Consider the following 57,671-nt stretch of genomic DNA (forward strand, 5'->3'; position numbering starts at 1 on the left):
GAGCACCTGCGTCGCCCTGAGCACCCTGGAAACCCTGTGCGCCCTGCGCACCAGCCGCGCCCTGAGGCCCCTGAGCACCGGTGTCACCCTGAGCACCCTGCGCCCCCGCATCACCCTGCGGCCCCTGAGCACCGGTCGCACCCTGAGCACCGGTCGCACCCTGAAAACCCTGAGCACCCTGCGCACCAGCCGCACCCTGAGGCCCCTGAGCACCAGTGTCACCCTGAGCACCCTGCGCGCCGGTGTCACCCTGCGCCCCCGCGTCACCCTGGGGGCCCTGGGCACCGGTCGCACCCCGGGGACCCGTATCGCCCTGAGGACCTTGGGCACCCTGGGGGCCCTGGGGGCCCTGGGGGCCCTTCTTCGGGCCAGGCGGGTAGTGGCCCTTGCCCCCGTCGTGCCCACCCCACGGTCCCTGCCAGCCCTGCGGGCCGCAGTCCGCCGGATCGTCGGGGTAGCTCTCCCAGGAATCATCAGGTCCGACACCGTCCTGGCGGACCGTCGACCGGGACGCCGGCCACCCGCCGTACTGGCCCAGCGGACCGGGCGTGCCGGTACGCACGCCCTGCGCGGACGGCGTGGTCTCCAGGGGTGGCGCCGCGACCGCAGGCCCACCCGTCATCCCGACCACGATCAGGGCGGAACTCAGCCCTGAAGCGGCGCGACCACGCTTCAGTCCTCGCCGCAGCCGTCGGCTGTTACTCATGAACCCCTCCAGAGAGCCACCCAGATACCCAGAGTTGCCCTTCTGCGACCTAAGGACGCTTACGGGCGAGTTGCAGCTTATTCGACCGATTCGTCCAATAAGAGGGGTTTCTGCTAAAGCGGGAGGCATTCAGGAAAGGCGGACATTCTTCGTGAAGCTACGGCACGATCCCCGCACCCGAACGTGCCCCGATCGTGGTGCGGCCGGCGGTGGCAACCGGCGGCGATGCGCACACGCCGACGGAACCGTCCGCCTCCGGCGATCGAGGGCGGGTCGGTCTCGACCGGAGTTGGCCGCTCAGTACCGGCCGGGCGGCCACGGGGCGGCCGGGCGGGGGCCGTACCAGCCGGGCGGGCCGTAGCCCGCCGGGTAGGCCGGGGGCGGCGGTGGGGTCAGCACCACCGGGATCGGCACCACCGGCGAGTCCGGGGCGTCGACCGTCCGCTGGCTACCGTCCGGGAACCGCAGGTGGTAGCGCTGACCGTCCCAGACCCCCACCGGCGTCTGCGGGTCCCGGCCGACGAAGAACGACCGGTACGCAGCGATCGTCTCCAGCAACTGCCGTTCCTCCCGCAGGGTGCGCTCCCGCTCCGCCGGCTTACGGTCCAGCCCGCGCCGCATCCCGTCGCGCAACAACGCCAGCCGGGTCGCGGCGAACTGGTAACCGCGCATCGCCCGCAACCCGGCGTCCCCACCCACCCGCCGGGCCCAGGTCCGGGCGGCGTGCCGGCGGGCCAGGCTGCCCAGGGCGGCCACCTCGGGCGGGCTCAACCAACCCGCCCGCACATAGTCCGGCAGGGTCCGCTCGGTGAGCCGCCCCTCCCAGGCCCGCAACCAGACCGCGAAACCGACCATGCCGAAGAAGATCGGCACCATCACTGCGACCATGCCGTAGAAGAAGATCACCGCCTGGCCGGTGGCCTGCACGAGCGTCGGGATGAGGTTCCAGGTGCCGTGCAGCATCATCGCCAGCAGCAGGCCGGCGATCGGGGCGAGCACCCGGATCCGCCGGTCGGCGGTACGGGCGGCGATGCCCAGCCCCACCCCGGTCATCGAGGTGAACAGCGGGTGGGCGAAGCCGAAGAAGAGGATCCGGGAGATGAAGATGACGATGACGTTGCGGACGCCGGTGGCCGGCCCCCACTGGTCGACGCCCGAGGCGTAGCCGAGGCCGCCCAGGTAGAGGATGTTCTCCACCATGGCGAACCCGACGGCGGAGAGCCCGCAGTAGACCAGACCGTCGGTGATCCCGGACCACTCCCGGCGGCGGAAGATCAATAGCAGGATCGGGCCGAGCGCCTTGGTCAGCTCCTCGATGAACGGGGCCACCAGCACCCCGGTCAACGACGACGACACCCCCCACTCCTTGAACAGGGCGGCGAAGCTGTTGTTGACGGTCAGCGAGGCGGCGGTGGAGACGAACGCGCCCCAGGCGAAGCAGAAGATCAGGTACTTCAGCGGCTCAGGTTCGTACCGGTCGAGCCAGAGGAAGCAGGCCACCAGGACCGGCACCGGCAGGATCGCCGCCGTCACCCCGACCAGCAGCGCGTCCAGGCCCAGGTTGGAGCCGAGCGTGTAGAGCATGTAGACCGCGCAGGCCGCGATCAACAGCACCACCCCGGCCAGCGCCAGGACCCGCCGCCAGCCGAGGCGGCGCAGCGGCATCCGGGGCGCGGCGGCGTCCGGCGACGGTACGGCGGGCGCGGGCAGCGGGGGCCCGCCGGGCGGGGTGTCGGCCATGCGGATCAGCGTAGTCATCCCCGGCCCGTTCGGCCGGGCTCTCCCGGTGCGCGGTGGGCGGTCCGGCCGGCGCTGCGGGCGGGTCGGCCCGGTCCGGGGCCGGGTCAGCCCAGCGGCGGCGCGGTCGGGGGTTTCGGGGCGGCGTGCTGCTCGGCCGGACTACCGCCCGGTTTCTCCTTGTCGCCGAACGCCTGCCGGATCAGCCGGTTGGCGTCCTCCTGCTCGATCCCCGAGGCGACCAGCAGGTCACTGGCGGTGGTCCGTACCTGGGCGATCACCACGCTGCCGGAGAACCCGACCCCCTGGTCGTACGCCCGGCCGGCCTCGCTGACCGCGCGCAGCGACCGCTCCCGGGCCCGCTCCGGCTCGTCCCCGACGGCGAACTCGTGCCGCAGCAGGCGGACCGCCTCGGCCAGGTGGGCGACCGCGTCCGGCATCGGCTCCGGCACCGGCTCGTCGTCCTCGATCATGGTGACCGACCGGCGGATCAGGGTGCCGCTGTTGCGCATCGCCCGGTCGATCGGGTCGGCCGCCTCGGCGTAGTGGGTCAGTTCGCTGCGCCGGTGCCACCGGGCCGGGGAGAGCGTGCTGGTCTCCTTGGCTCCCTCGATCGCTTCGGTGAAGGTGGCCAGTTCCTCCTTGTTCTCCCGGAGCCGGTCCAGCGCCCGCTGGGCGGCGCCCCGGTCCCGGTCGCGGAGCGCCTGGGCGCAGACGTCGAGCTGGCCGGCGAGCAGGTCCAGCGCCGGCCGGGCCGCCCGGTTGATCACCCGGAGCGGGTTGAGCGGCAGCAGGATAGCGGTGACCAGGAGGGCGATGCCGCCGCCGACGAACGCGTCGACGAACCGGGGCAGTTCCAGATCCTCGGTGGACGGGCTCAGCGTGACGATCAGCACGGCCGTCGCGGCGGCCTGGATCACCACCGCGACACTGGCCCCGAAGAAGGTGGTGAGCACGATGGCCGCGGTCACCACCAACCCGAGCTGCCAGCCCCCGGTGCCGAGGAAGTAGATCAGCACGTCGCCGAGGAACACCCCGACCGCCACCCCGACGATCAGCTCCACGGTCCGGCGCAGCCGCTGGCCCACCGAGGCGGCCAGGGTGCCGACCGCCGAGATCGGCGCGAACACCGGTTGCGGGTTGCCCAGCAGGTGGTGCGACACGATCCAGGCCAGCGCGGCGGCCAGGCCCGCCTGCACGGCCAGGCCCAGGGCCAGGTGCACCTGGTGCAGCCGGTCGTGCAGGGTGGCCCGGCCCCGGGTGCGCAGGTAGGCCATGGCACCGGCGATCCGCGCGGTGTCGACGTCGTTCCCGGCGTCACGCAGCCCGGCCCGACGCAGCAGCGACGGTTGTCGGTCCCGGGCCAGCGCCATGGCGGGGACTACCCACGTCGCACCGGTTCATCCCTGCGGCACAATCGTCCGGGTGACCGGACTGATCGACAGGTGGGTGGCGGCGGCGCTCGCCTGCGGGGCCGTCGACGGGCCGGCGCTGACCGCCGCCGGGGTCGACCTGCTGGCCCGCTGGCGGGAACCGCACCGGCGCTACCACACGGAGCGCCACCTGCGGGCGGTGCTGGACGTGGCCGACCGGCACGCCGACCTCGCCGACCGGCCGGAGCGGGTCGCGCTCGCCGCCTGGACGCACGACGCCGTCTACGACCCACGCGCGGCCGGGGACACCAACGAGCAGGCCAGTGCCGCGCTGGCCGGCACCCTGCTCACCGGGCTGGGGGTGCCGGCCGCCACGGTGGCCGAGGTCCGCCGGCTGGTGCTGCTCACCGCCGGGCACCGGGTCACCCCGGGCGACCGCGACGGCGCGCTGCTCTGCGACGCCGACCTGGCGATCCTGGCCACACCCCCCGAGGTGTACGACGGGTACGCCGCCGCGATCCGCGCCGAGTACGCGCATGTGCCCGAGGCGGACTTCCGTACCGGCCGGGCGCGGGTCCTCGACGGGCTGCTCGCCCTGCCCGCCCTGTTCCGGCTGCCCCCGCTGGCCGCCCACTGGGAGGAACCGGCCCGCGCCAACCTCCACCGCGAGCTGGCGTCTCTGCGCTGATTAACCGTCCGGCGTCACCGGCGCCCCGGGGGGTTGAGGTGTTTGGGGCGGCGCAGGCCGGCGGCGTACAGCAGGCGGACGATCTCCCGGCTGGGCACCACCCGGGCGCCGAGCCACACCGCCACGGCGAACCGGTCGGCGGGGATGTCGTAGTGGTCCCGGTCGAACCCGCGCCGGGGCACCCCCAGCGTCTCGGCGAACACGTGCAGCTCGGCCGGGGAGACGTCGCTGATCAGGTGCGACCAGAGCCGGCCGCGCCACGGCCAGGCGGGCCGGTCCAGGTAGAGCATGGCGGCCAATCTAGCCGCCGGTTAGCCTCGGCCGCATGGCTGGCTCCCCCCTCCTCGACGACCTGCGGGCGGCCCTCGGCGACGAGGCCGTCCTCACCGACCCGGACCTGCTACGGCTGCACCGGCGCGACGAGGCGGACCTCTGCGCCGCCGGTACGCCGCTGGTGGTCGTCCGCCCCCGGGACACCGCACAGGTGGTGGCCGTGGTCCGGGCGGCGGCCCGGCACGGCGTACCCGTGGTGCCGCAGGGGGCGCGGACCGGCCTGGCCGGCGCGGCGAACGCGGTGGACGGCGCGGTGGTGGTGAGCACCGTCGCGATGACCGCGATCCGGGAGATCGACCCGGTGGCCCGCATCGCCGTGGTGCAGCCGGGCGTGGTGAACGCCACACTGGCCCGCGCCGTCCGGCAACAGGGCCTGTACTACCCGCCCGACCCGGGTTCCTGGGAGTCCTCCACGATCGGTGGCAACGTCTCCACCAACGCCGGCGGGATGTGCTGCGTCAAGTACGGGGTGACCACCGAGTACGTCCTCGGGCTGGAGGTGGTGCTCGCCTCCGGCGAGGTGCTGCGCACCGGCCGGCGTACCGCCAAGGGGGTTGCCGGGTACGACCTGACCCGGCTCTTCGTCGGCGCGGAGGGCACCCTCGGGGTGATCACCGAGGTCACCGTGTCGCTGCGGCCGGTGCCCGAGGAGTCACTGACCATGGTGGCGGTCTTCGGCTCGACCGCCGGGGCGGGTACGGCGGTGGCCGGGATCGCCGCGCGGGGGCTCACCCCGAGCCTGTTGGAGCTGCTCGACCGGACGCACCTGCGGGCGATCGAGGCGTACCGGCCGATGGGGTTGCGGACCGACGCCGAGGCGCTGCTGCTCGCGGCCGCCGACACCGGCCCCCGGGCGGCGGCGGACCTGGCCCGGATCGCCGAGGTCTGCACGGCGGCCGGCGCCGCGGAGGTGTATGCGGCCACCGACGCGGTGGAGGCGGCGGCGCTGCTCCAGGCCCGGCGGCTGGCCCACCCGGCGATGGAGAAGTTCGCCGCCGACACCTACCCGGACGGCAACGGCGGCCTGATCATCGACGACGTGGCGGTGCCCCGGGGGGCGCTCGCCACCCTGCTGGACGGGGTGGCCCGGATCGCCGTCGAGTGCGGGGTGCCGATCGGGGTGGTCGGCCACGCCGGGGACGGCAACCTGCATCCGAACATCGTGGTGGACCGGGCCGACCCGGCGAGCCTGGAGCGGGGCCGACTGGCCTTCGACGAGATCATCCGGCTCGGCCTGGAGTTGGGCGGCACCTGCACCGGTGAGCACGGCGTCGGGCTGCTCAAGCGGGACTGGCTGGCCCGGGAGATCGGCCCGGTCGGCGTCCGGGTGCACCAGGCGATCAAGGCGGCGCTCGACCCGGCCGGGCTGTTCAACCCGGGCAAGGTGCTCTGAGCCGACCCGCCGGACCGGGCGTGGCGGGCCCGGATCGCTCAGCGGGTGGGTTCGGCGGGGGTGGCCTGGGTGAGCAGGAGCAGGATCTCCCCGGCCACCGCCGGTCGTTCCTCGCCCGGGCAGTCCTGCGAGGTGACCAGACCGGTCGTGGTGAGCAGGCTGGAGGTCAGCGCGTCGATGCAGCTCGCCCGGTATCTGCGGGCCTGGTCGGTCTCCTGGGCCAGCCGCGGGTCGGCGAGCAGCTTGTGCAACCGCTGCACCTGCTCGGCGTCGAGGGAGCCGGTCGAGGTGACCCCGTCGCCCGCACAGTCGTCACACTCCCACCGGCCGTCCGGCTCGACGGTCAAGGACCGCAGTGGACCGTCGTCGCCGAGTTTCTGCACCAGGCTGACCCGGTTGGCGGTCACCCCCGGGGATGTCGTCCCGCCCCGGCCCTCCGCTGTGGAACCGCCGTCCCGGTCGGCCATCGCGCAGCCGGCCAGGGTGACCGTCAGGGCGGCGACGGCGGGGACGGTGAGCGCACGCGACCACTGAGGGGGAACCACGCGCGGAACCTATCCCACCCCGGGTGCCGTCCGGAACCGGCCGACCGGACCGCCGCCAGCGGGTGGGACCGCCCACCGCCGGCCCGGCATCGACGGGTGCCGCCGCCCGGGACCGGTCAGCGGGTGGACGTCGGGAGTCCGACGTGGCCACCCTCGACGCCGTCGACGCCCCGGTCGGCGGCGAAACCCCGGACGTCGGGCGCACCCAACCGGGCCGCGTCGGCGGTCGCGTCGTCCGGCATGAGCTGGGACTCCCGCTCCGCCTCGACCCGGGCCCGGTAGTGCGCGATCTCCCGGTCCCGGGTGGCCGCGTCCCAGCCGAGCACCGCCCCCATCAACTCCGCCGTGTGCCCGGCCGAGTCGAGCCCGCGGTGGGTCGTCTCGAAGGAGATCCGGGTACGCCGGGTCAGCACGTCCTCCAGGTGCAACGCCCCCTCGGAGCGGGTGGCGTAGGTCACCTCGGCGGCCAGGTACTCGGGGGCACCGGCCAGTGGTGAGGCGAGCAGCGGGTCGGCGGCGATCAGCGCCAGCAGTTCCAGGGTGAGCGTGCCGTACCGCTCCAGCAGGTGCTCGACCACACCGACGGGGACCCCGTGCCGGCGGGCCAGGTCGGCCCGGTCCCGCCACATCGAGGCGTACCCGTCGGCGCCGAGCAGTGGCAGGTCGGCGGTGCGCGAGGGGCGTACGCCGCCGAGCCGGTGGGCGGCCCGGTCGACCACGTCGGTGGCCATCACCCGGTACGTCGTGTACTTGCCGCCGGCGACCAGCAGCAGCCCGAGCATCGGCTCGAAGACCGCGTGTTCCCGGGAGAGCTTGGAGGTGGAGTCGGCCTCACCGGCCAGCAGTGGGCGCAGCCCGGCGTAGACGCCCTCGATGTCCGCACTCGACAGCGGCCGGTCCAGCACCAGGTTGACCTGGTCGAGCAGGTACTGGATGTCGCGGGCGGAGGCGGCCGGGTGGGAGCGGTCCAGCCGCCAGTCGGTGTCGGTGGTGCCGATGATCCAGTGCCCGCCCCAGGGGATGACGAAGAGCACACTGGTCGCGGTCCGCACGATCAGCCCGGTCTCGCCGGTGATCGCCGAGCGGGGCACCACCAGGTGCACCCCCTTGGACGCCCGGACCCGGATGCCGGGGCGCAGCCCGACGTCGTTGAGCATCCGGGACATGTCGTCGCTCCACACGCCGGTGGCGGCGATGACGGTGCGGGCGCGTACCTCGAACTCCGCGTCCGGGGAGCCGGGGGGTGCCTCCAGGTCGCGGACCCGGACCCCGGTGACCTCCCGGGCCTGCCGCACCAGCCCGACGGCGCGGGCGCTGGTCACCACGGTCGCGCCGAGGCTGGCGGCGGTGCGGGCCAGGGTCACCACCAGCCGGGCGTCGTCGACCTGGCCGTCGTAGTAGCGGATCGCCCCGGCCAGCGCGTCGGCCCGCAGGCTGGGGAAGACCCGGCGGGCACCCTCGCGGGTCAGGTGCCGGTGCAGCGGCATTCCCCGGCCGGTGCCGAAGAGGCCGGCGAAGGCGTCGTAGGCGGCCACCCCGGCCCCGTAGTAGGAGCGGCGGAACAGCCGGGCCGGCAGGTCGCGCAGCCCCCGGCCGGCGGGGAGCGGGATGAGGAACGGGACCGGTCGGACCAGGTGCGGGGCGAGTCGGGTGGCGAGCAGCCCTCGCTCGGTCAGCGCCTCGTGGACCAGGTGGAACTCCAACTGTTCCAGGTAGCGCAGGCCGCCGTGGATCAGCTTGCTGGACCGGCTGGAGGTGCCGGCGGCGAAGTCGCGGGCCTCGACCAGGGCGACCTTGAGCCCCCGGGAGGCGGCGTCCAACGCGGCACCGGCACCGGTCGCCCCACCGCCGATGACCAGCACGTCGAACCGCTCGGACCGCAGCCGGCGCAGGTCGGCGGCACGGCGCTCGGGCGAGAGTTGACCAGCGGCGGATCGGGTCACATTGGGGTCACGCACCCGTCCACCGTAACCCGCCGGGTCCCACCCGCAGCAGGCCTGGAGCCCGCCGAGATCCGCACCGCCGATCCGGTGACACTGAGCAAGACTCCTCCGGATCGCCTCGATGACTCTCCGTAATCAGCTTCTCGCCGACCCCTCCGCCCCTCACACCGCCTCCCCATCGCCGTGACCAGCCCGATCGCCGCATCCCCCGCCCATCCCCCACATCCCTCCCTCGGATCCTTTGCTCTGCTGCTCTCCACGCGACGCGCACGTTCCGTGACCGGTGCGTCCAGGGCAGCAGAGCAAAGGATCCGAAGGTGGAGGTCCACACCCCCACCTTCCGTCACTTTCCGTGACCACGGAACGGTGCCGGCGACCTGGGAGAAGCGACGGAACGCGGGAGGTGGACGCAGCGGCGGACCGGGCGGAGCCGAGCCCACGCGAGGGCGGGGACCGCGCAGGTCCGCGTTTCCCCGGGTCCACCGGCGACGGGCGGGGACGGTCGTCGGACCGGCAAAGCCGTCGGACGGCGACGTGCGTCGTACTGTTTCCGGATGTTGGCCGACACACCACCTCCGCCGGGCTACGGCCCACCATCGGCCGCCGGCCGTCCGTCGAGCCCGTGGCCGGTGGTGGCGGCCGCACTGGCCGGCGGCTGGACGGTCGTGCTCGCCGTCCTGCTCCAGGCGGTCGGCTGGTCGGTCGAGCAGTTGCAGGTGGCCGCGGGATGGGACCGGCAGGCGTGGCTCTGGCCGGCCCTCAGCCTGGCCACCGCCCTGCTGGTCGGCCTACCCGCCCTGCTGCTGGCCCTGCTCCCCCGCTCACCCCGGGTACGGGCCACCGGGTGGGGTTGGCTCGGCGCGGCGCTCGCCCTGCTCGCCCTCGGTTCCCTGCGGGCGCTTCCCCAGGTACACCACGAGCTGTACCTGGCCGCGCTGGCCGTCACCGCGACCCTGCTCGCGCTGCTGACCGCCCGACTGTCCGGCCCGGCCGCCACCACCCCACCCCAGCCCACGGGCACCGCCACAGCCACGGGCACCCCCACCCCCACCCCCACGGCCACGGCCACGGCCACGGATCGTGCCGGCCGACCCAGGGCGGTCACCCTGTTGGCCATCGCGGCCGGACTGGCCCTGCTGCTGCCGTGGGTGCGGTTCGGCGCGCTGGGCGGTCTGCTGGAGACCGCGCTCGCCGCGCTCGCCGCGACGGCGGTCGGCCTGCTGGCCGCAGCGCTGCTGGGCGACCGGTTCTGGTCCCCCTTCACCGGCGACGGGCCACCCCGGGCCGCCCGTACCGTGCTGGTCGGCGGCCTGGTCGCCGGGGTGGTCCTGCTGCTGGTCGTCGCGGGCACCGGCCACTCCGGCGCCCAACTGCCCGGGTTGCTGTTCGTCCCGCCGCTCGGTTTCGTGCTGGGCGCGTGCCAGGTGGCGGCCCGCCGGGCCGGCGCACCGGCCGGTGCCGCGCCGGTCCGGTGGCTGGTCGGTCTGGCGGCGTTCGGCCCGTTGGCGCTCGCCGACCCGGAGGAGATCTCGGTCCTGCTGGCCACCACCCGCGACGTCCCCTACTGGGTCGCGGTCGCATCCGGCGTCGGGTTCGCCGTCGCGGTCGTGCTGGCCATCGGGTACGGGGTGCTGCTCGCCCGGCCACGCGGGCGCGCACCACGCCGGCTGGTCGCCGCGTCGAGCGCAGCCGTCCTGCTGCTCACCGTCGGCGTGGTCGACGTGGTCGCCGGCCAGCCCGGCCTGCACGGCGAACGGCTGCTGGTGGTGCTCCGCGAGCAGGCCGACCTCACCGGCATCCCCGCCGGTACGCCAGGTCGCGCCGGCCGGGAGGCGCGGACCGCCGAGGTCTACCGCCGACTGGTGTCCACCGCCGAACGCACCCAGGGGGCGTTGCGCCGGGACCTGACCCGGCTACACCTCGACCCGACGCCGTACTACCTGGTCAACGCGATCGAGACCGACGGCGGGCCAGCGGTGCGGGCGTGGCTGTCCGGGCGGCCGGAGGTGGCCCGGGTGCTGGTCAGCCAGCGGCTCCGACCATTGCCCGCGCCGGCACCGGCCAGCCGGGGTGACCGGCCCGCGCCGACCGGGCCGGAGTGGAACATCCGGATGCTGGGCGCCGACCGGGTCTGGTCGGAGTTGGACGTCACCGGGGCCGGGGTGGTGGTCGGCAGTTCGGACTCCGGGGTCGACGGCACCCATCCGACCCTGGCCGCCAACTTCCGGGGCGGCGACGACTCCTGGTACGACCCGTGGGACCACACCCGCGCCCCCACCGACTCCGGCGGTCACGGCACCCACACCACGGCCAGCGCGGTGGGACGCGACGGCATCGGGGTCGCCCCCGGAGCCCAGTGGGTGGGCTGCGTCAACCTCGACCGCAACCTGGGCAGCCCCGCGCACTACCTGGACTGCCTCCAGTTCATGTTGGCCCCGTTCCCGGCCGGCGGTGACCCGTTCACCGACGGTCGGCCGGAGCGGGCCCCCGACGTGCTCACCAACTCGTGGGGGTGCCCACCGGTCGAGGGCTGTGATGCGGGTGCGCTGCGCCCGGCCACCGCCGCGTTGACGGCCGCAGGCATTCTGGTGGTGGCCGCCGCAGGGAACACCGGACCCGACTGCGGGTCGATCGTCGACCCGCCGGCGCCGTACCCCGATGTGCTGACGGTGGGTGCCGTGGGCCGCGACCGGCGCGTCACGGAGTTCTCCAGCCGGGGGCCCGTCGCGGGTGGGGCGGCCAAGCCGGACCTGGTCGCCCCCGGCGCGGAGGTCCTCTCCGCGATGCCCGGCGGCGGTTACGCCGCCCTGGACGGCACTTCGATGGCCACCCCGCAGGTGGCGGGAGTGGTGGCACTGATGTGGTCGGCGAACCCGGCGCTGGTCGGTGACCTGGACCGGACCCGGAACATCCTGCGGGACACCGCGCAACCCGCCGGGCCCGCCGACCTCAGCTGCGGCCCGGTGGCGGCGTCGACCGGGGCCGGTCTGGTCGACGCGTACGCGGCGGTGCGGGCGGCCCGCCGCTGACCGCCCCGGTCGCCGGGGTGAGCCGGCCCGGCTGGGTACGGTCCTCGGACACGGAACGGGGCGGACCGCTCGCGCGGCCCGCCCCGTTCGGCGTTGGAGCTGGACTCAGAAGTCCATGTCCCCGCCACCCGGGCCAGCCGGGGCGGCCGGGGTCTTCTCCGGCTTGTCCGCCACGACGGCTTCGGTGGTGAGGAAGAGCGCCGCGATCGACGCGGCGTTCTGCAGCGCGGACCGGGTCACCTTGGCCGGGTCGATGATGCCCGCGGCCAGCAGGTCGACGTACTCACCGCTGGCGGCGTTGAGGCCGTGACCGGCGTCCAGGTTGCGGACGCGCTCGACGACCACGCCACCCTCCAGGCCGGCGTTGACGGCGATCTGCCGCAGCGGGGCGTCCAGCGCGATCTTGACGATCTGCGCGCCGGTCGCCTCGTCGCCGGCCAGGTCCAGCTTGTCGAAGGCGGTCTTGCCGGCCTGCACCAGCGCGACGCCACCACCCGGGACGATGCCCTCCTCGACGGCGGCCTTCGCGTTGCGGACGGCGTCCTCGATGCGGTGCTTGCGCTCCTTCAGCTCGACCTCGGTGGCCGCGCCGACCTTGATCACCGCGACGCCGCCGGCCAGCTTGGCCAGCCGCTCCTGCAGCTTCTCGCGGTCGTAGTCGGAGTCGCTCTTGTCGATCTCGGCCCGGATCTGGTTGACCCGGCCCTGGATCTGGTCGGCGTCGCCGGCACCGTCGACGATGGTGGTCTCGTCCTTGGTCACCACGACCTTGCGGGCCCGGCCCAGCATGTCGAGGCCGACGGCGTCCAGCTTGAGGCCGACCTCCTCGCTGATGACCTGGCCACCGGTGAGGATGGCGATGTCGGCGAGCATGGCCTTGCGGCGGTCACCGAAGCCCGGCGCCTTGACGGCGACCGACTTGAAGGTGCCCCGGACCTTGTTGACGACCAGGGTCGCCAGGGCCTCACCCTCGATGTCCTCGGAGATGATCAGCAGCGGCTTGCCCGACTGCATGACCTTCTCCAGGATCGGGAGCAGGTCCTTCACCGAGGAGATCTTGCTGTTGACGATGAGCAGGTAGGGGTCGTCGAAGACGGCCTCCATACGCTCCGGGTCGGTCATGAAGTACGCGGAGATGTAGCCCTTGTCGAAGCGCATGCCCTCGGTGAGCTCCAGCTCCAGCCCGAAGGTGTTGCTCTCCTCGACGGTGATGACGCCTTCCTTGCCGACCTTGTCCATCGCCTCGGCGATGATCTCGCCGACGGTGCTGTCACCGGCGGAGATGGAGGCGGTGGAGGCGATCTGCTCCTTGGTCTCGACGTCCTTGGCGAGCTTGGACAGCTCCTCCGAGACGCTGGCCACGGCAGCCTCGATGCCCCGCTTCAGGGCCATCGGGTTGGCACCGGCGGCCACGTTGCGCAGACCCTCGCGCACCAGGGCCTGGGCCAGGACGGTCGCCGTCGTCGTGCCGTCACCGGCGACGTCGTCGGTCTTCTTGGCGACCTCCTTGACCAGCTCGGCGCCGATCTTCTCGTACGGGTCCTCGAGCTCGATCTCCTTGGCGATGCTCACACCATCGTTGGTGATGGTGGGGGCACCCCACTTCTTCTCGAGCACCACGTTGCGGCCCTTGGGGCCGAGGGTCACCTTTACGGCGTCGGCGAGCTGGTTCATGCCCCGCTCGAGGCCGCGGCGAGCCTCTTCGTCGAACGCGATCATCTTGGCCATACGGCGTTGTCCTCCTGGACACTCACGGGCCACCCGGGGGTTTGTGTCCCCGGACGGGCCGCCTGGTGTACGCACCTTGGGGACGTCGCCACCTGGCGACGACGACGTCCTCCTCGGTCGGGCCGGACAGCCCGCGACGACCGGCCATGTGCCACCCGACGCCATCGAGACGCCGATGTGACCGTGGCCCTACCGCCCCGACCATTGGCACTCACCGTATGCGAGTGCCAATGACCTGTTTAGCACTCTCCCCTGCCGAGTGCAAGCACGATGGGGCCGGTCAGCCGAGTTCCGCCACCAGTCGCGCGACGTTCACCGGCCCCTCCTGCGCGCGCTGCTCGGCGTACGTCACGACCAGGCCGACCAGCTGCACCAGGTAGACCGGCACGACCAGCACGGCGCTCACCAGGATCACCGCCACCGCACCCACGGCGGTGCCGGGCGCGGTGAACGGGTCGGTGCCGAACGGCACGGTGCCGACCGACTCCACCACCCCACCGAGCACGCTGCCGAGCAGCACCGCGAGTGCGACCAGCGCCACCCGGCCGAGCACCATGCCCAACCGGTCGTGGAACATGCGGAACGAGCGCCCGATCGGGTTCTGCCCCTCGAACAGGTAGACCGGGCCAGCGAGGGCGAGGGCGAACGCCAGGTAGATGCCCGGCAGCAGGCACAGGCAGAAGCCGACGCCGATGAGCAGGCCCAGCACCAGCATCCAGCCCCACAGGCCGAGGCAGCGGCGCGCGCCGTAGCGCAGCGCGCCGGGCAGGTCGGCCGGCTGGCCGGCGGCCTGCCGGGCCACCACCCAGGTGCCACCCGCCCAGCCGATGCCCTGCACCACCCCGAAGGCCAGCGCGACCAGGAACACCGAGACCCCGTAGATCACCAGGTCACTGAGGTAGCCGTCGGGAATCGAGCCGTCGGCGGGCAGCGGGGCGGCGTCGGGCCCCGTGCCGAGGGAGAGCAGGGACACCGCCACCGCCGGCACGACCTGGGTGAGCAGCATCAACGGCAGCAGGGTCCGCCAACTTCGACGCAACGCTCCGGTGCACCGGGCGAACCAGCCTTCCAGCCCGGCGTACGGCGGATTGACCAGCGGGTCCGCCGGCCCCCAGGAGCCGCCCCCGGCGACCGGCGGATGACCCCCGAGCGGCGGATAGCTCCCGAGCGGCGGGAAACCGCCGTCGGCACCCGGGGGATAGCCCGGGTACGGGCCACCGGGAGCCGGATAGCTCCAGCCCGGCGGCCCCGCTGCGGACGGATCCCACGACGGCGGACCCCACGAGGGTTGGCCCGACGGCGGCCCCCCGGGCGGCGGACCCCACGAGGGTTGGCCCGACGGCGGGCCCCCCGGCGGCGGGCCCCATGGTCCGCCCGGCGACCCGGCAGCGGGGCCGGGTGGACCCGGAGGTGACTGGTCGGACATGAACCCTCCTCAGCGAGGACGCCTGGACGGTTCACGATCTTTCCCCGCACCGACCCCCGCCGCCAACCGTCCCACGGGTGGCCCGGCGGGTGGGACCCGCAGGACAGGTCAGGCGATGACGCGGACCCGTTCGGCCTGCGGCCCCTTCTGACCCTGGGCGATCTCGAACTCCACCCGCTGACCGTCGTCGAGCGCCTTGTAGCCGTCCATCTCGATGGCGGAGAAGTGGACGAAGACGTCCTGCCCGCCGTCGACGGCGATGAAGCCGTAGCCTTTTTCGGAGTTGAACCACTTGACGGTGCCCTGTGCCACGGTGCACTTCCTCACTCTGCGCGGCGTTCCACAACCCCGGGATGCCGGCGGGCCGACAGCGGAGAACCACCGTTTCGGCGATCGGTGAAGGCCGCTGAATCGGTGACCGAAATCGCACGCTACACGAGGAGTGACGACCGCGCACGACCTCAAATCGGCCTAAATCGGACGGGTATCGACCCGGTTACCCATCGGCGTTCATCGCTGCGGTATGCATGCGCACATGACATCTGCCCCGGCCCCACCGGTGACCCGGACGGCACCCGTGCACCGGGTGCGCCCGCAGGACGCCGCCCGGATGCGGGCGCTGCGGTTGGAGATGCTCGCGGATGCGCCGCTGGCCTTCCTGGAGACCGTCGCCGAGGCCGCCGCCCGCCCGCACGCCGACTACGCGGCCCGGATCGCGTACGTGTCCCAGGGGTGCCACACCGCCCAGTTCGTGGCCGATCCCGGCGGCCGGCTGGTCGGCCACGCGGGCGGCACCGTCGCCCCCGACGAGCCGGACCTGACGGTCGTCTACGCGGTCTACGTGAACCCCTCGTGGCGGGGCACCGGCCTGCTCGGCGCGCTGATCGACGAGGTCGCCGCCTGGTCGCGCGCCTGCGGCCGACCACAGCTCATGCTCGAGGTGGTGGTCGGCAACGACCGTGCCTACCGGGCCTACCACCGTCTGGGCTTCACCGACACCGGCGTCCGCGTCCCGCACCCCAAGATCCCCGCCCTCACCGAACTCCAGATGCGCCGCCCCGCCTGACCCCCACCCCAAACCCCAGGCCGCGCCGGGCCGGGCCGGGCCGCGCCGGGCCGGTGATCAAGAGGTTTACGTCAAATCAGCCACTCAGGCTGACGTAAACCTCTTGATCACCGACCACGGACCACCGACGGCCGACCACCGACCACCGACCACGGACCACGGACCACCGACCACGGACCACCGACCACGGACCACCCCCGCCCGCAGCCGGAGCGCGGACGGGGGTGGGGGTGGTGGGAAGGCGGGGGTGGGGGAAGGGGACGGTGGGGTCAGGCGGGGCGGCGGGACTGGACGATGCGGAAGCGGTTGGCGACGTAGGCGCCGTCGGTGAGGGCGGCGTTGGCGGCCGGGTTCGCGCCGCTGCCGTGGAAGTCCGAGAAAGCGGCGGACTGGTTCACGAAGACCCCACCGGTGAGGTTGGCCGACAGGTGCACCCCGACGTCGATCGCGGCGGCCTCGACGGCGTCCAGCACCGCCTCGTCGGTGGAGTAGACGGCGGCGGTCAGCGCGCCGGACTCTCCGACGGTGGACCGCAGGATCTCGATGCTGTGCGCGGTCGAGTCGGTGGCGATGACGAAGGAGATCGGCCCGAACCACTCCCGGCCGTAGACCTCGGTGTCGGTGGCGGCGAGCTTGACGATGGTCGGCGTCCGGACCACCGCGTCGGTCAGCGCGGGGTGCGTGACGGTACGCGACTCCAGCACCGCCTCGCCGACCTTGGTGACCTCGTCGAGGCGTTCCAGCACTCCGTCGTTGACGATCGCCCCGGTCAGCTCGACGCCCCGGGCCGGGTCGGCGGTGAGCTTGCCGACGGTGGCGGCGATGCCGGCGGCCACCTCGTCGAAGCTCTTGTGCCCCTGGTCGGTGGTGATGCCGGCGGCGGGGATGAGGATGTTCTGCGAGGTGGTGCACATCTGCCCGCTGTAGAGGGTCAGCGTGAAACCGAGGTTGCGGCACATGCCGGCGAAGTCGTCGGTGGAGTCGATGACGACGGTGTTCAGGCCGGCCTTCTCGGTGTAGACCGTCGCCTGCCGGGCGTTGGCCTCCAGCCAGTCGCCGTACCCGGTGGAGCCGGTGAAGTCGACGATCTTCACGGCGGGGTGCAGGGCGAGGGTCGAGGCCAGCTTCTCGCCGGGGGCCTCGGGGGCGAGCAGCACCAGGTCGGGGTCGAAGCCGGCCTCGGCGAGCACCTCCCGGGCGTACCGCACGGTGATCGCCAGGGGCAGCACCGCGCGGGGGTGCGGCTTGACCACGACCGGGTTGCCGGTGACCAGTGAGGCGAACAGCCCGGGGTACGAGTTCCAGGTCGGGAAGGTGTTGCAGCCGATCACCAGGGCCACCCCACGCGGCACCACGTGGAACGTCTTGGTCATCCGCAGCGGGTCGCCCTTGCCGGCGGCCTTCTCCCAGCTGGCCGTCCCGGGGTGCCGGGTCATCTCGGCGTACGCGTAGGCGATCGCCTCCAGGGCCCGGTCCAGCGCGTGTGCGCCGCCGGCCTGGAAGGCCATCACGAACGCCTGGCCGCTGGTGAACTGCACCGCGTTGGCCAGTTCGAAGACGTGCTTGTGCAACCGGTCGAGGATCTCCAGGCACACCCCCGCCCGGGTCTGCGGGCCGGCGTCGCGCCAGGCCGGCAGGGCGGCGGAGGCGGCGGCGACCACCTCGTCGGCGCCCGGGTGCGGGTAGCGCACGTCCAGGGCCACCCCGAACGGGCTCGTCTCGGTGGCGACCCGGTCGGCCGTGCCGGGCTGGTCGAGCGGAAAGTCGCCACCGAGGTACGCCTCGAAGGCGGCCTTCCCGTCGGCGGCGGCGGTCTCGCCGTACACCCGGGGGCTGGGCGATTCGGGGTAGGCGGACCAGTACCCGCGTTCGGTGATCGCGGTCAGCGCGCGGTGCAGGGTGTCGGCGTGCCTGTCGTACAGCGGGTGCGGGGTCTCCGTCATGCCCGCCATCATGCAACAGATGCTGACCAGATCAGTAGGGGCGTGTCACAGATCAGATGGTCGACTGCCACTCCGTGGACCCGGCCACCGGCCGGAACCCGAGCAGCTCGTTGATCGCGATCATGTGGGTGTTCGCCGCCGCGTTGTAGGTGTCGACCACGCTCAGCTCCGGCTCGTACGTCAGGGTGTGTTCGAGGTTCTCGGCCTTGCAGAGCAGCCCGAGCCGGTGCCCCCGGTGGGCCGGGTCGACGATGGTGAGCTGCTGCCAGGCGTGCCGGGTGGTGTTCGCGGCCAGGCTGAGCACGGTCCACGCGACCAGCCGGCCGGACGCCTCGTGCACGGCGGCGACGCTGTAGCGGCGGACGCCCCGCGCGTCCAGCGCCCGCTCCATGCCCTGGATGCGCTCGGCGTCCATCCGCTCGGGTTCCCACTCCAGGTCACCCAGGGGTGCGTCGGTCATCATCCGGCCCTCCAGGTAGGCGAGGTCGGCGAGGTGCTCCGTCGGCGGGTGCCCGTGCCAGCGGACCGTGCGGTAGCCGGCGACGGCCGAGCGCGCCCCGGCCCGCAGCGCCGCCAGCCGGTCCCGGTCGAGCGCGGTGACGTCGAGTCGACGGCGGACGTCGACCAGCGCCGCCTTCGCGCCGAGCGCCGCCGCGAAGGCCGCCCCGGGCAGTTGTCCACCCGGCTCGCCGGGCAGCGCGGCCACGGCGGAGCCGACCATCCGCTTGCCGCCGGCCGCCCGCAGCTGCTCGCGGGCGTGCGTGAACAACGCCCGCCCCACTCCCGCCCGCCGGTGCGCCGGGTCCACCACCAGCTCGACGCTGGCGTTGTCGGTGTTGTCCAGGAGGTGGAGGTTGAGCCGGACCCAGCCGGCGACCACGCCGTCCAGTCGCGCCACCGACCAGCGGGTGTCGATGCCGGGCATCGGGTGCCGCAGCGGCGCCTCGAACCGGCGACGGCACAGCGGCGGCAGGTCGGGTGACTCCGTCGCTTCGACCGTGGCCGCGATCCGGTAGGCCGCATCGAGGGCCGGCTGGTCGGTCGGATCGATTGCTGCGATGTCCACGGTCACGCCGGGAGTCTTCCTGTCGACGACGAAGGGGGCCAGCGGATTTCCGCTGGCCCCCTTGCACGTTGGTCGGGAGGGACGTTCGCACAACGCCTCCGGCGTTGGGTCGCAAGAACTTGAAAAGTCTCCGGCGAAAGCCCTCCCGCACGGAGCATCTTGCGCCGCCCGGTTCCTGCCGTCAAGTCCTTCCCGGCGGGTTTTCGCCACTCACCGCGAAATTCCGGTCACTCGGAGATCCACTCCCCGGGGGATCAGGAGAGGAGGCCGGCGTCGCGGGCGGCCCGCAGGGACGGCTTGATCCGGTGGGTGGGGCCGACCTGGCCGGCGACGGCGTCGATGGTCTTCAGGCCCTCGCCGGTGTTGAAAACGACCGTCTCGGCGGTCGGGTCGAGCCGGCCGGACTCGACGAGCTTGCGCAGCACCGCAACGGTCACCCCGCCGGCCGTCTCGGCGAAGACCCCGGTGGTGCGGGCCAGCAACCGGATGCCGGCGCGGATCTCCTCGTCGTCGACGTACTCCATCCAGCCGCCGGTCCGCCGCACCGCCTCCAGGGCGTACAGGCCGGCGGCCGGGTCGCCGATGTTGAGCGACTTGGCGATGCCGGTCGGCCGGACCGGGGTGATGGTGTCGGTGTCCGCGTGCAGGGCGGCGGCGATCGGGTTGCAGCCGGCCGACTGGGCGCCGAACACCTTCCAACCCCCGGCGGGCGCCTCGACCAGCCCGATCTCGACCAGCTCGGAGAACGCCTTGTCGATCTTGGTGAGCAGCTCGCCCGAGGCCATCGGGACGACCACCTGGGCCGGGATACGCCAGCCGAGCTGCTCGGCCACCTCGTACCCGAGGGTCTTGGAGCCCTCGGCGTAGTAGGGCCGGACGTTGACGTTGACGAACGCGGTGTCCTCGAACTCGTCGGTCTCCACCAGCTCCCCGCAGAGCCGGTTCACGTCGTCGTACGAGCCGTCGATGGCGACCAGGTCGCCGCCGTAGACGGCGGTGGTGATCACCTTGCCCTGCTCCAGGTCACCCGGGATGAAGACCACCGAGGGCGCTCCGGCGCGGGCCGCGTGGGCGGCCACCGAGTTGGCCAGGTTGCCGGTCGAGGCGCAGGCGAACCGGGTGAAGCCGAGCGCCTTCGCGGCGGTCAGCGCCACCGAGACGACCCGGTCCTTGAACGAGTGGGTCGGGTTGGCGCTGTCGTCCTTGACCCACAGCGGCGCGCTGATGCCCAGTTCGGCGGCGAGGTTCGGGGCCGCCACCAGCGGGGTGAGCCCCGGGTCGAGGGTGACCCGGGTGGCCGGGTCCTGGCCGGCGGGCAGGAGGGCGGCGTACCGCCAGATGTTCTGCGGGCCGGCCTCGATCTGCTCCCGGGTGACGGCGGCCAGTGCGGCGGCGTCGTAGTCGACCTCCAGCGGGCCGAAACACTCGTAACAGGCGTGCTGCGCGGCGAGCGGGTAGCGGGCGGAGCAGGCGCGGCAGACCAGGGCGCGGGCCGGGCTGGCGGTGGTGTCGATACCGGGGGCGGCGAGCGTCGACGTCATGGCGGATTCCTCTCATCTTTCCCCGCATCGCACCCTGCGGCGGGGACGGAATTGGCACCTGCCCCGCGGGACGCTCAGCGATGAGCGCGCGGGGTGGTTGCCGGGGCGTCGTCGGGCCGTATCCCTCAGCCCCTCTGGATGAGGTATGCAGTTGTGCCGTCGAGTCTAGGCAGCTTCGCCGCCATCGCCCAGTCGGCTTCCCACGGTGTGAACCACCTGCCGGCGGGGCGTGCGCCGGCCGCACCGGAAGCCATTGATGTTTCGGGCAAGTTTCCAGCTCAGTACGCCCTTGTGCGGATCCGCGCACCGGCCCTCCGGTCGGCCCCTGACCGCGCTCCGACAGGCCGGTGGGGGGCCGGCCGACGAGCCGATGACCGACATTGCCATCGATCAGTACGGTGCGGGAGACCTGACGTCGAGAGAGGACCCCCCGCCCATGCGACGGATCCCGTCGAGCCTTGCGACCCTCACCATGGTCTGCCTACTGACCGCCGCCTGCGGGGGTGAGCAGGGCGGGACGGACGAGGCAGCGTCCACCGTCGGCCCGTCCACCGGGCCCTCCACCGCCTCGGTGCTGAGTCAGGTCTCCCCCGAGGCGACTCCCACCAGCGAGGCTCCGTCGCCGGAGGTGAAGAAGGCCGCCCCCACCACCCCGCCGGCCGCCGCCCCGACCACCACCGCCGCCGCGCCGGTCAAGGCACCGTTGACCTGTGCCCATCTGGCGGAGGCCCGGCTCGGCAGCAGCAAGACGCCCTACAACGGCTACCCGGACTACCTGCCGCTGGCCGGGGGGCAGTGGTCGGGCGAGGACGGGGCCACCGTGACGCTCCAGAAGCCCTGCGGCATCGGTGACCTCGACGGCGACGGCGCGGAGGACGCGGTGGGCGCGGTGGCGATCAAGACCGGAGGCAGCGGCACCTTCTACACGCTCGCGGCGTGGCGCAACAGCGGTGGCCTGCCGGTGTTCCGCGCGCTGACCGACCTCGGCGACCGGACCCCGGTCGTCTCGATCAGCGTGGCCGGGCGCAAGGCCACCGTGGTCTGGCTGACCCGCAGCCCCAGCCGGGGCATGGCCGAGCTGGACATCAAGCGGACGTCGGTCTACAAGCTCTCCGGCAGCACCCTCGCCGAGGTGAGTCACACCGACGCGCCGTACAACCCCTGACCGCACGCGTCGCCGGAGCCGCCTCGTTGCGGCTCCGGCGACGCCGGTCAGTGCGTCAGGCAGGCACCGAGCTTCGCTCCGCCACCGGTGCCGACGGGGCGTCGGCGCTGCGGCGGGCGAGCAGCGTGTCCAGCGCCCAGGAGCCCGGGCCGAGCACCGCGATCAGCAGGAACGACCAGCAGAAGAGCGCCGACAGCTCGCCTCCGTTGCGCAGCGGCAGCAGCCCTTCCGGCTGGTGCACCACGAAATAGGCGTATGCCATCGAGCCGGACGCGAGGAGCGCGGCGGGCCGGGTGAAGAGCCCGGCCAGCACCAGCGCACCGCAGACGAGCTGGATCAGTGCGGCCCACCAGCCGGGCCAGGCACCGACCGGGACAGCCTTGCCGGTCACGGGGTTGCCGCCGAACAACCCGAAGACCGAGGACAGGCCGTGCAGCATGAACAGCAGGCCGATGACGATGCGGTACAGCGAGAGGGTCGGCCCGCCGAGCCGAGACACGTTCATGGGAACCTCCATGGAAGGGATTACGTCCCCTCATGATGAGGCATCGAAGCAGTTAAATCGATAAATTCTTTGTTACTGGGAAGGTCTCGGTGCGAGACATTACCCCACCCCGACGTCCCGGTGTCACCCCTACGTCGCGTCGGGAGCGATGCCGGGCCCACGCACCCGCGACCACCACCGGCCGACCCCGACCACCTCCCCGCCGCGAGCCGGAGCGGCTCGGAACGTAATGATTGTTAACTATGAATTAACTGTCACGAAGTTCATACGCCGCGTTTATGGAAAATGAATATGCACGCAATTCGCGCGGGAAGCCACCGGGAGGTCACCGGGAAACCCCGACCGGGCCCGGCCCACCCGACCAGCGGCGAGGGGCCTGGCCCCGACACCGCCGCCAGCGCTAGGTGTCCGCACTGTGCGCCAACTTCGGACGACAGCAGGCGGTTGGCGCGGTTTACCCGCGACACCCGGAACGCCCCACCCGTCAGCAATTTTCACGAGGCCCGGCCGCGGCACCCAGCGCCACGCCTCGACATCGACTCACGGCAGTAGCCGGCACGGCCGCCAGTTCAAAAATCCTTAACAACTTTTCCGGTGATAACGGGCTGCGTAATACGTTAGCCTCGGCACCACGTTGCCCCCGGAACTGCGACAACCACCCTCGGAATCACCCGCCAAAACCACCCCACCGAGCCGGCCCGTAACCTCGCGCCGGCAATTTGCCATTCCCGTCGACCGACGCGATCCGGCAACCTGCACCACCCCTCCGGGTGCACCGCCGATTACCCATCTCCCCTGGTCGAGAGCGATCCAGCCCACCCGTCCCGGCTATCGCCAGCCCGACCGTTTGTTCACGGAAAGGACCACCGTGCGACGTCGACCACCCCTACCGGGACGACTGCTGCCCGCATTTGCCACCCTGATCCTGCTGCCCTTGCTCGCCACTCCGGCCCACGCCGACATTCGCCCCGAAACGGTACGACTGCTCGCCAAGGCAGCCGCTGACGAGTGTTTTGCCGGCGTCGGCGTCGACTATCCCCCCGGACCGCCCTGCACCGTGGGACAGCCCAAGGTCAACCAGTCGTACGTCTGGGGGCTCGCCCAGGCCGGCCGCCGACTCTGGTTCGGCACCGGGGCGAACGTGCTCTGCCTGAAGCCCGAGGGCTACCAGGTCCGCGAACCGATCCTCAACGACGACTATGTCTGCGAGTTCGGTCAGAGCCAGCCGGCCCGGGGCAACCCCGCCCTGCCCGCCACCCTCGGCGACCACCGCACCCCCGAGGTCTACACCTACGACCTGGCCACCGAACGACTCACCGAACGCACCGCCGACATCACGTCCGCATCCCCGGCGGACGCGAACCTGCTGAACACCACCGCCGGCCTGCGTAGCGCCGCCGCCCACCAGGGCGTCGTACTGCTCGGTGGCCCGAGCGTGGTCGGCGGGGTGAACGTGTTCGCCTTCGACACCGTCACCGGCCGTTACCTCGGCTCGACCAACCTCACCGCGTACGAGAACATCCGGCACTGGGTGGTGGCCGGCGGCGTGCTCTACGCCGGGGTCGGGCTGGGCGCCAACGGTGGCGAGGCCGGCCGGGTGCTGCGCTGGACCGGCGACCGCACCGACCCGTTCGCCTTCACCGAGGTCGCCGACCTGCCCACCCAGGTCGCCGACCTCACCGAGCACCAGGGGCGGCTCTACGTCTCGACCTGGCCCAAGGCGATCGTCGACGGCTCGGTGGCCGAGCGCGCCGCAGCCGGCATCCTCCCGACGCCGCCCCCGGTCGGCCCGTCGTACTCCGACGTGGGCGAGCAGGCACCGCGCGCCGTCGGCGCCCTCCCGGCGGCGGGCACCGGTGACGGCACCGACCCGGCCGACCTGGCCGGTATCTGGATGAGCCCGCCGCTGACGGCCGGCGCACCCGGACTCAACCCGGAGGACGCCGGCAACTGGTCGCAGGTCTGGTCCGCCGCCGACTACGAGCCCGACCCGGTGGTCCGCCGGGCGTACGCCCTCGGTGGTCTCGCCTCCTACGGCGGCCGGCTGCACTGGGGGACCATGCACGTGCCGTTGCAGGCGACCGCCCTGCACCTGTCGGTGTACCCGCCGCGCAGTCAGGCGCAGCTCCAGGCCACGGTGCAGAACACCCAGCGGGCGTTCGCCGTCTTCCGCGGCCAGGACCTCGGTGGCGCACACGAACGGATCGAGACGCTCTACGGCGAGTCGACGCTGCCGGCGTACGACCCGACCGCGAACAACGGCGTCGGCGCGTGGGCCCCGGCCCCGACCGGGGCGACCCCGGTCTACGGCGGCTCCGGCTTCGGCGACCCGTTCAACCTGTACGCCTGGAAGATGGCGGTGGCCGGCGGCCGGCTCTACGTCGGCACCATGGACTTCGCCTACATCTCGCTGGAAGGTGAGATGCCGACGCCCCCGGCCGGCACGACGCCCAGCCCGCCGACCTTCGGGGCGGACCTATGGTCGTTCGACGCGCCCGGCCGGCCGGCCCGCGCCGTCGACACCGGCGGCTTCGGCAACCCGCTCAACCAGGGTGTCCGCACCATGGTCGTGGACGGCTCCACGCTCTATCTCGGGATGGCGAACCCGATGAACCTGCGCACCGACCCGACGCCCGGTGTCCCGAAGGGCGGCTGGGAACTGATCCGGGTGAGCCGACGTTGAGCCGGCCCGGCTGATCGTGGTCCGGCGGCCGGTGAGGTCCCCCACCGGCCGCCGGACCACCCGTCGGGCGGGCCACGGTCAGGGGGTGGCGAGAGCCTCGGTGGGGGCCAGCCGGCTGGCCCGGATCGCCGGGTAGAGCCCGGCCAACGCACCGATGCCGATCGTCGCCCCGATGCCGCCGGCCACCACCCACAGCGGCACCACCGTCGGCCACCCCTGTGAACCGGCGTAACCGGCGGTGACCAGGCCACCGAGCAGCACCCCGCCCAGCCCACCCAGGGCGGACAACAGCAGCGACTCGGCGAGGAACTGGGTGCGGATCTGCCCCCGGGTGGCACCCAGCGACCGCCGCAACCCGATCTCGGCCCGCCGTTCGATCACCGAGATGACCATGGTGTTGGCCACCCCCACCCCGCCGACCAGCAACGCCACCGCACCCAGCCCGAGCAGCAGACCGGTGAACGCCTCGTCGGTGGCCTGCTGGGCGGCGAGCGCATCGGACGGCCGGGAAACCTGGATCTCGTTGGACTGCTCCGGGTTGGCCGTCGCCGCCAGCACCGCCCGGACCGCCTCGACGTGCTGCTCGGCCGAGCGGGTGTAGATCCGGGTCGGGTGCCCGTCCAGGCCCAGGTAGGTGGTCGCGGCCGACCAACCGACCAGGGCCGACGAGTCGAGTTCCGGGGCGAGCGGGACCGGTCGCAGGATGCCGATCACGGTGAACCAGCGCCCGTCGAGGTAGACCCGGATGTCCGGCCCGGCCGCGCCGAGGCCGAGCCGCTCCGCGGCCACCGACCCGAGCACCGTGGCCGGATACCGCCCGGTGGCCTCGTTGAGCCAGGTCCCGCTGGCCAGTGAGGCGCCGACGGTGTCGAGCAGGTCCAGCTCCACCGCCTGGGTGCCGAGGCCACCGGTCTGCGCCGCCGGGATCCGGTCCGACCGGTAGACCGGCATGTCGGCCAGTTGGGCGGTCGCCGACACCTGGCGTACCGGGCCGATCCGGCTGATCATGCCGACCGCCTCGACCGGCAACTGGGCGTCCGCACCGAAGAGGGTGCTCCCCGGCGCGACGGTGAGCAGGTTGGTGCCCAGGGCGGCCAGCGTCCGGTCCAGGTCGGCCCGGGACGACGAGGAGATGCCGACCACGCTGATCATCGCGGCGATGCCGATGGCGATGCCCAGAGCGGACAGGAACGCCCGCAGCGGCCGGGTCCGCAGCCCCACGCCACCGACCCGCAGCACGTCCTGCGGGCTCATCCGGGCCGGTCGCAGCAGCTCCGGTCGCCCCGCACCGCTTCGCCGGGCCGCGCCCGTCGACCGCAGCGGCGTGGTGGTCATCGCAGCACCCCCTCGGTCAGGGCGGCGGAGTCCGCCACGATCAGCCCGTCGCGCATCTGCACCTGCCGGGGCAGGCTCGCCGCGATCTCCCGGTCGTGGGTGATCACCACGATGGTGGTACCGGCCGCGTGTAGCTCGTGCAGCAGCTCCATCACCCCCGCGCCGGAGCTGGAGTCGAGGTTGCCCGTCGGCTCGTCGGCCAGCAGCAGCGGCGGTTCACCGACCACCGCACGGGCGATCGCCGCCCGCTGCCGCTCCCCGCCGGAGAGCTGGTGCGGCCGGTGGTCCAGCCGGTGTCCCAGGCCGACCCGTCGCAGCGCCGCCTCCGCCCGCCGCCGCCGCTCCCGCCGGGGCACCCCGGCATAGAGCAGGCCGTCCGCCACGTTCTCCACCAGGGGTACGCCGGCAGCCAGGTGGAACTGCTGGAACACGAAGCCGATCCGGCTGGCCCGCAGCGCGGACAGTTCCCGGTCGGACAACCGCGCGGCGTCGTACCCGTCGATGTGGACCGCGCCCGAGGTGGGCCGGTCCAGGGTGCCGATCACGTTGAGCATGGTGGACTTCCCCGAGCCGGACGGGCCGACGATGGCCACCAGGGCCCCCCGGTCGACGCTCATCGACACCCCACCGAGGGCGGCGACCGTGTCGCCGTAGCGTTTCGTCACGTCACGCAGCTCGACCACGTGGTCCGGGTGGTCGGCCCGGGGCGGCTCAGTCACCGGGCATCCCCACGGTCAGCCCCTCGGTGACCGCGTCGCCGGAGACCTCCACCCGGCCGTCGGCGAACAGGCCGGTACGCACCGCGACGATCCGGGTGCCACCCTCCTCGACCACCTCCAGCCCGTAGCCGCCCTCGGCCAGGTTGAGCAGTGCCGCGACCGGCACGGTGAGCACGTCGGCGCGTTCCGAGGCGACGAGGCCGACGTCCACCGCCGCCTTGTCGTAGCCGGCCAGCGCCTTGGCGTCGTCCCCGGTGACGGTCACCTCGATCTTGGTGTCGGTCTCCGACTCCTTGCCCGTCGTCGCCGCCGAGGTCTGCACCACCGTCTCGACCGTGTCGACCTTGCCGGTGCTGCGGGTGCCGTCGGGCAGCGTGATGGTCACCTCCGCGCCCTTGCGGGCCAACCGCTGGTCCTCCACGTCGAGGGTGCAGGTGACCAGGCGGGTGGTACCGGTGGTCGAGAGGACCACCTTGCCCGCACCGACGGTGTCGCCCACCTCCACGCCGTGGCTCTCCACCCGGACCTCACCGGGGGCGTAGACGATCCGGCCCGGCTCGACCTGCCCGGTCTCCGGCAGACCCAGGTCCTCCTGCCAGTCCCGGACCGCGTCGGCGGTCGCCGAGGTGAAATCCTCGTCGACGGTGAAACCGTCGTGCCCGAGCGCGGCGAGGTTCTGCTCGAACTGTTTGACGTCGGTGCCGCTGACCCCGGAACGCAGCACCCGGTACGCGGGCAGGCCACCGTAGAGCAGCACCACCGGTTCGTCGTCGATCCGGTAGAGCGTCTTACCCCGCTTGACCGTCGCGCCGCCCTCGGCGAGCCAGGTGACCGTCCCGCTCAGCCGGCTGTCCCGGGCGCGCGGGGTGCCGTACCCCAGCTCGCCGTTCTTGGTCTCCCGGTCGACCAGGGTCTGCCGGGTGACCTTGGCGGACGACGGCGGCCTGCGGTCGGACGACGTCGCACGGTCGGCGTGGCCGTCACTGGCGAAGGTGACCGCCGTTGCCGCCACCGCCACCACGAGCAGCCCCGCCGCCCCGAGCAGGAACACCGGTCGCGGGCGTCGCCGCCGGACCGCAGACGCAGCCGGGCCGGTGACGGACGGGTCAGCGGATCGGGATGCGCCGGTCATGACGTCCCCCGACGTTCACCGAGGTTGGGCACGGTCTCCCGGCACTTGTCGAACGCGGTCCGCACCGCCGGGTCCTTCAGGTCGATGTCGGCCCGACCGGGCTGGATGCGGCCGTCGGCGGCCGGGTCCGGGAAGTTCGGCACGCCGTTCTCCCGCATGCACCGGGCCAGCTTGCGGACCTGCTCGACCTGGCCCGCGTCGAGCTGCCGGGGCTGCCCGCCGTTGGGGGCGAACTCGCGGCACTGCTGCAGCGCCGACTGCACCTTGGCCGGGTCCACGTCCGACCCGCCGTTGAACCGGGGCCCCTTCTGCCCCGGCTGCGGGTCCGGCACGTCGAGCCCCTGTTCCCGCAGACACGTGGTGAACTTGAGCTGGCGTTCCTCGTCGCTCATCGCCGCGGCGGCGGAGAGCGAGGGCTCCGCGCCGCCACCACCGGCGCTGGCCACCCCGGAGTCGTCGGCGGCATCGGACTGACAACCGCTCAGGGCGAGGACCGCCACCACGGGCAGGGCCAGGAGCAGGCTCAGCTGATTTCGTCGCATCGTTGGTCTCCCTTCCGACCGGCAGACAGCCGGCATTAGGGATAACTCAACTCCTGAGGCGGTATCCAGGGCGTAAACGGCAACGTTAACGCGGTGGTTATCCCGGCATAGGCGAGGATGGAACGGTGCGCGTACTGGTGTGCGAGGACGAGAAACTGCTCGCGGACGCGATCGCCGAATGGCTCCGCCGGGAGTCGTTCGCGGTCGACGTCGCCTACGACGGCGACGCCGCCCTGGAACGCATCGGCGTCAACGGGTACGACGTGGTCGTGCTCGACCGGGACCTGCCGGTCGTGCACGGCGACGACGTCTGCCGCGCCCTGGTCAGTGCCGAACGGGACACCCGGATCCTGATGCTGACCGCCGCCGCCGCCGTCCGGGAACGGGTCGCCGGCCTGGCCATCGGCGCCGACGACTACCTCACCAAACCGTTCGCGTTCGTCGAGCTGAGCGCCCGGGTGCACGCGTTGACCCGACGCACCCGCCCCGCCGCCCCACCGCAGCTGACCCGGGCCGGGATCGTCCTCGACCCGTCCCGGTTGCAGGTCACCCGGGACGGGAACTTCGTGCCGCTGTCCCGCAAGGAGTTCGGCGTGCTGGCCGAGCTGCTACGCGCCGACGGCGCGGTGGTCTCCGCCGAGGACCTCCTCGAACGGGCCTGGGACGAGCACATCGACCCGATGACCAACGTGCTGCGGGTCACCGTGATGAAGCTGCGGCGCAAGCTCGGCGACCCACCCGTCATCGAGACGGTGCCCGGGGTGGGATACCAGATCCGATGAGGAAACCGACCATCCGGGCCAGGCTGACCCTCATCTACGGTGGCCTGTTCCTGCTCGCCGGCACGGTACTGCTCGCCGTGACGTACGTGCTGGTGGACCAGCGGCTCGCCCACGGTCTCGGGTTCAACCTGCGCGGGACCGGTGGCAAGGAGTCGATCTCGCTGCCCCAGGGCACCCAGATCAACGCCAACCAGGCCGAACACCTGCGCGCCATCGTCCGCCAGGTGCAGGACGACGCCCGCCGGGACGCCCTCGACTCGCTGCTCACCCAGGGCGGAGTGGCCCTGGCCGTGGTGACCATCGCCGCGGTCGCGTTCGGTTGGCTGGTCGCCGGCCGGGCGTTGCAGCCGTTGCAGCAGATCACCGGCACCGCCCGTCGCATCGCCGGAGCCGACGGGGCCGGCCGGGGACTACACGAACGGATCGCCCTGGCCGGGCCGACCGACGAGGTGAAGGAGCTGGCCGACACCTTCGACCTGATGCTCGAACGCCTCGACCGGTCCTTCGACGGGCAGCGGCGCTTCGTCGCCAACGCCTCCCACGAGCTGCGTACGCCCCTGGCGATCAACCGGTCCCTGGTCGAGTTGGCGATCACCCGCCCGGACGCCCCGCCCGAGCTACGACAGCTCGGCGAGACCCTGCTGGCCGTCAACGAACGCCACGAACGGCTGATCGACGGGCTGCTCACCCTCGCCGACTCGGAGAACGCGCTGGCCGAACACACCGAGGTGGACCTCGCCGAGGTCGCCGGTCACGTCGCGGAGCAGACCGGCCGGTCCACCACGCTCGCCGTCACCCGCGAACTGGCCCCGGCGCGGACGGCCGGCGACCCGGTCCTGCTGGAACGGCTCACCCAGAACCTGGTGGAGAACGCCGTCAGGCACAACGTCGACACCGGCGGCTGGCTCTCGGTCGCCACGGCCGTGGTCGACGGTCGGGCCACCCTGACCGTCAGCAACAGCGGGCCGGTGGTGCCCGGGTACGAGATCGAGACGATGTTCCTGCCGTTCCGCCGGCTCAACCGGGAACGGGTCGCCGGTCAGCGGGGCTTCGGCCTGGGGCTTTCCATCGTCCGGGCGGTGGCGCGGGCGCACGGCGGAACGGTGCGGGCCGTCCCCCGCCCCGACGGCGGCCTGGTGGTCACCGTCTCCCTTCCCACCACCGGCTGACCCGGCTCCGCGCCCGACCACTGGTATGAGGGCCCGGGCACCAATGGCAGGTCGTGACTCGACACGAGCGCTGCTACTGCATCCATGGCCGCCGTCTCCGATAGTGTCCGGCCCGACACAGAGCGAGGTGGTCTCACATCGTCACCTCTGGAGGCAGGAAGGCTGCGATCGTGAGTCGGCAGGTGTCCCCCCTGATCACGGCCGCCAATCTGGGTACCCTGCTGTCACCGCTTGCGGCCGCGACCACCGTGGGCGGCATGACGTGGACCGCCAGGAGCCCCGTGATCAAGCAGGGCCTGATCCGGGTCGTCACCGGCATCGAAGCGCTCGCTCCGTGCCGGCTACGGATGACCGTCAACGAGCTGAAGCCGAGCGAGCCGGCGCTTCAGTATCTCGCCGGCGAGGGTCGCCTGGGCTTCTCCGCTCGCCGGCTCTGCCTGAACGCCCCGCATCCCCCGTTTCCCGGTACGCACAAGCACCGCAGCGAGCCCGGTGGCGGTGAAGAGGGCGCCTACGAACCAGACGACATCCCCACCGTTCCGCTGCAACCGAGGGTCGCACCCGGCACGTACCGTGCGATCCTGGAAGCGTTCGCTGCGGAGTGTTTCATCGCGATCGGGGACGACTTCATCTGGCGGGAGCCGTGAGGAGGGAGATGACCGTGGACGCCGCGACCGTCATCGGTGCTGTCCTCCGGGCCGTCAACGACAACACCGTCGTGCACCCCTACGGAGACGGTCTACTGGTCGATCTGCCGCTGACCTATGGCGACGGCGACGGCGTACGGGTGCTGGTCGAGCCGATGGGCTCCGGCTACCGGGTGACCGATCGTGCAGCCGCCGCTTCCCTGTTGGCCATGGCTGGCGTGAACCTGTTCGCCGGCCGCGCTGCCGAGGCATTTCGCGAGATCATGGCTGGAGGCGGCCTCAACGGGGTGAATGCGGCACCCGGTGAAATCACCACCTTCGGGGCCGCTGACGATCTGGGCAGGCTGGTGCTCGACGTCGCCCAGGCTTCCCTCCGCACCGATCAGCTGCGCTGGCTCGCCCCACGGCAGGCGGGGATGAGATTCGTCGATCGGGTCGCAGACCGGGTCACCGTCTGGGCTGGGCGTGGCCGTCAGCTTCAACGGGACGCTCCGATTCCGCTGGAGTCAGGACGGAACCGGCCGGTCACCCTGCGGGTCGCCAACGACAGTAAGGCGGCCTATGTCCAGGCTGTCAGCCTGCGCGACCCGGACCAGGCAGCCGAGCACTGCTACCACGTCTTCGGCCTGTCGACGATCGCGCGAGAGAGCCGGGTCGCGGCGCTGGACGGCTCGGCGCGCGACTGGCCGGCAGCGATCGTCGCCGAGTTGCGGACCGTCAGCGACGTCGAATTCTTCGATGACCCGCTCAGCCTCGAACGGCAACTCGACAAGGTCGTACCGCCCCCGCAGGCCGCGCTGCGATAGTGGGTGGGAGCGGTTCGCGGCCACTCACCCGGTACGACTCCGCACGTAGACCCCGCGCCCCTGATGCCCCTCCACCAGCCCTTCGGCACGCAACGTCAGCATGACCGAGCGGATGACCTGAGTGGAGACGCCGTACTGCGCACACAGTTGGGCGATTGACGGCAGCTTGTCGCCAGGTTGGAGGTCACCCGAGGTGATCCGTTCGCGGATCTCGTCGGAGATGCGTACGTAGTAAGGCGTCACGGACATGGCGGTGCTCCCTCGTCGGCACCACCATCTGACCACCGTTCCCTTATGACATCAAGTTCTAAGCGTGTCAGGGCTTGCACCTCTAACACTAGGCATCATATGTTGGGGACGAGCGGCCCTCGTCGGCAAAACAGGGTCGACTCATCCCCCGGGTCCCGCACCCGGACAGGGCCGGGGCAGCGCGTACGGATCGGCTGGAACCCCCTTCCAGGTTGGTCGGCGCGCTGCCCCGGCACCCACGTAGGCAGAGGAGACACGGTGGAGACGAGTACGGAGGTGCCGGTCGCCAGCGCGATACGGGCGGCCGAGCAGGTCGCCGCCGAGCTGCGGGAGACGTACCTCGAGGTGGCCGCCGGGATGGTGCTGCTGGAACGCGTCGGCGGGGGATGCACCCACCCGGCGCTCCGGCTGGCCCGACGCAGCGGCGGTGACGCCCTCGACCTGGCCGCCGAGGTCGATCAGCAGGTCACCGACGGGGTACGCCGGCTGCGGGTCGCCGCCGGGCACGTCGAGCCGGGCACCATCGGCGACCTCGTCGAGACGCTGGATACCGTCCGTGGCCGGTGGAGTGCGGCAGCCGGTCGGATTCGGCAGCTCCCGGGCCGGGTCACCGCCGCCGGCCAGCAGCTCCGCGACGCGGCCCCCGCCGAGGCCGCGCCGACCGACCCCACCGGGGTCACCACCCCACCGGGGCGGCACGACACCGAGACGACCGCGCGGCAGTGGCGGTGCGCCGCCGAGCAGCTCGACCTGATGGCCGAGTGTCTGGCCGCTGCCGTCGCCGCACTGGGGTCGTACACCGACGGGTTGTCAGGTGCGGCACCCCGACCGGCCAGGAAGGGCGAGACAGGATGATCTATCGAGCCGGGCGGCGGCTGCTGCCGCAGCACGTCCGCACCGTCACCTTCGGCACCCGTCGGTGGCGCGGCCTCGACCCCGAGCAGGTGTACGCCTTCCTCGACCAGGTCGCCGACGAGCTGGAACGGGTCACCCGTGACCTGGCGACCGCCACCACCGAGGGTGAGCGCATCCGGGTGGCGCTGCGGCGGTGGGGATCGGGGCACGCCGACTGCCGCCGGACGAGAGCGGCCCGGAACAGGTGGTGGCCACGGTGACCGACCCGTGCTGGATCATCCACCTGCCGACCAGGCTGACCAGTGTCGACGAGGTCGCCGCCCTGGCGATGGCGTTGCGTCGTTCGCTCGGGCACGTGCTCGCCGTCGACTTCGGCGAGACGACCCTGTCGCCGGAGGACCGGCAGTCCGTGCGTACCCGGATCTGGTGCGACGCCCCGCTCGGCGGCCCCGGCCGCTGCGGTCGCACCGCCGGCCACGACGGCGGGTGCGCCCTGACGACGGAATGATCGACTCAACGGGGCCGATGGTGCGGTGTCCGACAGCAGTGATGGCGCACTATCGGCCCGCGAGCCGCCCGACTGCCCCGCCCGCCGGGCCGGGTCAGACCGGCCGTCAGCTCGTGACGTCCTTGCGGGTGAAGCGCCAGAAGGCCAGCCCCCAGAACAGGGTGGCGTAGCTGATCGCCGAGATCGCGCCCCGGACCACGTCGTCGGTCTGCATCGGGGTGGACAGCAGGCCCAGCCAGGCGCTGCTGTAGTGGGTCGGCAGGAAGTCGCGCAGCGCCCCCAGCGCGGTGATCTGATCCAGGATGCTGGACAGGATCCACAGCAGCACCGCGCCGCCGACCGCGCCCAGCGCAGCATCCGTGATCACCGACAGCAGGAACGCCAGCCCGGCCACCACCAGCAGGACCACCGCCAGGTAGCCGAGCACCGCCAGCAGCCGTACCAGCCCCTCGGTCGGGGTCAGCTCGGCGGCGACCTGGCTGGTCAGCGGCGACCAGCCGTAGCGCAGGGTGCCGGCGAGCAGGGCCGTGCCGGCCAACAACAGCAGGGCCAGCCCGGAGTACGCCAGCGCCACCAGCAGCTTCACCGTCAACAGTCGGGCCCGGGGCACCGGCACCGCCAGCAGGTAGCGCAGGCTGCCCCAGCTCGCCTCGCTGGCCACCGTGTCACCGCAGAACAGCGCCACCACCACGACCAGCAGGAACGACGCCGACACCAGGATCGAGAAGAGGGTGAAGTTGAGCCCGCCCGAGGTGGCCAGGTCGGCGAGGCTGGAGAACTCGCCGCGCCCGCTGCCGTCGTCGTCCCCGGACTCGAACTGGAACGCCACCAGAATGATCAACGGCAGCAGCACCATGAAACCGAGTGCCAACTGGGTACGCCGCCGCGACGCCTGCCGGCGGAACTCCGCCCCGAACGGCAGGGTCGCCCCCGGCCGGTACCCGACCGCCGCCCCACCCGGCCCGAACGATCCCCGCCCGGACCCGCCCGGAGCCGTGCCGACGGAGGCCGAGCCGCCCGCCGTCGTGCCGCCGTCCGGTCCCCGGCCCGACGCCGAACCCGCCGCAGAACCTGCCATCACCGGTCACCGCTTCCCCGAGAGTTCTCGCCCACCAGGGCGAGGAACGCGTCCTCCAGGCGACGCCGTGGCACCACCCGGTCCACCCCGATCCCGGCCCGGACCAGCTCGGCCACCACCTCGCTGCGGGCGGTCCCGTTCGTGTCCACCACCAGCCCACCGGCGTCGTCGGCGGTCAGCACCTGCACCGCGTCGAGGCGACTCAGCACCGCCCGCGCGGCGGCCTGGTCGGTCACCTCGAACAGGGTGCTCGGCGACTCGCCGACGATCTCCTCCACCGGGCCCGAGGCGACGATCCGGCCCTTGTTGACCACCACCGCGTGCGTGCAGGTCTGCTCCACCTCGGCCAGCAGGTGACTGGAGACCAGCACCGCCCGGCCGTCGGTGGCGTACCGCTGGAGGACCCGGCGCATCTCGGCGATCTGCGGCGGGTCGAGCCCGTCGGTCGGCTCGTCGAGCACCAGCAGCTCCGGCAGGCCCAGCATGGCCTGCGCGATGGCCAGCCGCTGCCGCATGCCGTGGCTGTAGTTCTTGGTCCGCCGGTGCACCGAGTCGCCCAGGCCGGCGATCTCCAACGCCTCGTCGAAGTGCGCGTCGGCCCACGGCCGCCCGGTCGCCCGCCAGTACGCCCTCAGGTTGTCCAGGCCGGACAGGTGCGGCAGGAAACCGGGCCCCTCCACCAGCGCGCCGATCCGCGACAGCACCGGCGAGCCGGGCACCAGCCGGTGTCCGAAGACGTAGATTTCCCCGGCGGTCGGCTGGGTCAACCCCATCAGCACCCGCAGGGTGGTGGTCTTGCCGGCGCCGTTCGGGCCGAGCAGGCCCATCACCTGGCCGGGGTGCACCTCGAAGTCCACCCGGGACACCGCGACGAACCCGTCCGCGTACTCCTTGCGCAGGTCACGGACGGCGAGCGGGATGCCCGCGTACTCGGGATGGACGGAGTCGTCCTGGCGGCGGTGCCGGCGGCGGACCACGGCGACGACCACGACGAGCCCGCCCAGGATCGCGGCCAGCAGGCCGACCAGCACCCAGCGCCACACCGTGGCGGTGGTCGGGATCGGGGTGGCGGTGACCGTCGGCAGGCTCACCGCCCCGTCGACCGCCACCGTGTAGACGGCCGGCTCGGCAGGTGTGGTGTACGCCTGGTCGGCGGTGGCCAGCACCACCCGCAGCCGGTGCCCGGCCTCGACCCGGCGGACGATCGCCGGCAGGGTCACCTGGACCGGCTGCGCGGCGTCGATGGTGGCCGGCAGGCCGGTCAACCGGATCGGGGCGACCAGCCCGTCGGGCAGCGTCGCCGCACCGGCCGGGTCGACGTCGTAGAGCTTGGCGAACAGGACCGCCTCGCCGGTCGCCGACGCGGCCCGGACGGTGACGGTGGGTGCACCCACCACGTCCACCGCCTCGGTCAGCGGTGTCGACTCGAACCGGGCGTGCTGGCCGGGTACGTCGCCGGCGACCCCGTCGAGCAGGGAGCCGAGCGACCCGGCGAACGGGATCGCCGAGATCGCCGCCGGGTTGCCGTTGGGCGGGTTGGCGACCGGTTGGGCCGGCCCGGTGACCGGCACCTCGCGCCGGGCGTCCCCGGTCACCCCGGGATAGTCGGCGGTGCGGTAACCGGTGGCGACGAGGCCCCGGTCGAGGGCGTCGAAACCGGCGATCCGGGAGAACGTGAAGTCGTCGCCGGGGGCCGCGCCGGTGCCCTTGACGTAGTGGTCCAGCCACTGCACGGTCAGGTACTTCACCCGGTCGGAGTCGCTTGTCGGGCCGGTGCCGCCGTCGTGGCCGCCGGTGAACCAGGCCACCCGCACGGGGGTGCCGGCGGCGGCGATGCCGCGTGCGTTGGCGTCCGCCTCGGTGAGCGGGAAGAGGGTGTCCGCCTCGCCCTGCACCAGCAGGGCGGGGGCCTTGATCCGGCCCAGCACGTCGGCCGGGGAGGAACGCCGGAGCAGGTCCACCGCCGCCTGGTCGGCCCGCCCGGTGGTGGCGATCCGCAGGTACGCGGCGCAGACGTCGGCGGCGAACCGGCCACAGGACGGGTCGGCGGCGGCCCCCGGGGCGCGCGACGATCCGCTGCCCGGGCCGCCACCGGGCCGAGGGCTGGGCGCACCGGCCGACGCGGGTGCCCCTTCCGGCTGGGCCGCGGCGGTGTTGCCGGACAGCCCGGCCGGCCCGGAACCGGCGCTGCCGCCACCGCCGAAGAAGATGCCGGCCCAGCCCTTCTTGAACACGCCCTCGGTGGCCGGCTTGCCGGTGTTCTCCGGCAGGAAGGCGCGGGACAGATCGTTCCAGGTGATCATGGGGACGATCGCGTCGACCCGGGGGTCCTGCGCGGCCAGCAGCAGGGCCAGCCCGCCGCCGTACGAGCCGCCGACCACCCCGACCCGGGGGTCACCGGCGGCGTCGGTACGCACCTCGGGGCGGGCGGCCAGCCAGTCCAGCAGCCGCTGGGCGTCGCGCACCTCGTAGTCGGGGCTGTCCAGGTGGATCTGCCCGCCGCTGCGGCCGAAGCCCCGCGCCGTCCAGGTCAGCACCGCGTAGCCCTGCCCCACCAGGTCCTCGGCGTCGGCGCGGACGGAGTCCTTCGTACCGCCGAAGCCGTGCGCCAGCAGCACGGCCGGGACCTTCCGGTCGGCCGTAGCGCCGCGCGGCAGGTAGAGCGTGGTGTCCAGGTCGACGGGCTCGTCGCCGCCGGGCCCGGAGCGCACGGTGAGCGCGGTCGACTCGGTGCGGAAATCCGGCCGGTCCGGCCAGACCGCCCAGCCGACGACCCCCGCCAGCAGGACGACGCCCACCGACGCGGCGACCGCGCGGCGACCGGTGGGCAGGGCACGGCGGAGCCGGGCAGCCGACAGCGGCGATTTCATTCGGCTCACGGTACGGCCCGGAACCTGAGCGTTGGCTGAGATCCGCCGTACGTCCGTCCTGGTCGGCCAATCGTCGGCCGGACAGGTCAAACGCACAAGGTCACCCGGCGTTCACCCAGAACGAGTTCGGACTCCGTGAATTCACGCTTAATGCGCTATATCACAATGGAAACGAGCATGTCACTCCGACAACAGTACGGAGCGTGTCGGGAAGGTTGATGTCGCGTCACATCACTCGAAGTGACGCAAAACTGACCGGTGCAGACCTCCGGCCAGGGATCGCCCTTCGATTAGGTTCCGGTCCGACGCACGGGACCGAAGTTCCACGCCATCCCCGACCCCCTGCGCCGCCGCCGGAGGAGACCACCATGACCGTTCCCGCCTCGCGGGTCCGTCGACGGCCCAGGACACCGGGCCGCCTGTTGCCGTTGCTACTCGCCACCGCGCTGCTGCTGCCGGTGGCGTTCCTCGTCGTACGGGGTCACCAGTTGGTGGACGCCGACCGGGAGCTGGCCGAACGGGAACGCCTCGGCGTCGAGTACCTGCGCGTCCTCGGCCCGGTCACCGAGGCGCTGGTGAACGTGCAGACCGCCGCCGTCGCCGGCCGTTCGGTGCCCCGCGACGCCCTGGACCGGGCGGTGGAGGCGGCCGCAGCGGTCGACACCCGCATCGGCGGCGAGCTGCGCAGCACCGAGCGGTGGGCCGGGCTGCGGGCCAAACTGGAGGGACTGCCGAGCCGGTCACTCACCGACCCGGAGGTCGCCTTCACCGCGTACGGCGAGGTCACCGATCTGCTGTTGGCCCTGCACGGCAAGATCCGGGAGACCTCCGGCCTGATCCGGGACCCCGGCTCCGACTCGTACTTCCTCCAGGACGGCGTCGGCGAGGAGATGCCGGAGGCCGTGGTCGCCGCCGGCCGGCTCGTCGACCTGGCCGTGCTGATGCCACGACGACCCGCCGCCGAACAGGCCCGTTCCCTGGGCCAACTGGCGACCCTCCGGTTCGCCGCCCTGCAACCGGCGGGCGACCTGGTCGACGACCTCCAGACGGTGGTGGAGACCTCGGAGAGCGCCGGCATCGGCGCGGACGTGCTCACCCCGTTCGACAACTACCAGCGGGCGGTCGAGGCGTTGGCGGCGCTGTCCCAGCCAGACAACCGTACGCAAGCGGTCGACCTGACGAAACTCACCGCTGCCCGGAGCCAGGCGCAGACCGCCGCCCGGGAACTCCAGCCGGTCATCCTCGACGAACTGGACCGGCTCCTCCGCCAGCGCATCGACCAGCTCGACCGCGACGACCTGCTGATCCTCGCCGCCGGCGGGGTGGCCGTGCTGCTCCTGGCGGCGCTCGGCGCGAGCGGTTGGCTGCCGCGCCGCACCGGCACCCCGCCCGGCCGGGACACCGCACCCGGCGACCCGGCCGAAACCACCGCCGCCACCCGGTGGGAGCCGCCGACGCGGTCCGGTCGGCCACCGGCCGGACCGGTGCCGGTGCTCCAGCCGGTGGGCCAGAGCTCCGAACCCGACCGGTGGAGGCCCTTCGATGCTGCTCGGTAGGCTCCGGATCCGGGGCAAGCTGGCCCTACTGCTGATGGTCCCCCTGCTCTGCATGGTCGGGCTCACCGTGCCGGTGGTCTGGGACCGGGCCACCGTGGCGCAGCGGGCCGGCGACCTCGCCGACCGGGTCCGGATCGCCAGCCGGGTCGGCACGATCCTCCAACACCTCCAGCAGGAACGCCTGCTCGCCATCGGCCTGCTGCTCAAGCAGGTCGAGCGCACCGACCTGGTGCAGAAGGTCGCCGAGGTGGACGACCGGATCGCCGACCTGCGCGCCGAGTTCGGCGACGCCCTGCCGGCAGAGGTCGACACCGCCCTGGACGGGGTACGCCAACTGGCCGCCCTGCGGACGGCGGCGGTGGCCGGGCAGACCGGCCCGGACCAGCTCATGGCCGGATACGGGCCGGTGAACACCGCCCTGATCAACTCACTTCAGCTCCGCCTCAACGCGGACACCCGCACCCCGACCGGGCGGCAGGTGCTGGCCCTGGACGGCCTGCTGCGCACCGGTGAGAGCCTCAGCGCCGGCGCCACCCTGATCGTGCTGGTCGCCGCCCGGCCCAGCGCCCAGACCGTCACCGCCTACGTGGCGAACTTCGCCGTCCTCTCCGACGAGAGCGCCCGGCTCCAGGCCCTGGTCACCCCCGAGCAGCTCGACCTGCTCACCCTGGAGGAAGTGGCGGTCGCCAACCGCACCGGCCCGAACTTCATCAACCAGAGCGCCCTGGACCCGGCCACGGCGATCGGCTCGCTGGACGTGGCGACCCTCTTCCCCACCGTCTCCTCGATGATCACCCTGGGCCAGTTCGTGGAGAAGAAACTGGCCGCCGACGTCACCGCCGAGGTGCGCGCCGACCGGCAGGTGGCGCTCGCCGGGGCGTACTGGGTGACCCTGCTGATCGTCCTGGTCCTGATCGCGGTCATCCTGCTCACCATCGCGGTCGGCCGGGCGGTGGCCCGGCCGCTCACCCGGCTCACCCGCTCCGCCGACCGGGTCGCCCGGGTCGCCGAGTCCGAGCTGGTCCGGGTCGCCGACGACGAGTCGGAGACCGTCCCACCGGTCCGCCTCGACCCGGTCGACGTGGGTGCCCGCGACGAGATCGGCGACCTGGCCCGCGCCTTCGAACGGGTGCAGAACACCGCCGCCCGGCTGGTGGAACGGCAGGTGGCGAGCCGACGCAACGTGGCCCAGATGTTCGGTCACGTCGGCCGACGTACCCAGAACCTGGTCGGCCGGCAGATCGCCCTGATCGACCGACTGGAGCAGCAGGAGACCGAGCCGGGCCGGCTGGAGCACCTGTACCGGCTCGACCACATCTCCAGCCGGCTGCGCCGTAACGCGGGCAGCCTGGTGGTGCTCTCCGGCGCGGCGGGCGACGACGCACACGTCGCACCGGTCCCGGTGGCCGACGTGGTCCGGTTGGCGCTCGGTGAGATCGAGGACTACACCCGGGTGGACGTGCGGGTCCCCCCGGAGGTGGTCGCCGTACCGGCGATCATCGGCGACCTGGTGCTGGCCCTGGCCGAGCTGATGGAGAACGCCACCGTGTTCTCCCCGCCGCACACCCGGGTCGTGGTCACCGCCGAACCGACCGACGACGGTGCCCGGTTGGCCGTGATCGACCAGGGCATCGGCATGAGCGAGCAGCGGCTGGCCGAGGAGAACGCCAGGTTCACCCGCCGGGAACGGCTGGACCTGGCCCCGTCCGAGGTGCTCGGGCTCTTCGTGGTGGGTCGGCTGGCCCGCCGGCACGGCTGGGCGGTGGAACTCACCCCGACCGCCGGTGGTGGGGTGACCGCCAGCCTGGTGCTCCCCGGTTCCGCCCTGGTGCGCGCCACCACCGGGCGTCACGGGCAACCCGTCGCCCGCGCCGCCCTGTCCTCCCGGGACCGGCCCACCACGGCCGGCCCCGCCGTACTCCCGTCGCGGGACCGGGCCGGGACCACCGCCGCGCCCGGTGTCGACGGACCGGCCCGGACCGGCCGGACACCGGCCGTGCTCGACGCGACGCCGACCCGGCCACCCGTCGACGCGGCGCCGAGCCGGCCGCTGGTGGAGGCGGGGCCGACCTGGCCACTGGTCGACCCCACGGCATTGCCCGGATTCGATCCGACGCTGCTCAGCAAGGCGACCCGCAGCATGGAATCCGCCGGCCCCTGGGACGCGTTCGGCACCGTGCCGGCCGACCCGCAACCGGCCGCGCCCGCCGACACCGACCCGGTCGTCGCCGGGGCGGCCCCGCCGGTCCGGGGCACCGCCACGGTGACCCCGGCAGACGCCCAGCCCCGTACGACGGTCCCGCAGGCCACCATGCTCCCCACGGTCGCGCAGGCCACCCCGCTCCCCACGGACCGGCCCGCCCCGCCGCCCGGGATCCGGCAGCGGGTTCCCGGGGCCAGCCTGCCGCACACCGCCCCCGTCGTCGGCCCGGTGGACGGCACCCGGGCCGACCCGGCCGCCGCCCGCGCCCTGGTCGAGCAGTTCCAGTCCGGGGTACAGCGGGCCGAACAGGCAAGGCCCGCCGCCGCACCCCCAGCCGAGCCGGCGACACCCCGCCTGACCCGACGGGTACCAGGCGCCAACCTGGCCGTCTCACCCCCTCGGCAACCGCCCAGCCAGCATCCGGGAGATCCCGGCGAGGTCCGCGATCTCATCAACGCGTTCGAGACGGGCGTCGCCCGGGCTCTACGCGAAGTCCGTCCCGACCACCGCACTGAAGAAGGAACGACACGGTGACCAGCCCGCACGTACACGAGAACGTCGACTACCAGAACCACCCGGCCGGGGATCTCAGCGCGGAGGCGCGCACCTTCAACTGGCTGTTGGACTCGTTCACCTCCAGCACCGCCGGTGTCCTGGAGGCCATCGCGGTCTCCTCCGACGGGCTGCTGATGGCCATGTCGTCGATCAAGGACCGGTCCAACGCGGAACGCCTCGCGGCCGTCGTCTCCGGCATGACCAGCCTGGCCGGCGGTGCCGCCAGCTGGTACGCCCTCGGCGGGCTCAACCGGGTGATCGTGGACATGGCCGACGGTTACCTGCTGATCACCGCGATCAGCAGCGGCTCGGTACTCGGCGTGATCGCCGACCGGTCGGCCAACCTGGGCACCGTCGCGTACGAGATGACGCTCTTCGCCGGCCGGGCCGGCGGGGCGCTGACACCGAGACTCATCGCCGAGCTGAAGAACGCCGTTCAGCAATGACCCGGGACGCCGCCGGTGCGGAACCGGAACCCGAACCGTCGGTCCGGGTCCGCCCCTACCTGCGCGCCCCGACGGGGGACGGGACAGCGACACCGGTCCCCGCCCCCGAACCGCAGACCGACCGACCGGCCAGCCCCCGCCCGTTCGTACTGACCGCTGGACGGGTGGCCGGCGCGGACCCGGCCATCGGCCTGGAGACCCAGGTCACCGCCCGGTCCGAGCCGGCCCGGGCGGCGCTGCTGTCGGCCCTGCTCGCCCCCGAGCTACAGGCGATCGTCGCCCTGTGCGCTGAACCGATCTCGGTGGCCGAGATCTCCGCCCGGATGCGGCTACAGCTCGGCGTGACCCGGGTGCTGGTCGGTGACCTGCGGGCCGCCGGCCACCTCGACGTGCACGTCGGCGCCGTCGACGACGCATTTGACCCCGACCTCATCCTGCGAGTGATTGATGGACTCCGTGCGATCTCCTGAATGGCCGGTCGCCCCGCTCGGCGGGCTCGCCGCGAACAGTGCCTCCGCCCGCTACGGGCAGCCGGTGGGCGGCCCCCCGACGGCACCGCCGCACCCGTCGCCGCCACCGGCGTACCGACCGGCGGCGGCGACCGTGCCCGCGCCGGACACCCGTACCGGGACCGGGCCGGCCGTCGCCCCACCGATCCCGGTCAAGCTCCTGATCGCCGGCGGTTTCGGGGTGGGCAAGACGACCACGGTCGGCGCGATCTCCGAGATCGCCCCGCTCACCACCGAGGCCGAGATGACCAGCGCCGGCATCGGCGTGGACGATCCGGGGACCCGCAGCACGAAGACCACCACCACGGTGGCGATGGACTTCGGCTGCGTGACCATCGACCGGAGCCTGAAGCTCTACCTGTTCGGCACACCGGGCCAGGACCGGTTCGGCTTCATGTGGGACGACCTGGCCCGGGGGGCGCTCGGCGCGCTGGTGGTGGTGGACAGCTCCCGGCTGGACGACTGCTACCCGGCGATCGACTTCTTCGAGCGGGCCGGCCTGCCCTTCGTGGTCGGGGTGAACACCTTCGACGGTCGGCTGACGCACGAGCTGGGCGCGATCCGGTGGGCGCTGGCGATCGGTGACCACGTACCGCTGGTGCAGTTCGACGCCAGGGACCGGCTCTCGGTGCGGGACGCCCTGCTGGTCGTCCTGGACCGGGCACTGGACCGGGCGGTGCGGGAGAAGGGCATCTGAACGAATCGGCGCTCGGGGCCGTTTCCACGGGAGAGGGGGACGTCATGAGAGGTGGTCTGGACGAGACACTGGCCCGGCTGGCACGCCGTGAGGAGGCCCGCCGTCGCCGGTCGGCCGACCAGGGCGCGGAGGCCGACGACGGCGGGTCGACCCTGGCCTTCACGACCACCGGCCGGGCCACGACGGAACCGGTGCACCCGGCGACGGCACCGACCGGACCAGCGCACCCGGTGGCACCTGCCGGTCCGGGGCGCCCCGGTGCCGCGCCGGCGGAACTGGTCCGGGCCGGGCCCGGTTGGACCGGGCCGGGGGAGCCCGCCGCCGGCGGGTCCGACCCGGTCGAGGAGGTGGCCGAGGCGGTACGTCGGGTGGTCGCCGCCCACCCCGGGCTGACCGTGGCGCTGCGGGTCGAGTACGCCGGGCGGACGTACCCGCTGCGGATCGAACGGACCGAGCCCGGTGCCCGCAACGAGCGGGCGGAGCCCGGGGTGCAGGGCGGCAGCGACCCCCGGAACACCCCACCGCCTGCCTGGCCGCTGGCGGAGCGGACCCCACCGGCCTGGACGCCGGCCCGGGAGATGCCCGGTGTCGACCCGGCGGCCCGGCTGGCCGAGCTGATCCGTCGCGACCCGACGTTGCTCGACCACGACGGCTGACCAGCGGACCGTCCGCTGCGGCGGGCGGCTACTGTCGGGCGATGCCCGAACCGGACCTGACCCTGACCGCCAGCCTGCGCCCGGCCGCGCTGGACGCCCGACGCGGCATCGTCCGGCTGCACCCGGAGGTGCTGACCGCTCTGGCGCTGCGCCCGGGTGACCCGGTACGGCTGGCCGGCAGGCGGGTGACCGCCGGGATCGTCGCGCCCGCCGAACCGACCACGAGCGCCGCCCTGCTCTACGCCGACGATCTCACCCTGGGCAACCTGGGGCTGCGCGACGGCGGCCAGGTGACGGTCGCGCCCGCCCCGGTCACCCCGGCCCGGCGGGTGACCCTGGCCGGCCCGGTGGCGGTGGTCGCCGCGGTGTCCCCGGAGATGCTGCGACTCGCCCTGCTCGGCAAGGTCGTCACCGAAGGTGACAACGTCTCCCTGCTGCCCCAGGACGTCCTCCCCGACGCCTCGGTGCGCGGCCTGGTCGAGGCCGCCCGGCGCAGCCTCGCCAACACCGTCGGGTACGCCTGGACGAGCACCCTGCTGACCGTGGTCGCCGCCGAACCGGAGACCGGCGCCCTGGTGACCATGGACACCGTGGTCGGCTGGGAACACGGCCACGTCACGCACGGCTCCTACGGCCCGGCCCGACCACACCGGGATACCACCGCAGGTGCCGACCGTCCCCGGCCCGGCGGCCGGACCACCGACACTTCGGCGGCGGAGACCTCCGTTTCGGCGGCAGGGACCTCCGTTTCGGCGGCAGGGACCCCGACCGGTCCGACGGCCGGTGGGCCAACGGCCGGCACCGTCACCGAGGCGGCGGACGACGACGTGCCACACGTGGACGAGCTGCCCGGGTTACGCGCCCAGGCCGAGGAACTGACCGAACTGCTGGACCTGGGTTTCCACCACGGTGAGGTGCTGGGCCGGCTGGGCACCACGGTCTCGCTCGGTGTGCTGCTCAGCGGGCCGGCCGGATCGGGCAAGTCGGCGCTGGTCCGGGCGGTGGCCAGGACGGTCGGGGCCCGGGTCCGCCCGCTGTGGGCCCCGGAACTCGCCGCGCTGACCAACGACGCGGCGGCCCGCCGGTTGCGCGAGACGGTCGCCGACCTGGCCGACGGCGGGCCGGCCGTGTTGCTGGTCACCGACGTCGAGGCGCTGGCCCCGGCGGAGGAGGCCGGCCCGTTGGCCACCGTGTTCCGGCAGGTGCTCGCCGGGGCCGTCCGATCCGGTACGGCGGTGGTGTGCACCACGTCCCGCCCGGAGTCGGTCGACCCGGGGTTACGCGCGCCCGACCTGCTGTCGCTGCGGATCACGGTGCCGTTGCCCGACCCGGCGTTGCGCCGGGAGCAGTTGACCGTACTGACCCGGCAGGTGCCGCTGGCCGAGGACGTCCGGCTCGACGAGGTGGCCGGGCGTACCCCCGGGTTCGTCGCCGCCGACCTGGCCGCGCTGGTCCGGGAGGCCGGGGTGCGGGCGGCGCTGCGGCAGAAGACCGCCGAGACACCGACGGTGGCGATGGCGGACTTCTCGGCGGCGCTGGAGGTGGTCCGACCGACCACCATGGCGGCGTCCACGCTGGAACTGGCCACGGTCACCCTCGACGACGTCGGCGGCCTCGGTGAGGTGAAGCAGACCCTCACCGAGTCGGTGCTCTGGCCGTTGACCTACCCGGACACCTTCGCCCGGTTGGGGGTGCAACCACCCCGGGGGGTGCTGCTCTACGGGCCGCCCGGGTGCGGCAAGACCTACCTGGTGACCGCCCTGGCCGGGACCGGCCGGGCGAACGTGTTGTCGGTGAAGGGCGCCGAGTTGCTCTCCAAGTGGGTCGGGGAGAGCGAGCGGGCGGTCCGGGAGCTGTTCCGCCGGGCCCGCGAGGCCGCGCCGACGCTGGTGTTCCTCGACGAGATGGACGCGCTGGCCCCGGTGCGCGGCCAGGCCACCGACGGCGGTACGACCGACCGGGTGGTCGCCGCCTTGCTGACCGAGTTGGACGGGGTGGAGGCGCTACGCAACGTGGTGGTGATCGGGGCGACCAACCGGCCGGACCTGGTCGACCCGGCCCTGCTGCGCCCCGGCCGGCTGGAGCGGCTGGTGTACGTGCCGCCGCCGGACGGCCCGGCCCGCGCGGAGATCCTCCGGGCCGCGTCCCGCGCCGTGCCACTCGCCGAGGACGTGGACCTGGCGGCGCTCGGCGAGGAGCTGACCGGATTCTCGGCGGCGGACTGTGCGGCGCTGGTGCGGGAGGCGGCGCTGGCCGCGATGCGGGAGTCGCTGTCCGCTGCCACGGTCACCGCCGCGCACGTGGCCACCGCCCGCGACCGGGTCCGCCCCTCCCTGGACCCGGCGCAGGTCGCCTGGCTCGCCGCCTACGCCGACAAACACGCGGGCTGAACAGGGCCTGCTCCGGGTCGGCGGGCTTGGCGTGGTGGGCCGGCGGACTTCGTACGGTGGGCCAGGCCGGGGGCCTGCGGGCGGTGAGCCGGGCCGGCGGACTTCGCACGGTGAACCGGGCCGGCGGACTTCGCACGGTGGACCAGGCCGGCGGACTTCGCACGGTGAACCGGGCCGGGGCCTGCGGGCGGGAAGGTGCAGACCTCCGGGCTGGACAGCCGGCCGCCGGCCTGGCCGACCGGGTGATGCCTGGCGGCTTGGGTGTCTGGGCCACCCGTTCGGGCGTGTCGCCGCGGACAAGTAGATCCTGCAATGAGCGGTATGCCTGAGCGGCATAAGTATGCCAGCCTGGCATATCACTGATCGTGGAAGCATGGGTGTCGTGCAGGCCGCACCACCGCTTCACCGCACCGCCGCTTCACCGCACCGCCGCTTCACCGCACCGCCGCTTCACCGCACCGCCGCTTCACCGCACCGCCCCTCCGGCGCTTCGGCTGACGCATTCCGTATGCCACAAAGACCACGGGCCGCAATCGAAGCGCTCCGTCGTCGCCCGGTGTGACACACCGGCCGCGTCGCGTTCGCCCGCGACCAGCGCTCCGCTGCCCGCGCCGATGGTGCTCCCGACGGAAGCGGGTCAGCCGGCGGCGGGCGGGGTCGCGTCGAGCGAGATCTCCGCGTACACCTTGCCACCGCTCTCGCGCAGCTGCGCACCGCAGTTGCGCAGCACCGCGATGGCTCCCCCGTTGTCCGGGGTGGTGTCCGCGACGACCGAGTGCATACCAGCGGCCGCCGCGACGTTGAGCAACTCCCGCAGGGCCGCCGCGCCGAGGCCCTGGCCCCGGGCCGACCGGCCGAGCCACATCCCGGTCTCCGCCACCCCGGGGGTGTCGCAGCGGGCCATCCGCACCATGCCCACCACCTCGCCGCCGACGCACACGGCGAACATCAGGGTGCGGGTCGGCCCGTCCAGGCCACCGAAGCTGGCCCGGTGGAACTCCCGGAACGCCTCCCGACGAGCGTGCGACCAGCCGGCAGGGGCGTCCACCGGGGGCATGACATCACTCGGCTCGGCCTCGGCCGCCGCTACGGATAGCAACGACTCCAGGTTCGTCTCGTCGACCGGTTCCAGTCGTACCGCGCCTACCACGTGCCGCAGTCTGCCGCCCCTGCCGGCTGTCGTCCACCCCTTTGGGAGGTGACTGTCGGTCTGGTCGTAGGTCTCGGCCGGTCGTCCCATCAGCGCAGCTCACCTCACGCTCCGCTGTCAGGAGCGTCCGCCACACCCCTTCCACGCACCGGTCGACGAAGCGGCGTCACACCGCCGCGCGACCCGGCAGGCGCGACCCCGACCCGTGCGGCCCGGGAGCGGGGACCGGCCACCATGCGGCCGGGTGGCGGGACCGACCGCCGTGCGGCCCGGGGGGGGGCGACGGGACCGACCGCCGGCCGGTGGGGCGTTACGCCGTCTCGATGGGCCATCGGTGTCCCGGGGTTCAGCGACGTCGGTTGCGGGCCCGGGAGGCGCGCAGTCGACGCAGGCGGCCGATCAGCAGCGGCTCGGCGACCAGGGCGGCAGGGCGGTCCAACAGCCCGTTGAGCAACTGGTAGTAGCGAGTGGCGGAGAGCCCGAACGTGTCCCGGATGGCCTGCTCCTTCGCTCCAGCGTGCCGCCACCACTGCAGTTCGAAGGCGAGGATGCGCAGCTCCCGCTCGGACAGCTCGTCGACATCGACCGACGGTCGCGCACCGGCACGCACGGCACCGGCCGGCTCGTCGCCGTCAACCGACGCTTGCCCACCAGTCGGCTCGGCGGCCGGGGCCGACGCCCGCTCGGCCGTCGGGGCCAACGCCCGTTCAGCGGCCGGGGCCAACGCCCGCTCGGAGTCCGGGATCGACGCCCGTTCGGCCGTCGGGGCCAACGCCCGCTCGGCGGCCGGGGCCGACCGCGGCGAGGGCACCTGCGGCGGCGTGTCGACCGGCTCCGGTGACGGGTCGGACCGGGGAACGGCATCGGCGGGCGGCATGGCGCTCCTCGGCAGGGTGGGCGGCTGGGCGGGGTAAACCCAGCTTAACCAGGGTGGGTGACGCTCCACCCGCAACGGGCGAGGCACCGCAGACGACGGGCGGGCCCGTGTCGACCGTCGGTCGACACGGGCCCGCCGCGTCGGGATGCCGCCCGAACCGGGCGGCACCCGGCTCAGGTGATGTCGCGCCGACGCATCATCCAGAACGCGGCCACCATCACCACGGCGGTGCCGATGCCGAACACCAGGGCCGAGTCCTGCCAGGTCACCAGCATTTCCTTCGGCGTGCACTCGCCCTGGACGAGCTCGCAGGAGCGGTAGTCGACCAGCGTCCACTTCTTTTCGAACCAGGCGAGCGCATAGGTGGACAGCACCCAGCGGTCCCCGAACCGGACCCCGGCGATCGTCATGGCGATCCGGATGCCGATCTCGCTGACCACTCCCACGCCGACGGCCACGCCGAGCGCCATCGCGGTGTGCCGGCCCAGCGAGGCCAGCGCGAAGGCCACCGCGCCGACGGCGAGGATCAGCCCCCATGCCCGCAGACCGCTGATTCCGGCGGACTGCCACACCCCGGAGGTGACCTTCTCGGTGGTCCCCCGGTTGGAGGCGATCAGCCAGAAGGCCAGGGTCCACAGCGCGCCGAGCACCACGGTCACCCCGGTCAGGGTGGTGAGCACGGCGGCCAGTTTGGTGCCGAGCACGGTGAGCCGTTTCGGCCGCCACAGCAGCAGGTTCATCATCCCGCCGGTGCTCCACTCGGCCCCCACGAAGGAGGCACCGATCAGGAAGGCGAACAGCGCCACCGCCCCGGCGAAGACGGCGATGAAGACCCCGAACTCGGCCCGGAAGTCGAACTGGTAGGGCAGGTTCCACTTCGGGTCGAACATCTCCGGGGTGGGCTTCCAGTCCCGGCCGCAGTTCGGGCCGTACCGGTCCTCGGTCTGCTCGCCCCGGGCCTTGGCCGCGTCGCAGTCGGCGATCGAGCGTTCCCATTCCTTGACGGCGTCGCGGAAGTTCGCGTCCGACTCTGCCTGCGCCTGGGCGATGACCGCGGGCGAGAGCTTGTGGCTGGAGAAGGCGAAGGCGGTGACGATGCCGGTCAGGCCGAGTACGAGCAGGACCAGCATGACCCGGGTGAGCCGGCGCTTGGCCAGCCGACGCAGTTCGGTGACGTACAGGCTCATGCGCCCCACCCTCCCGTGGTGCCGCCGGCGTGGCCGGGCTCGCCGATCTTGGCGGACTGGTCGACCTGCCGGTGCTGACCGGGGACCGGCGCGGTGGCGGTGATCTCCAGGAAGACGCTCTCCAGGTCCACCGCGACCGGGGCCAGTTCGCTGACGTACAGGTGTTGTTCGGCGAGCAGCCGGCTGACCGCGGCCGGCTTGTCCACGCCGGCCAGCATCAGGTGGTCGGGGTGACGGGTGACCGCGACACCGGCCCGGCCGAGCAGTTCGGCGGCGGCGGCGAGGTCCTCGGCGGCGTCCAGGCGTACCCGTACGCCACCGTGCGAGTGTTGGGCCAGCACCTGCTCCACCGGACCGGCGGCGACCCGACGGCCCAGCGAGATGATGGTGACCTCGTCGCAGATGAGCTGGATCTCGCCGAGGATGTGGCTGGACAGCACCACGGTCATCCCGGATTCGGCGAGGGTGCGCATCAGGGTGCGCATCTCCCGGATGCCGCCCGGGTCGAGGCCGTTGGCCGGCTCGTCGAGGATCAGCAGTTTGGGGTTCTTGAGTAGGGCGGACGCGACGGCGAGCCGCTGCTTCATGCCGAGCGAGTACGTCTTGACCCGCTCACCGGCCCGGTCCCGCAGCCCGACCAGTTCGAGCACCTCGTCGACCCGTACGGCGGGGACGTCGCCGGCCCCGGCCAGCAGGGACAGGGTGTCCCGGGCGGAGAAGTGCGGGAAGAACTGCGGGCTCTCCACGATCGCGCCGACCTGGCCGGCGACGGTGGGCAGTGCGCCGGGCACCTCGTGGCCGAGGATGGCCATCCGCCCGCCGTCGGGCTGGATCAGCCCGAGCAGGGTGCGCAGGGTGGTGGTCTTGCCCGACCCGTTGGGGCCGAGGAAGCCGTGCACCTGACCGGCCTCCACCCGCATGTCGAAACCGTCCAGCGCGTTGCGGACACCGCGCCGACGGCTTTTGTACGTCTTACGTAGACCTTCGATCTCCAGGACAGCCGACAAGCTGCGCCTCCCCCGATGGTGGCTGATGACAGCGGTCACCATACTCGGTATACCCGCCAGGGCAATACCCGGTATGCATCGGTGCGCAATTCACTACCGACGGTGCATCAACGGGTCACTCAGGCGCAGATGACGGCCACTCCGGCGGCGCGGAACGCATCGACCAGTTCCGGGGCCGCCCCGGAGTCGGTCACCAGGGTCTCCACCCGCTCCACCGGGCAGATCCGGGCGAACGCGTGACCGCCCAGCTTGGACGAGTCCGCGATGATCACGACCCGCTTGGCCCGCGCCACCATCAGGTTGTTCATCGCCGCCTCCCCCTCGTGGTGGGCGGCGGCACCCAGCTGCGGATCGAGCGCGTCCACGCCCAACAGGGCGACGTCGAGGGTGACCTCGCGCAGCAGCGCCCCACCGAGCGGCCCGACCAGCTCGAACGACTTCGGCCGCACCACACCCCCGGCGACCACCACCTTCATCCGGGAGCGGACCAGCAGCTCGTTGGCGATGTTCAGCGCGTTGGTGACCACGGTGAGCTGGGCGCCCTCGGCGCTGGTGTTCAGGTCGGGGCGGACGGCCAGGGCGCGCGCCACCTCGGTGCTGGTGGTGCCGCCGTTGAGGCCGACCACGGTGCCCGGGGAGACGAGCGCGGCGGCGGCGGCCCCGATCCGCTGCTTCTCGGCGGAGTGCTTGGCCGTCTTGTAGCGCAGCGGCAGGTCGTAGGAGACGCCGTTGGCGACCGCGCCACCCCGGGTCCGGGTGATCATCTGCTGCTGGGCGAGCTGGTCGAAGTCGCGTCGGATGGTGGCCTGCGAGACGTCGAGCCGCTCGGCGGCCTCCTCGACGCTGACCCGCCCGCTGCCGGTGAGCATTTCGAGCAGAGCGTTCCACCTGGCGTACCGGTCCACGGGGGGCCTCCGACTCTGCACGAAGGGTGATCGATGGCGTGCACAGTAGTGCGCGAAACTCCCGGTGCGCAAAACCCGCCTCTGCGCGGTCCCGGGGCAGGTTGCCACGCGCACCCCGTTTCGCGCAGAATAACGCGCGAAAGACGGTAGTAATGAGCCGTATTGCGCACCTCCCTCCCCTGTGCGAGGAGTTCCCCATGGCGTACGTCGACGCGGAGATCGCCAGCCAGCCCGACTGCTGGCGGGAGGCCGCCCGGCTGGCCGGCACCGTCGCCACCAGCCTCCCCCGCCCCGGCGAGCGGGTCGCCGTCGTCGGTTGCGGCACGTCGTGGTTCATGGCCATGGCGTACGCCGGGCTACGCGAGCGCGCCGGCCACGGCGAGACCGACGCCTTCCAGGCCAGCGAGTTCCCCGCCGACCGCCACTACGACCGGCTGATCGCGGTCACCCGCTCCGGCACCACCACCGAGGTCCTCGACCTGCTCGCCGCGCTGCGCGACCGGACCCCCACCACCGTCCTGGTCGGTGACCCCGCCTCGCCCGCCGCCACGCTGGCCGACACGGCCGTGCCGATGCCCTTCGCCGACGAACGTTCGGTGGTGCAGACCCGGTTCGCCACCAGCGCCCTGGCGCTGCTGCGCGCCCACCTCGGCGACAACGTCGAGGCGCTGGCCGCCGACGCCGAGGTCGCCGTGCGGGCCCCGCTGCCGCTCGACCCGGCCCGCATCGACCAGGCCACCTTCCTCGGTCGCGGCTGGACGGTCGGGCTGGCCCAGGAGGCCGCGCTGAAGTGCCGCGAGGCGGCCACGTTCTGGGCCGAGGCGTACCCGGCGATGGACTACCGGCACGGCCCCATCTCGATCGCCGGCCCCGGCCGGCTGGTCTGGGCCTTCGGTGAGCTGCCCGACGGGCTGCCCGAGGACGTCGCGGCCACCGGGGCGGCGTTCGTGCACAGCCGGCACCACGGGTGCCACACCGTGCTGGGCAGTTGGGCGGCCGGCCGGACCCCGGTCAACCCGATGGCCGACCTGATCCTCGCCCAACGCTTCGCGGTGGCCCTGGCGACCAGCCGGGGGCTGGACCCGGACGCGCCCCGGCACCTGACCCGCTCAGTGGTGCTGGCATGACCGACGGGTCGACGGGCGACGACCGGATCGTCGTCGCGTTGGACGTCGGCGGCACCGGCATGAAGTGCGCCCTGGTCCGCCCGGACGGCAGCGTGGCGCACGCCGAACGGCACCCGACCGACGCCGGGCGCGGCCCGGACGCCGTGGTGCAGACCGTCCTGGCCGTCGCCGAAGGGCTGGCCGACCGGGCCCGCGCCGCCGGGTCGACCCCGGTGGCCTGCGGCGTCGCCGTGCCCGGGGTGGTCGACGAGGCCGCCGGGGTGGCGGTCTGGTCGGCCAACGTCGGCTTCCGGGACGTACCGCTGCGCAGGCTGGTGGGTGCACGGCTCGGGCTGCCGGCGGCGCTCGGCCACGACGTGCGGGTGGGCGGGATCGCCGAGGCCCGGCTCGGCGCCGGCCGGGACGCCCGGCACGTGCTCTTCGTCGCGATCGGCACCGGCATCGCCGCCGCGCACGTGGTCGCCGGGTCGGCCGCCGTCGGCGCACACGGTGCGGCCGGCGAGATCGGCCACATCCTGGTACGCCCCGACGGCCCGCGCTGCGGTTGCGGCCGGCCCGGCTGCCTGGAGGCCGTCTCGTCCGCCTCGGCCATCGCCCGCCGCTACGCCGAACTGGCCGCCGGTACACCCCCCGACCCGCCCGCGACCGACCCCGTGGCAGTCCCGACCGGCACCATGCCGGCCCGGGGCGCGGCGAGTGCGGCCGACGTGGCCGGGCGCGCGGCGGCGGGGGAGGAACTGGCCGGGCGGGTGTGGCGGGAGGCCGTCGAGGCGCTCGCCGACGGGCTCGCCACCGGGCAGGCCCTCTACGACGTGGACACCATCGTCATCGGTGGCGGCCTGGCCCGGGCCGGCGAGCAACTGCTCGGCCCGCTCCGCGCCGCCCTGCACGACCGGATGACCTTCCATCGGGAGCCGCGCCTGGTCGCGGCGGCCCTCGGCGACGAGGCCGGCTGCCTCGGTGCCGCCCTGCTCGCCCTCGACACTCTGGAGAGACGATGACCCAGCGGGTGACCGGCAAGGTGGTGACCCCGACCGGCGTGGTCCGACAGGGGTGCGTGGAGCTGGACGGCGAGCGGATCACCGCGGTCGCCGAGTACCCGGCCAAACGCGACGGGCACTGGATCGTGCCGGGTTTCGTGGACATGCACACCCATGGCGGGGGCGGGCGCACCTTCACCACCGGTGACGCCGACGCCGCCCGGGAGGCCGCCGCGTTCCACAGGCGACACGGCACCACCACCCTGCTGGCCAGCCTGGTCAGCTCCCCCTTCGACCTGATGCGCACGGCGACCGCCGCCTTCGCGCCGCTGGTCGGCGAGGGTGTGCTGGCGGGCGTCCACTTCGAGGGCCCGTACCTGTCGGCGGCCCGGTGCGGCGCGCAGAACCCGGAGTTCCTCCGCGACCCGTCCACCGAGGAGCTGGAGCAGCTCATCGCCGAGGGGGCGGGGACGGTCCGTATGGTCACCCTGGCCCCGGAGCGCCCCGGCGCGCTGGACGCCATCAAGCTGCTCACCTCGCACGGGGTGGTCGTCGCCGTCGGCCACACCGACGCCACCTGGGAGCAGACCCGGGCCGCCGTCTCGGCCGGGGCGAGCGTCGGAACCCACCTGTTCAACGGGATGCGCCCGCTGCACCACCGCGAACCGGGCCCGGTGGTGGCCCTGCTGGAGGCCCCGAACGTGGTCTGTGAGCTGGTCGCCGACGGGGTGCACCTGCACGACGGGATGCTCACCTTCGCCACCGCCGTGGCCGGCCCGGAACGGGTCGCGCTGATCACCGACGCGATGGCCGCCGCCGGCATGCCCGACGGCGACTACGAGCTGGGCGGCCAGGCCGTCGCCGTGGCCGACGGGGTGGCCCGGCTGGCCCGCGACGGGGCGATCGCCGGCAGCACCCTCACCATGGACGCGGCGCTGCGGCACGCCGTCACCGCCGGAATCCCGATCACCGACGCGGTACGCATGGTCGCCACCACCCCGGCCCGCGCCATCGGCCTCGGCGACCGGGTCGGTGCCCTCCAGGCGGGTCTGCGCGCCGACCTGGTGGTGCTCGACGACGAGCTGAACGTCGTCCGGGTGATGCGCGCCGGCACCTGGCTCGACTGACCGCTCCGCCGCGCCCGCCCAGCTGGTGCGACACGGCGACGCGACGCGACGGGCCTGGGCGGGGACCCCGGTCATCCGCCACCCCGTGACGCGGCCCGCTGGCTCCCCGGCGACCTGCTCACAGGTGCGGACCGGCGAGCACCGGGGGTGCGGTGCACGTCCTGTCGAGCTGATGACGTCAACGGTTCACGGGGCACCCGAAGACGCCGGTGCCCGAAGGCGCCGGTGCCCGAAGGCGCCGGTGCCCGAAGGCGCCGGTGCCCGAAGGCGCCGGTGCCCGAAGGCGCCGGTGCCCGAAGGCCGACGACAGCGGACCGACGCATCGAACCCGGTGCGGCGAACGCGCCGCACCGGGTACCCGAGTCGTCTACGTCATCAGGTCTAAAGGACGCGCAACACACATCCTGACCGGCGGAGGTGTTGGCGGCGGAGGTGTTGACGGAGCCGGTGTTGCGGTGCCAGCCGGCCGGTCATCCGGTCGACGCGGTACCGTCCCCCGGCCGGAACGCGGGACGGGTCAGGCGGTGGGGACCTCGACGCCCAGGACGGCCTGCTCGTCGGGGCGGTGCACCAGCACGTCGGCCAGGTACGACTGCACCGCCGGGCCCATCCCCACGTCCCGGCGGGCCCGCTCGGACAGCAGCCACTTGTGTTCGATGATCTGCGCGAAGATCTCCTGCGGCTCCAGCTTGTGCCGCAGGTGCGCGGGGACGGCCCGGACGACCGGCTCGAAGACCTCGGTCAGCCAGCGGTGGGCCGCCTGCTGCTCGTCGGTGAGGTCGCTCTCCACCCGGTAGGCGTCCAGGTCGTTGAGGAGCCGACGGGCCTGGTTCTCCTCGGCGTCGAGGCCGGTGAGCCGGATCAGCCGCCGGGTGTGGTAGCCGGCGTCGACGACCTTCGGGCGGACCAGGTAACGCCCGTCGTCGACCGTCGACAGGGCCACCTCGGCCACGTCGAAGCCCAGGTCGTTGAGGCGGCGGATCCGGCCCTCGATGTCGTGCCGGGCCTCCCGCTCGACCTGCTGCTCGTAGGTGATCTCGTGCCAGAGCCGCTCGTAGCGCTGCACGACCTCCTCGCACACCACCTCCGGGTCGATCGACTCGTGCAGCAGCCCGGCGGCCTGGAGGTCCAGCGCCTCACCGAAGATGTTGACCCGGGCGATCTCCAGGTCCTCACCGCGCTGCCCGTTGGACAGCGTGCGGTGCAGCGCACCGGTCTCCGCGTCGACCAGGTAGGCGGCGAACGCCCCGGCGTCCCGCCGGAACAGGGTGTTGGACAGCGAGCAGTCGCCCCAGAAGAAGCCCGTCAGGTGCATCCGGACCAGCAGCACGGCGAGAGCGTCGAGCAGCCGGCCCATCGTCTCCGGGCGCAGCGTGCGGGAGAACAGCGCCCGGTAGGGCAACGAGAACTGGAGGTGCCTGGTGATCAGCACCGGGTCCAGCGGGGTGCCGTCGTCGGCCTGCCGGTCGGCCACGATCGCGATCGCCTCCACCGACGGGAAGTCGATCCGTTCCAGCGCCCGCAGCAGGTCGTACTCGCGTTCGGCGACCCGCTCCCCGGTCTCCTTGACGGCGTACACGTAGTCGCCGAGGCGGACGAACCGGACGATGTGCCGGGAGATGCCCTGCGGCAGTGCCACCAGGTGCCGGGCAGGCCACTGCTCCAGCGGGGTCGACCAGGGAAGGTCGAGCAGCGCCGGGTCGACGAGGGCCGAGGTGATCCGCACGGGGACAAGTGTGCCGGGTGCTCCCCGGCGTGCGCCTCCCTTCGTGGTTCGACACACATCGACCGGGGCCGCGCCACCACCCGCCGGGGGCCGTACCACCACCCGCCGGGGCCGCGCCACCGTCCCACGCGGGGCCCCGGCGGGGCTGGCCACGCCCCTTGCCACCACGGCCCCGGTGGTCGGCCGGTAGCGTGATCGCGTGCGGGAGCGAACCACGACGGTACGCGGCGGGGTACGGCTGCGGCCGGTCCGCCCGGCCGGCTGGTGGTTCGACCTGCTGCTGCTCACCGCCCTGGTCGGCCTGACGTGGGCGCTCGCCGCCGGCCACCTGTTCGGTGTCGACCGGGCGGTCGCCGACTGGGCCGACGCGCACCGGCCGACCGCCGCGTACTGGGTGGCCCGGGTGCTCAACCTGCTCGGCCAGGGCACCCCGTTGACGCTGTTGGCCGCCGCCCTGGGGGTGCTGCTGGCCGTCCGGCTCCGCTCGGTGCGCCCGATGCTGCCCCCCGTGGTCGCCTTCGCGCTCACCAATCTGACCATCGGGCCGCTCAAGGTGTGGACGGCCCGCCCGGCCCCGAGCGCCAGCGTCAAGGAACCCTTCCTGTCACCGGAGCAGACCCTGCCGCTGTTCCAGCACGACCTGCCGGTCCGCTACGCCCAGTCGTACCCGTCGGGGCACGTGGCCAACGCGATCGTCTGGTACGGCGTGCTCGCCCTGCTGCTCGTCCCACTGCTGCGCACGGTGGGCCGGCGGATGCCCACCCGACTGGTCACCGCCGTGCGGGTGGTGCCGCCGCTGGTGGTCCTGTGCACCACCACCTACCTGGGCTGGCACTGGTTGACCGACTCGGTGGCCGGGCTGCTGCTGGGGCTGCTGCTGGACCGGCTGCTGCGCCGCGTCCCCTGGGACGACCTGCCGTTACCGGCCCGGTTGCGCGGCCGGGACCGTCCGTTCACCGCCGACGCCTAACTGGGCCGCGCTGTCGTCCGGTTGCGGACCCGACGCCTCGC

Annotated in this window: 49 protein-coding genes, 1 pseudogene and 1 riboswitch; of the genes and pseudogenes, 24 read left to right on the top strand and 26 right to left on the bottom strand. The window is 73.1% G+C overall.

Annotated features, from left to right (window positions below; all coding sequences use genetic code 11):
• The 3 genes and pseudogenes from AB0K25_RS10625 to AB0K25_RS10635 form a co-directional block, all read right to left on the bottom strand.
• On the bottom strand, positions 1-222 hold a 222-nt coding region (locus AB0K25_RS10625), incomplete at its 3' end, for a hypothetical protein (RefSeq protein ID WP_363819692.1).
• Positions 223-1,003: 781 nt separating this feature from the next.
• Positions 1,004-2,483 (bottom strand): annotated as a pseudogene (locus AB0K25_RS10630) (PrsW family intramembrane metalloprotease); the annotation flags it as partial.
• 67 nt (positions 2,484-2,550) lie between these two features.
• Positions 2,551-3,810 carry an FUSC family protein gene (locus AB0K25_RS10635; RefSeq protein ID WP_357538129.1) on the bottom strand — a complete coding sequence of 420 codons (1,260 nt, stop codon included), beginning with the start codon at positions 3,808-3,810 and terminating at the stop codon, positions 2,551-2,553.
• 58 nt (positions 3,811-3,868) lie between these two features.
• On the opposite strand from AB0K25_RS10635, the gene AB0K25_RS10640 reads away from it, so the two are divergent.
• On the top strand, positions 3,869-4,504 hold the full coding sequence (locus AB0K25_RS10640; RefSeq protein WP_219464935.1) for a metal-dependent phosphohydrolase: 636 nt from the start codon (positions 3,869-3,871) through the stop codon (positions 4,502-4,504).
• A gap of 14 nt (positions 4,505-4,518) precedes the next feature.
• Here the strand turns inward: AB0K25_RS10640 and AB0K25_RS10645 are convergent, their stop codons facing one another.
• A complete protein-coding gene (locus tag AB0K25_RS10645; protein WP_219464937.1) occupies positions 4,519-4,794 on the bottom strand; it encodes a DUF4031 domain-containing protein in 276 nt (91 codons plus the stop codon).
• 35 nt (positions 4,795-4,829) lie between these two features.
• Here AB0K25_RS10645 and AB0K25_RS10650 point away from each other — a divergent pair, with 35 nt between their 5' ends.
• Complete coding sequence (locus tag AB0K25_RS10650) at positions 4,830-6,230, top strand: FAD-linked oxidase C-terminal domain-containing protein (RefSeq protein ID WP_219464939.1); 1,401 nt, start codon at positions 4,830-4,832, stop codon at positions 6,228-6,230.
• Positions 6,231-6,268: 38 nt separating this feature from the next.
• Here AB0K25_RS10650 and AB0K25_RS10655 read toward each other — a convergent pair whose 3' ends face one another.
• Entirely contained in the window at positions 6,269-6,775 is a 507-nt protein-coding gene (locus AB0K25_RS10655) for a hypothetical protein (RefSeq protein ID WP_219464941.1), read from the bottom strand.
• A 116-nt stretch (positions 6,776-6,891) separates the two neighbouring features.
• Positions 6,892-8,718 (bottom strand): glycerol-3-phosphate dehydrogenase/oxidase, encoded by a 1,827-nt coding sequence (locus AB0K25_RS10660; RefSeq protein WP_219470411.1) that lies wholly within the window; start codon positions 8,716-8,718, stop codon positions 6,892-6,894.
• Between the two features lie 554 nt (positions 8,719-9,272).
• On the opposite strand from AB0K25_RS10660, the gene AB0K25_RS10665 reads away from it, so the two are divergent.
• Entirely contained in the window at positions 9,273-11,747 is a 2,475-nt protein-coding gene (locus AB0K25_RS10665) for a S8 family serine peptidase (RefSeq protein WP_363819697.1), read from the top strand.
• A 105-nt stretch (positions 11,748-11,852) separates the two neighbouring features.
• On the opposite strand, the gene groL is transcribed toward AB0K25_RS10665, so the two are convergent.
• The 3 genes from groL to AB0K25_RS10680 form a co-directional block, all read right to left on the bottom strand.
• Positions 11,853-13,475: a chaperonin GroEL gene (gene groL, locus AB0K25_RS10670; RefSeq protein ID WP_208567850.1), complete on the bottom strand. Its 1,623-nt coding sequence runs from the start codon at positions 13,473-13,475 to the stop codon at positions 11,853-11,855.
• A 280-nt stretch (positions 13,476-13,755) separates the two neighbouring features.
• A complete protein-coding gene (locus tag AB0K25_RS10675) occupies positions 13,756-14,514 on the bottom strand; it encodes a hypothetical protein (RefSeq protein WP_363819700.1) in 759 nt (252 codons plus the stop codon).
• Between the two features lie 495 nt (positions 14,515-15,009).
• Positions 15,010-15,213 (bottom strand): cold-shock protein, encoded by a 204-nt coding sequence (locus tag AB0K25_RS10680; protein ID WP_067305333.1) that lies wholly within the window; start codon positions 15,211-15,213, stop codon positions 15,010-15,012.
• A 223-nt stretch (positions 15,214-15,436) separates the two neighbouring features.
• Between AB0K25_RS10680 and AB0K25_RS10685 the strand changes: the two genes are divergently transcribed.
• The gene (locus AB0K25_RS10685) at positions 15,437-15,967 is read left to right on the top strand and encodes a GNAT family N-acetyltransferase (RefSeq protein ID WP_219464947.1); all 531 of its coding nucleotides are present in this window, start codon (positions 15,437-15,439) and stop codon (positions 15,965-15,967) included.
• 269 nt (positions 15,968-16,236) lie between these two features.
• Here AB0K25_RS10685 and paaN read toward each other — a convergent pair whose 3' ends face one another.
• From paaN to thrC, 3 genes are all read right to left on the bottom strand, one after another.
• Entirely contained in the window at positions 16,237-17,910 is a 1,674-nt protein-coding gene (paaN, locus tag AB0K25_RS10690; RefSeq protein ID WP_219464949.1) for a phenylacetic acid degradation protein PaaN, read from the bottom strand.
• Between the two features lie 52 nt (positions 17,911-17,962).
• Positions 17,963-18,982 (bottom strand): GNAT family N-acetyltransferase, encoded by a 1,020-nt coding sequence (locus tag AB0K25_RS10695; RefSeq protein WP_357536366.1) that lies wholly within the window; start codon positions 18,980-18,982, stop codon positions 17,963-17,965.
• A gap of 248 nt (positions 18,983-19,230) precedes the next feature.
• Positions 19,231-20,517 carry a threonine synthase gene (gene thrC, locus AB0K25_RS10700; RefSeq protein ID WP_219464952.1) on the bottom strand — a complete coding sequence of 429 codons (1,287 nt, stop codon included), beginning with the start codon at positions 20,515-20,517 and terminating at the stop codon, positions 19,231-19,233.
• A 9-nt stretch (positions 20,518-20,526) separates the two neighbouring features.
• Positions 20,527-20,662, bottom strand: a riboswitch (SAM riboswitch).
• Positions 20,663-20,953: 291 nt separating this feature from the next.
• Here thrC and AB0K25_RS10705 point away from each other — a divergent pair.
• Positions 20,954-21,682: a hypothetical protein gene (locus AB0K25_RS10705; protein WP_219464954.1), complete on the top strand. Its 729-nt coding sequence runs from the start codon at positions 20,954-20,956 to the stop codon at positions 21,680-21,682.
• A 55-nt stretch (positions 21,683-21,737) separates the two neighbouring features.
• Here AB0K25_RS10705 and AB0K25_RS10710 read toward each other — a convergent pair whose 3' ends face one another.
• Entirely contained in the window at positions 21,738-22,187 is a 450-nt protein-coding gene (locus tag AB0K25_RS10710; protein WP_219464957.1) for a DoxX family protein, read from the bottom strand.
• 868 nt (positions 22,188-23,055) lie between these two features.
• Here AB0K25_RS10710 and AB0K25_RS10715 point away from each other — a divergent pair.
• A complete protein-coding gene (locus AB0K25_RS10715; protein ID WP_308290924.1) occupies positions 23,056-24,870 on the top strand; it encodes a hypothetical protein in 1,815 nt (604 codons plus the stop codon).
• Positions 24,871-24,948: 78 nt separating this feature from the next.
• Here AB0K25_RS10715 and AB0K25_RS10720 read toward each other — a convergent pair whose 3' ends face one another.
• From AB0K25_RS10720 to AB0K25_RS10735, 4 genes are all read right to left on the bottom strand, one after another.
• Entirely contained in the window at positions 24,949-26,124 is a 1,176-nt protein-coding gene (locus AB0K25_RS10720; protein WP_208567933.1) for an ABC transporter permease, read from the bottom strand.
• Positions 26,125-26,201: 77 nt separating this feature from the next.
• Positions 26,202-26,888 (bottom strand): ABC transporter ATP-binding protein, encoded by a 687-nt coding sequence (locus tag AB0K25_RS10725; protein WP_208567932.1) that lies wholly within the window; start codon positions 26,886-26,888, stop codon positions 26,202-26,204.
• Positions 26,889-26,916: 28 nt separating this feature from the next.
• A complete protein-coding gene (locus AB0K25_RS10730) occupies positions 26,917-27,975 on the bottom strand; it encodes a peptidoglycan-binding domain-containing protein (protein ID WP_308290925.1) in 1,059 nt (352 codons plus the stop codon).
• A gap of 77 nt (positions 27,976-28,052) precedes the next feature.
• On the bottom strand, positions 28,053-28,598 hold the full coding sequence (locus tag AB0K25_RS10735) for a hypothetical protein (protein WP_208567841.1): 546 nt from the start codon (positions 28,596-28,598) through the stop codon (positions 28,053-28,055).
• Positions 28,599-28,723: 125 nt separating this feature from the next.
• Here AB0K25_RS10735 and AB0K25_RS10740 point away from each other — a divergent pair, with 125 nt between their 5' ends.
• From AB0K25_RS10740 to AB0K25_RS10755, 4 genes are all read left to right on the top strand, one after another.
• Positions 28,724-29,380, top strand: coding sequence for a response regulator transcription factor (locus tag AB0K25_RS10740; protein ID WP_208567840.1), 657 nt, complete (start codon positions 28,724-28,726; stop codon positions 29,378-29,380).
• On the top strand, positions 29,377-30,549 hold the full coding sequence (locus AB0K25_RS10745) for a HAMP domain-containing sensor histidine kinase (protein ID WP_219464962.1): 1,173 nt from the start codon (positions 29,377-29,379) through the stop codon (positions 30,547-30,549). The genes AB0K25_RS10740 and AB0K25_RS10745 overlap by 4 nt, the downstream gene beginning before the upstream one ends.
• 170 nt (positions 30,550-30,719) lie before the next feature.
• On the top strand, positions 30,720-31,196 hold the full coding sequence (locus AB0K25_RS10750; RefSeq protein WP_219464963.1) for a hypothetical protein: 477 nt from the start codon (positions 30,720-30,722) through the stop codon (positions 31,194-31,196).
• A gap of 8 nt (positions 31,197-31,204) precedes the next feature.
• Positions 31,205-32,002, top strand: a complete 798-nt coding sequence (locus AB0K25_RS10755) for a hypothetical protein (RefSeq protein ID WP_219464964.1) — start codon at positions 31,205-31,207, stop codon at positions 32,000-32,002.
• 24 nt (positions 32,003-32,026) lie between these two features.
• Here the strand turns inward: AB0K25_RS10755 and AB0K25_RS10760 are convergent, their stop codons facing one another.
• Positions 32,027-32,251, bottom strand: a complete 225-nt coding sequence (locus tag AB0K25_RS10760) for a winged helix-turn-helix domain-containing protein (RefSeq protein ID WP_219464966.1) — start codon at positions 32,249-32,251, stop codon at positions 32,027-32,029.
• Between the two features lie 258 nt (positions 32,252-32,509).
• Here AB0K25_RS10760 and AB0K25_RS10765 point away from each other — a divergent pair, with 258 nt between their 5' ends.
• The 3 genes from AB0K25_RS10765 to AB0K25_RS10775 are packed head-to-tail and all read left to right on the top strand — an operon-like array spanning position 32,510 to position 33,614.
• A complete protein-coding gene (locus AB0K25_RS10765; protein ID WP_219464969.1) occupies positions 32,510-33,106 on the top strand; it encodes a hypothetical protein in 597 nt (198 codons plus the stop codon).
• A complete protein-coding gene (locus tag AB0K25_RS10770; RefSeq protein ID WP_219464972.1) occupies positions 33,103-33,366 on the top strand; it encodes a DivIVA domain-containing protein in 264 nt (87 codons plus the stop codon). The genes AB0K25_RS10765 and AB0K25_RS10770 overlap by 4 nt, the downstream gene beginning before the upstream one ends.
• On the top strand, positions 33,354-33,614 hold the full coding sequence (locus AB0K25_RS10775) for a hypothetical protein (protein WP_219464973.1): 261 nt from the start codon (positions 33,354-33,356) through the stop codon (positions 33,612-33,614). The genes AB0K25_RS10770 and AB0K25_RS10775 overlap by 13 nt, the downstream gene beginning before the upstream one ends.
• 106 nt (positions 33,615-33,720) lie before the next feature.
• Here the strand turns inward: AB0K25_RS10775 and AB0K25_RS10780 are convergent, their stop codons facing one another.
• Positions 33,721-34,692 carry an ABC transporter permease subunit gene (locus AB0K25_RS10780; RefSeq protein ID WP_363819711.1) on the bottom strand — a complete coding sequence of 324 codons (972 nt, stop codon included), beginning with the start codon at positions 34,690-34,692 and terminating at the stop codon, positions 33,721-33,723.
• Positions 34,692-37,562 (bottom strand): alpha/beta fold hydrolase, encoded by a 2,871-nt coding sequence (locus AB0K25_RS10785; RefSeq protein WP_363819714.1) that lies wholly within the window; start codon positions 37,560-37,562, stop codon positions 34,692-34,694. The genes AB0K25_RS10780 and AB0K25_RS10785 overlap by 1 nt, the downstream gene beginning before the upstream one ends.
• A 368-nt stretch (positions 37,563-37,930) precedes the next feature.
• Here AB0K25_RS10785 and AB0K25_RS10790 point away from each other — a divergent pair, with 368 nt between their 5' ends.
• Genes AB0K25_RS10790 through AB0K25_RS10820 form a run of 7 tightly spaced genes read left to right on the top strand, consistent with a single transcriptional unit; the run spans position 37,931 to position 46,574 of the window.
• On the top strand, positions 37,931-39,118 hold the full coding sequence (locus tag AB0K25_RS10790; RefSeq protein ID WP_219464975.1) for a hypothetical protein: 1,188 nt from the start codon (positions 37,931-37,933) through the stop codon (positions 39,116-39,118).
• Positions 39,105-41,855, top strand: coding sequence for a nitrate- and nitrite sensing domain-containing protein (locus AB0K25_RS10795; RefSeq protein ID WP_363819717.1), 2,751 nt, complete (start codon positions 39,105-39,107; stop codon positions 41,853-41,855). The genes AB0K25_RS10790 and AB0K25_RS10795 overlap by 14 nt, the downstream gene beginning before the upstream one ends.
• Positions 41,852-42,322: a roadblock/LC7 domain-containing protein gene (locus AB0K25_RS10800; protein ID WP_208567835.1), complete on the top strand. Its 471-nt coding sequence runs from the start codon at positions 41,852-41,854 to the stop codon at positions 42,320-42,322. Before AB0K25_RS10795 ends, AB0K25_RS10800 begins: the two co-directional genes overlap by 4 nt.
• Entirely contained in the window at positions 42,319-42,792 is a 474-nt protein-coding gene (locus tag AB0K25_RS10805; RefSeq protein WP_208567834.1) for a DUF742 domain-containing protein, read from the top strand. Before AB0K25_RS10800 ends, AB0K25_RS10805 begins: the two co-directional genes overlap by 4 nt.
• Positions 42,770-43,528 carry an ATP/GTP-binding protein gene (locus AB0K25_RS10810; RefSeq protein WP_363819721.1) on the top strand — a complete coding sequence of 253 codons (759 nt, stop codon included), beginning with the start codon at positions 42,770-42,772 and terminating at the stop codon, positions 43,526-43,528. The genes AB0K25_RS10805 and AB0K25_RS10810 overlap by 23 nt, the downstream gene beginning before the upstream one ends.
• Positions 43,529-43,572: 44 nt before the next feature.
• Positions 43,573-44,184: a hypothetical protein gene (locus tag AB0K25_RS10815; protein ID WP_219464978.1), complete on the top strand. Its 612-nt coding sequence runs from the start codon at positions 43,573-43,575 to the stop codon at positions 44,182-44,184.
• A 41-nt stretch (positions 44,185-44,225) separates the two neighbouring features.
• Entirely contained in the window at positions 44,226-46,574 is a 2,349-nt protein-coding gene (locus AB0K25_RS10820; RefSeq protein WP_363819724.1) for an AAA family ATPase, read from the top strand.
• Positions 46,575-47,211: 637 nt separating this feature from the next.
• On the opposite strand, the gene AB0K25_RS10825 is transcribed toward AB0K25_RS10820, so the two are convergent.
• The 5 genes from AB0K25_RS10825 to AB0K25_RS10845 all read right to left on the bottom strand — a co-directional run bounded on the left by AB0K25_RS10825 (position 47,212) and on the right by AB0K25_RS10845 (position 51,700).
• Positions 47,212-47,724 carry a GNAT family N-acetyltransferase gene (locus AB0K25_RS10825; RefSeq protein WP_208567931.1) on the bottom strand — a complete coding sequence of 171 codons (513 nt, stop codon included), beginning with the start codon at positions 47,722-47,724 and terminating at the stop codon, positions 47,212-47,214.
• A 346-nt stretch (positions 47,725-48,070) separates the two neighbouring features.
• Entirely contained in the window at positions 48,071-48,601 is a 531-nt protein-coding gene (locus tag AB0K25_RS10830) for a DUF3263 domain-containing protein (RefSeq protein WP_357536389.1), read from the bottom strand.
• A 173-nt stretch (positions 48,602-48,774) separates the two neighbouring features.
• Positions 48,775-49,788, bottom strand: a complete 1,014-nt coding sequence (locus AB0K25_RS10835; RefSeq protein WP_357536391.1) for an ABC transporter permease — start codon at positions 49,786-49,788, stop codon at positions 48,775-48,777.
• On the bottom strand, positions 49,785-50,795 hold the full coding sequence (locus tag AB0K25_RS10840) for an ATP-binding cassette domain-containing protein (RefSeq protein WP_255597767.1): 1,011 nt from the start codon (positions 50,793-50,795) through the stop codon (positions 49,785-49,787). Before AB0K25_RS10840 ends, AB0K25_RS10835 begins: the two co-directional genes overlap by 4 nt.
• 119 nt (positions 50,796-50,914) lie before the next feature.
• Complete coding sequence (locus tag AB0K25_RS10845; RefSeq protein WP_208567828.1) at positions 50,915-51,700, bottom strand: DeoR/GlpR family DNA-binding transcription regulator; 786 nt, start codon at positions 51,698-51,700, stop codon at positions 50,915-50,917.
• 197 nt (positions 51,701-51,897) lie between these two features.
• Here AB0K25_RS10845 and AB0K25_RS10850 point away from each other — a divergent pair, with 197 nt between their 5' ends.
• Genes AB0K25_RS10850 through nagA form a run of 3 tightly spaced genes read left to right on the top strand, consistent with a single transcriptional unit; the run spans position 51,898 to position 54,934 of the window.
• Positions 51,898-52,827, top strand: coding sequence for a sugar isomerase (locus AB0K25_RS10850; RefSeq protein ID WP_363819729.1), 930 nt, complete (start codon positions 51,898-51,900; stop codon positions 52,825-52,827).
• On the top strand, positions 52,824-53,828 hold the full coding sequence (locus AB0K25_RS10855) for an ROK family protein (RefSeq protein ID WP_219464986.1): 1,005 nt from the start codon (positions 52,824-52,826) through the stop codon (positions 53,826-53,828). The genes AB0K25_RS10850 and AB0K25_RS10855 overlap by 4 nt, the downstream gene beginning before the upstream one ends.
• Positions 53,825-54,934 (top strand): N-acetylglucosamine-6-phosphate deacetylase, encoded by a 1,110-nt coding sequence (gene nagA / locus AB0K25_RS10860; protein ID WP_363819732.1) that lies wholly within the window; start codon positions 53,825-53,827, stop codon positions 54,932-54,934. The genes AB0K25_RS10855 and nagA overlap by 4 nt, the downstream gene beginning before the upstream one ends.
• Before the next feature lie 517 nt (positions 54,935-55,451).
• On the opposite strand, the gene AB0K25_RS10865 is transcribed toward nagA, so the two are convergent.
• A complete protein-coding gene (locus AB0K25_RS10865; RefSeq protein ID WP_219464989.1) occupies positions 55,452-56,660 on the bottom strand; it encodes a DUF4032 domain-containing protein in 1,209 nt (402 codons plus the stop codon).
• A gap of 199 nt (positions 56,661-56,859) precedes the next feature.
• Here AB0K25_RS10865 and AB0K25_RS10870 point away from each other — a divergent pair, with 199 nt between their 5' ends.
• On the top strand, positions 56,860-57,630 hold the full coding sequence (locus AB0K25_RS10870) for a phosphatase PAP2 family protein (RefSeq protein WP_219464990.1): 771 nt from the start codon (positions 56,860-56,862) through the stop codon (positions 57,628-57,630).
• Positions 57,631-57,671 lie beyond the last annotated feature (41 nt).

The sequence above is a fragment of the Micromonospora sp. NPDC049257 genome (assembly GCF_040678915.1).
GTDB lineage: Bacteria > Actinomycetota > Actinomycetes > Mycobacteriales > Micromonosporaceae > Micromonospora > Micromonospora antibiotica.

Coding starts and splice junctions, on each gene's coding strand:
- AB0K25_RS10770 (WP_219464972.1), top strand. CDS start 33,103: ATGATCTATCGAGCCGGGCGGCGGCTGCTGCCGCAGCACGTCCGCACC.
- paaN (WP_219464949.1), bottom strand. CDS start 17,910: ATGACGGAGACCCCGCACCCGCTGTACGACAGGCACGCCGACACCCTG.
- AB0K25_RS10810 (WP_363819721.1), top strand. CDS start 42,770: ATGGACTCCGTGCGATCTCCTGAATGGCCGGTCGCCCCGCTCGGCGGG.
- AB0K25_RS10705 (WP_219464954.1), top strand. CDS start 20,954: ATGCGACGGATCCCGTCGAGCCTTGCGACCCTCACCATGGTCTGCCTA.
- thrC (WP_219464952.1), bottom strand. CDS start 20,517: ATGACGTCGACGCTCGCCGCCCCCGGTATCGACACCACCGCCAGCCCG.
- AB0K25_RS10820 (WP_363819724.1), top strand. CDS start 44,226: ATGCCCGAACCGGACCTGACCCTGACCGCCAGCCTGCGCCCGGCCGCG.
- AB0K25_RS10760 (WP_219464966.1), bottom strand. CDS start 32,251: ATGTCCGTGACGCCTTACTACGTACGCATCTCCGACGAGATCCGCGAA.
- AB0K25_RS10780 (WP_363819711.1), bottom strand. CDS start 34,692: ATGGCAGGTTCTGCGGCGGGTTCGGCGTCGGGCCGGGGACCGGACGGC.
- AB0K25_RS10795 (WP_363819717.1), top strand. CDS start 39,105: ATGCTGCTCGGTAGGCTCCGGATCCGGGGCAAGCTGGCCCTACTGCTG.
- AB0K25_RS10850 (WP_363819729.1), top strand. CDS start 51,898: ATGGCGTACGTCGACGCGGAGATCGCCAGCCAGCCCGACTGCTGGCGG.
- AB0K25_RS10735 (WP_208567841.1), bottom strand. CDS start 28,598: ATGCGACGAAATCAGCTGAGCCTGCTCCTGGCCCTGCCCGTGGTGGCG.
- AB0K25_RS10790 (WP_219464975.1), top strand. CDS start 37,931: ATGACCGTTCCCGCCTCGCGGGTCCGTCGACGGCCCAGGACACCGGGC.
- AB0K25_RS10665 (WP_363819697.1), top strand. CDS start 9,273: ATGTTGGCCGACACACCACCTCCGCCGGGCTACGGCCCACCATCGGCC.
- AB0K25_RS10685 (WP_219464947.1), top strand. CDS start 15,437: ATGACATCTGCCCCGGCCCCACCGGTGACCCGGACGGCACCCGTGCAC.
- nagA (WP_363819732.1), top strand. CDS start 53,825: ATGACCCAGCGGGTGACCGGCAAGGTGGTGACCCCGACCGGCGTGGTC.
- AB0K25_RS10815 (WP_219464978.1), top strand. CDS start 43,573: ATGAGAGGTGGTCTGGACGAGACACTGGCCCGGCTGGCACGCCGTGAG.
- AB0K25_RS10720 (WP_208567933.1), bottom strand. CDS start 26,124: ATGAGCCCGCAGGACGTGCTGCGGGTCGGTGGCGTGGGGCTGCGGACC.
- AB0K25_RS10835 (WP_357536391.1), bottom strand. CDS start 49,788: ATGAGCCTGTACGTCACCGAACTGCGTCGGCTGGCCAAGCGCCGGCTC.
- groL (WP_208567850.1), bottom strand. CDS start 13,475: ATGGCCAAGATGATCGCGTTCGACGAAGAGGCTCGCCGCGGCCTCGAG.
- AB0K25_RS10745 (WP_219464962.1), top strand. CDS start 29,377: ATGAGGAAACCGACCATCCGGGCCAGGCTGACCCTCATCTACGGTGGC.
- AB0K25_RS10830 (WP_357536389.1), bottom strand. CDS start 48,601: ATGCCGCCCGCCGATGCCGTTCCCCGGTCCGACCCGTCACCGGAGCCG.
- AB0K25_RS10650 (WP_219464939.1), top strand. CDS start 4,830: ATGGCTGGCTCCCCCCTCCTCGACGACCTGCGGGCGGCCCTCGGCGAC.
- AB0K25_RS10645 (WP_219464937.1), bottom strand. CDS start 4,794: ATGCTCTACCTGGACCGGCCCGCCTGGCCGTGGCGCGGCCGGCTCTGG.
- AB0K25_RS10755 (WP_219464964.1), top strand. CDS start 31,205: ATGACCGTGGACGCCGCGACCGTCATCGGTGCTGTCCTCCGGGCCGTC.
- AB0K25_RS10855 (WP_219464986.1), top strand. CDS start 52,824: ATGACCGACGGGTCGACGGGCGACGACCGGATCGTCGTCGCGTTGGAC.
- AB0K25_RS10710 (WP_219464957.1), bottom strand. CDS start 22,187: ATGAACGTGTCTCGGCTCGGCGGGCCGACCCTCTCGCTGTACCGCATC.
- AB0K25_RS10805 (WP_208567834.1), top strand. CDS start 42,319: ATGACCCGGGACGCCGCCGGTGCGGAACCGGAACCCGAACCGTCGGTC.
- AB0K25_RS10785 (WP_363819714.1), bottom strand. CDS start 37,562: ATGAAATCGCCGCTGTCGGCTGCCCGGCTCCGCCGTGCCCTGCCCACC.